This window comes from Arthrobacter sp. StoSoilB19 (assembly GCF_019977275.1).
Taxonomy (GTDB): Bacteria; Actinomycetota; Actinomycetes; order Actinomycetales; family Micrococcaceae; genus Arthrobacter.
Map to the genome: position 1 here is coordinate 2977223 of NZ_AP024650.1, position 57671 is coordinate 3034893.

The 57671-nt window shown below is 66.8% G+C and carries 47 protein-coding genes (2 of these 47 running past the window's edge); 15 read left to right on the forward strand and 32 right to left on the reverse strand.

Annotation, left to right across the window (positions count from 1 at the left end):
* From LDO86_RS13650 to LDO86_RS13680, 7 genes are all read right to left on the reverse strand, one after another.
* Positions 1-77 carry the beginning of a DUF4011 domain-containing protein gene (locus LDO86_RS13650; RefSeq protein WP_224084026.1) on the reverse strand. The gene continues 4213 nt to the left of window position 1, outside the view, so 77 of the gene's 4290 nt are visible here — the first part of the coding sequence; it begins with the start codon at positions 75-77; its stop codon lies off the left edge, out of view.
* A gap of 128 nt (positions 78-205) precedes the next feature.
* A complete protein-coding gene (gene guaA / locus LDO86_RS13655; protein ID WP_056394155.1) occupies positions 206-1795 on the reverse strand; it encodes a glutamine-hydrolyzing GMP synthase in 1590 nt (529 codons plus the stop codon).
* 127 nt (positions 1796-1922) lie between these two features.
* Positions 1923-2432, reverse strand: coding sequence for a DUF3817 domain-containing protein (locus LDO86_RS13660; protein ID WP_224084027.1), 510 nt, complete (start codon positions 2430-2432; stop codon positions 1923-1925).
* On the reverse strand, positions 2429-3319 hold the full coding sequence (locus LDO86_RS13665; RefSeq protein ID WP_018769224.1) for an SURF1 family protein: 891 nt from the start codon (positions 3317-3319) through the stop codon (positions 2429-2431). The genes LDO86_RS13660 and LDO86_RS13665 overlap by 4 nt, the downstream gene beginning before the upstream one ends.
* 98 nt (positions 3320-3417) lie before the next feature.
* Positions 3418-3906: a PTS sugar transporter subunit IIA gene (locus LDO86_RS13670; protein WP_056394163.1), complete on the reverse strand. Its 489-nt coding sequence runs from the start codon at positions 3904-3906 to the stop codon at positions 3418-3420.
* A gap of 40 nt (positions 3907-3946) precedes the next feature.
* A complete protein-coding gene (locus LDO86_RS13675; protein WP_056394166.1) occupies positions 3947-5686 on the reverse strand; it encodes a glycerol-3-phosphate dehydrogenase/oxidase in 1740 nt (579 codons plus the stop codon).
* Between the two features lie 103 nt (positions 5687-5789).
* A complete protein-coding gene (locus LDO86_RS13680) occupies positions 5790-6926 on the reverse strand; it encodes a GuaB3 family IMP dehydrogenase-related protein (RefSeq protein ID WP_018769221.1) in 1137 nt (378 codons plus the stop codon).
* A 56-nt stretch (positions 6927-6982) separates the two neighbouring features.
* Between LDO86_RS13680 and LDO86_RS13685 the strand changes: the two genes are divergently transcribed.
* Positions 6983-7588 (forward strand): hypothetical protein, encoded by a 606-nt coding sequence (locus LDO86_RS13685; protein WP_224084028.1) that lies wholly within the window; start codon positions 6983-6985, stop codon positions 7586-7588.
* Here LDO86_RS13685 and LDO86_RS13690 read toward each other — a convergent pair.
* Entirely contained in the window at positions 7585-9444 is a 1860-nt protein-coding gene (locus tag LDO86_RS13690; protein ID WP_056394172.1) for an ABC transporter ATP-binding protein, read from the reverse strand. The two genes, LDO86_RS13685 and LDO86_RS13690, sit on opposite strands and share 4 nt — an antisense overlap.
* A 502-nt stretch (positions 9445-9946) precedes the next feature.
* On the opposite strand from LDO86_RS13690, the gene LDO86_RS13695 reads away from it, so the two are divergent.
* Positions 9947-12433, forward strand: coding sequence for a GH32 C-terminal domain-containing protein (locus LDO86_RS13695; protein ID WP_263422041.1), 2487 nt, complete (start codon positions 9947-9949; stop codon positions 12431-12433).
* Between the two features lie 68 nt (positions 12434-12501).
* Here the strand turns inward: LDO86_RS13695 and LDO86_RS13700 are convergent, their stop codons facing one another.
* Positions 12502-12795, reverse strand: coding sequence for an antibiotic biosynthesis monooxygenase (locus LDO86_RS13700; protein ID WP_018769217.1), 294 nt, complete (start codon positions 12793-12795; stop codon positions 12502-12504).
* A gap of 24 nt (positions 12796-12819) precedes the next feature.
* Positions 12820-13818 carry a LacI family DNA-binding transcriptional regulator gene (locus LDO86_RS13705; RefSeq protein WP_018769216.1) on the reverse strand — a complete coding sequence of 333 codons (999 nt, stop codon included), beginning with the start codon at positions 13816-13818 and terminating at the stop codon, positions 12820-12822.
* Positions 13819-13982: 164 nt separating this feature from the next.
* On the opposite strand from LDO86_RS13705, the gene LDO86_RS13710 reads away from it, so the two are divergent.
* The 4 genes from LDO86_RS13710 to LDO86_RS13725 all read left to right on the forward strand — a co-directional run bounded on the left by LDO86_RS13710 (position 13983) and on the right by LDO86_RS13725 (position 18000).
* Positions 13983-15101 carry a substrate-binding domain-containing protein gene (locus tag LDO86_RS13710; RefSeq protein ID WP_018769215.1) on the forward strand — a complete coding sequence of 373 codons (1119 nt, stop codon included), beginning with the start codon at positions 13983-13985 and terminating at the stop codon, positions 15099-15101.
* Between the two features lie 24 nt (positions 15102-15125).
* Positions 15126-16172 carry an ABC transporter permease gene (locus tag LDO86_RS13715; RefSeq protein WP_018769214.1) on the forward strand — a complete coding sequence of 349 codons (1047 nt, stop codon included), beginning with the start codon at positions 15126-15128 and terminating at the stop codon, positions 16170-16172.
* Positions 16169-16963, forward strand: coding sequence for an ATP-binding cassette domain-containing protein (locus LDO86_RS13720; protein WP_018769213.1), 795 nt, complete (start codon positions 16169-16171; stop codon positions 16961-16963). Before LDO86_RS13715 ends, LDO86_RS13720 begins: the two co-directional genes overlap by 4 nt.
* Positions 16964-17064: 101 nt before the next feature.
* Positions 17065-18000, forward strand: a complete 936-nt coding sequence (locus tag LDO86_RS13725; RefSeq protein WP_018769212.1) for a carbohydrate kinase — start codon at positions 17065-17067, stop codon at positions 17998-18000.
* Between the two features lie 64 nt (positions 18001-18064).
* On the opposite strand, the gene guaB is transcribed toward LDO86_RS13725, so the two are convergent.
* A complete protein-coding gene (gene guaB / locus LDO86_RS13730) occupies positions 18065-19576 on the reverse strand; it encodes an IMP dehydrogenase (RefSeq protein WP_018769211.1) in 1512 nt (503 codons plus the stop codon).
* Positions 19577-19803: 227 nt separating this feature from the next.
* Positions 19804-21834, reverse strand: coding sequence for an acyltransferase family protein (locus LDO86_RS13735; protein ID WP_018769210.1), 2031 nt, complete (start codon positions 21832-21834; stop codon positions 19804-19806).
* Positions 21835-22023: 189 nt separating this feature from the next.
* Between LDO86_RS13735 and LDO86_RS13740 the strand changes: the two genes are divergently transcribed.
* The gene (locus LDO86_RS13740; protein WP_018769209.1) at positions 22024-22992 is read left to right on the forward strand and encodes a DUF389 domain-containing protein; all 969 of its coding nucleotides are present in this window, start codon (positions 22024-22026) and stop codon (positions 22990-22992) included.
* A gap of 23 nt (positions 22993-23015) precedes the next feature.
* Here the strand turns inward: LDO86_RS13740 and LDO86_RS13745 are convergent, their stop codons facing one another.
* Positions 23016-24539: an ATP-dependent DNA ligase gene (locus LDO86_RS13745; protein WP_018769208.1), complete on the reverse strand. Its 1524-nt coding sequence runs from the start codon at positions 24537-24539 to the stop codon at positions 23016-23018.
* A 56-nt stretch (positions 24540-24595) separates the two neighbouring features.
* Here LDO86_RS13745 and LDO86_RS13750 point away from each other — a divergent pair, with 56 nt between their 5' ends.
* A complete protein-coding gene (locus LDO86_RS13750) occupies positions 24596-25198 on the forward strand; it encodes a dihydrofolate reductase family protein (RefSeq protein ID WP_018769207.1) in 603 nt (200 codons plus the stop codon).
* 68 nt (positions 25199-25266) lie between these two features.
* Here the strand turns inward: LDO86_RS13750 and groL are convergent, their stop codons facing one another.
* From groL to LDO86_RS13765, 3 genes are all read right to left on the reverse strand, one after another.
* The gene (gene groL / locus LDO86_RS13755) at positions 25267-26877 is read right to left on the reverse strand and encodes a chaperonin GroEL (RefSeq protein WP_018769206.1); all 1611 of its coding nucleotides are present in this window, start codon (positions 26875-26877) and stop codon (positions 25267-25269) included.
* Between the two features lie 79 nt (positions 26878-26956).
* Positions 26957-27250 (reverse strand): co-chaperone GroES, encoded by a 294-nt coding sequence (gene groES, locus LDO86_RS13760; RefSeq protein WP_224084030.1) that lies wholly within the window; start codon positions 27248-27250, stop codon positions 26957-26959.
* 252 nt (positions 27251-27502) lie between these two features.
* Complete coding sequence (locus tag LDO86_RS13765) at positions 27503-27883, reverse strand: DLW-39 family protein (RefSeq protein ID WP_026265756.1); 381 nt, start codon at positions 27881-27883, stop codon at positions 27503-27505.
* A 52-nt stretch (positions 27884-27935) separates the two neighbouring features.
* Here LDO86_RS13765 and LDO86_RS13770 point away from each other — a divergent pair, with 52 nt between their 5' ends.
* Entirely contained in the window at positions 27936-29165 is a 1230-nt protein-coding gene (locus LDO86_RS13770; protein ID WP_018769203.1) for a class I SAM-dependent methyltransferase, read from the forward strand.
* Between the two features lie 4 nt (positions 29166-29169).
* Here the strand turns inward: LDO86_RS13770 and LDO86_RS13775 are convergent, their stop codons facing one another.
* Complete coding sequence (locus tag LDO86_RS13775; RefSeq protein WP_018769202.1) at positions 29170-29967, reverse strand: shikimate 5-dehydrogenase; 798 nt, start codon at positions 29965-29967, stop codon at positions 29170-29172.
* A gap of 90 nt (positions 29968-30057) precedes the next feature.
* Positions 30058-31506, reverse strand: a complete 1449-nt coding sequence (locus LDO86_RS13780) for a glycoside hydrolase family 3 N-terminal domain-containing protein (protein WP_018769201.1) — start codon at positions 31504-31506, stop codon at positions 30058-30060.
* Between the two features lie 386 nt (positions 31507-31892).
* Between LDO86_RS13780 and LDO86_RS13785 the strand changes: the two genes are divergently transcribed.
* Positions 31893-33044: a glutamate--cysteine ligase gene (locus LDO86_RS13785; protein WP_018769199.1), complete on the forward strand. Its 1152-nt coding sequence runs from the start codon at positions 31893-31895 to the stop codon at positions 33042-33044.
* Positions 33045-33162: 118 nt separating this feature from the next.
* Here the strand turns inward: LDO86_RS13785 and tsaD are convergent, their stop codons facing one another.
* Genes tsaD through LDO86_RS13815 form a run of 6 tightly spaced genes read right to left on the reverse strand, consistent with a single transcriptional unit; the run spans position 33163 to position 38443 of the window.
* On the reverse strand, positions 33163-34254 hold the full coding sequence (gene tsaD, locus LDO86_RS13790) for a tRNA (adenosine(37)-N6)-threonylcarbamoyltransferase complex transferase subunit TsaD (protein ID WP_018769198.1): 1092 nt from the start codon (positions 34252-34254) through the stop codon (positions 33163-33165).
* Positions 34251-34769, reverse strand: coding sequence for a ribosomal protein S18-alanine N-acetyltransferase (rimI, locus tag LDO86_RS13795; RefSeq protein ID WP_026265755.1), 519 nt, complete (start codon positions 34767-34769; stop codon positions 34251-34253). The genes tsaD and rimI overlap by 4 nt, the downstream gene beginning before the upstream one ends.
* On the reverse strand, positions 34766-35437 hold the full coding sequence (tsaB, locus tag LDO86_RS13800) for a tRNA (adenosine(37)-N6)-threonylcarbamoyltransferase complex dimerization subunit type 1 TsaB (protein WP_018769196.1): 672 nt from the start codon (positions 35435-35437) through the stop codon (positions 34766-34768). Before tsaB ends, rimI begins: the two co-directional genes overlap by 4 nt.
* Positions 35431-36045, reverse strand: a complete 615-nt coding sequence (tsaE, locus tag LDO86_RS13805; RefSeq protein ID WP_018769195.1) for a tRNA (adenosine(37)-N6)-threonylcarbamoyltransferase complex ATPase subunit type 1 TsaE — start codon at positions 36043-36045, stop codon at positions 35431-35433. The genes tsaB and tsaE overlap by 7 nt, the downstream gene beginning before the upstream one ends.
* Positions 36042-37295 (reverse strand): alanine racemase, encoded by a 1254-nt coding sequence (alr, locus tag LDO86_RS13810; protein WP_018769194.1) that lies wholly within the window; start codon positions 37293-37295, stop codon positions 36042-36044. Before alr ends, tsaE begins: the two co-directional genes overlap by 4 nt.
* A 56-nt stretch (positions 37296-37351) precedes the next feature.
* Complete coding sequence (locus LDO86_RS13815; protein ID WP_026265754.1) at positions 37352-38443, reverse strand: PfkB family carbohydrate kinase; 1092 nt, start codon at positions 38441-38443, stop codon at positions 37352-37354.
* Positions 38444-38534: 91 nt separating this feature from the next.
* On the opposite strand from LDO86_RS13815, the gene LDO86_RS13820 reads away from it, so the two are divergent.
* From LDO86_RS13820 to LDO86_RS13835, 4 genes are all read left to right on the forward strand, one after another.
* The gene (locus LDO86_RS13820; RefSeq protein ID WP_018769192.1) at positions 38535-39962 is read left to right on the forward strand and encodes a glycoside hydrolase; all 1428 of its coding nucleotides are present in this window, start codon (positions 38535-38537) and stop codon (positions 39960-39962) included.
* A 76-nt stretch (positions 39963-40038) separates the two neighbouring features.
* Complete coding sequence (gene mshA, locus LDO86_RS13825) at positions 40039-41304, forward strand: D-inositol-3-phosphate glycosyltransferase (RefSeq protein ID WP_018769191.1); 1266 nt, start codon at positions 40039-40041, stop codon at positions 41302-41304.
* A 156-nt stretch (positions 41305-41460) separates the two neighbouring features.
* Entirely contained in the window at positions 41461-43137 is a 1677-nt protein-coding gene (locus LDO86_RS13830) for a formate--tetrahydrofolate ligase (protein WP_018769190.1), read from the forward strand.
* A gap of 590 nt (positions 43138-43727) precedes the next feature.
* Positions 43728-44330, forward strand: coding sequence for an endonuclease domain-containing protein (locus LDO86_RS13835; RefSeq protein ID WP_223992229.1), 603 nt, complete (start codon positions 43728-43730; stop codon positions 44328-44330).
* A 223-nt stretch (positions 44331-44553) separates the two neighbouring features.
* Here LDO86_RS13835 and LDO86_RS13840 read toward each other — a convergent pair whose 3' ends face one another.
* From LDO86_RS13840 to glmS, 8 genes are all read right to left on the reverse strand, one after another.
* Entirely contained in the window at positions 44554-45639 is a 1086-nt protein-coding gene (locus LDO86_RS13840; RefSeq protein WP_018769188.1) for an inositol-3-phosphate synthase, read from the reverse strand.
* 159 nt (positions 45640-45798) lie between these two features.
* Positions 45799-46839, reverse strand: a complete 1041-nt coding sequence (mgrA, locus tag LDO86_RS13845; protein WP_018769187.1) for an L-glyceraldehyde 3-phosphate reductase — start codon at positions 46837-46839, stop codon at positions 45799-45801.
* 21 nt (positions 46840-46860) lie between these two features.
* On the reverse strand, positions 46861-48630 hold the full coding sequence (treZ, locus tag LDO86_RS13850; RefSeq protein WP_018769186.1) for a malto-oligosyltrehalose trehalohydrolase: 1770 nt from the start codon (positions 48628-48630) through the stop codon (positions 46861-46863).
* The gene (gene treY / locus LDO86_RS13855; protein WP_018769185.1) at positions 48627-50954 is read right to left on the reverse strand and encodes a malto-oligosyltrehalose synthase; all 2328 of its coding nucleotides are present in this window, start codon (positions 50952-50954) and stop codon (positions 48627-48629) included. The genes treZ and treY overlap by 4 nt, the downstream gene beginning before the upstream one ends.
* Positions 50951-53263 carry a glycogen debranching protein GlgX gene (gene glgX / locus LDO86_RS13860; protein ID WP_018769184.1) on the reverse strand — a complete coding sequence of 771 codons (2313 nt, stop codon included), beginning with the start codon at positions 53261-53263 and terminating at the stop codon, positions 50951-50953. Before glgX ends, treY begins: the two co-directional genes overlap by 4 nt.
* Before the next feature lie 68 nt (positions 53264-53331).
* The gene (locus tag LDO86_RS13865; protein WP_018769183.1) at positions 53332-54915 is read right to left on the reverse strand and encodes an NAD(P)H-hydrate epimerase; all 1584 of its coding nucleotides are present in this window, start codon (positions 54913-54915) and stop codon (positions 53332-53334) included.
* A 15-nt stretch (positions 54916-54930) separates the two neighbouring features.
* A complete protein-coding gene (locus tag LDO86_RS13870) occupies positions 54931-55278 on the reverse strand; it encodes a holo-ACP synthase (RefSeq protein ID WP_013601780.1) in 348 nt (115 codons plus the stop codon).
* A 187-nt stretch (positions 55279-55465) separates the two neighbouring features.
* Positions 55466-57358 (reverse strand): glutamine--fructose-6-phosphate transaminase (isomerizing), encoded by a 1893-nt coding sequence (gene glmS, locus LDO86_RS13875; RefSeq protein WP_026265752.1) that lies wholly within the window; start codon positions 57356-57358, stop codon positions 55466-55468.
* 117 nt (positions 57359-57475) lie between these two features.
* On the opposite strand from glmS, the gene coaA reads away from it, so the two are divergent.
* Positions 57476-57671, forward strand: partial view of a type I pantothenate kinase gene (gene coaA, locus LDO86_RS13880; protein WP_186447803.1) — the beginning only. Its footprint extends 800 nt past the window's final position; only the first 196 of its 996 coding nucleotides appear in the window; the start codon lies at positions 57476-57478; its stop codon lies off the right edge, out of view.

Below are 57671 nucleotides of genomic sequence, written 5' to 3' on the forward strand. Positions count from 1 at the left end.
TCCGGGTGGCCTTGACCAACTGACACTTCTGCCTTCTTTTCTGCGCTTGCACGTGACGTCCTGGACCATACCGGCATAGATTCGAGAGTAGCCGCTTCGGCGCCGGACTTGAGCGACCGCAACACTGGAGCACGGGAAATTGCCGGGATTCATCCGGGAAAAGCAGCGGCCGGCCCCCGCTGGCGGAGGCCGGCCACTTAGGATGCTATTCCCATTCGATGGTTCCCGGCGGCTTGCTGGTGACGTCCAGGACCACCCGGTTGACGCCGTCCACCTCGTTGGTGATCCGGCCGGAGATCCGGGCCAGGAGATCGTAGGGCAGCCGCGACCAGTCGGCTGTCATGGCGTCCTCGGAGGAGACGGGGCGAAGCACGATGGGGTGGCCGTAGGTACGGCCGTCGCCCATGACGCCCACGCTGCGGACGTCCGCCAGCAGGACGACGGGCATCTGCCAGACCTCGTTGTCCAGGCCTGCTGCCGTGAGTTCGGCGCGTGCAATGGCGTCTGCCTTGCGCAGCAGGTCCAGCCGCTCCTTGGTCACTTCGCCGACAATCCGGATGCCCAGGCCGGGGCCGGGGAACGGTTGGCGGCCAACGATTTCCTGCGGCAGCCCCAGCTGGGCACCCACTGCGCGGACCTCGTCCTTGAACAGGGCGCGCAGCGGCTCAACGAGCTCGAACTGCAGGTCCTCGGGGAGGCCGCCCACGTTGTGGTGGCTCTTGATGTTCGCGGCACCTTCGCCGCCGCCGGATTCGACGACGTCCGGGTATAGGGTGCCCTGGACCAGGAACTTGATCTTCTCGCCGTGGGCAGCGGCCTCGGCGATGATGGCCAGTTCGGCTTCCTCAAAGGCGCGGATGAACTCGCGGCCGATGATCTTGCGCTTGGTTTCCGGATCGCTGACGCCTGCCAGGGCCGAGAGGAAGCGTTCCTGTTCGTTGGCGACGTACAGCTTCACGCCGGTGGCGGCCACGAAGTCGCGCTCCACCTGCTCCGCTTCGCCTTCACGCAGGAGTCCGTGGTCCACGAACACGCAGGTGAGCTGGTCGCCTACGGCACGCTGGACCAGGGCTGCCGCCACTGCGGAGTCCACGCCGCCGGAGAGGCCGCAGATGACCCGTGCATCCCCCACCTGCTGGCGGATGCGTTCCACCTGCTCTTCCAGGATGTTGCCGGTGGTCCAGTTGGGCTCGAGCTTGGCGCAGTTGAACAGGAAGTTCTCCAGCACCTGCTGGCCGTAGGCGGAGTGCTTGACCTCCGGGTGCCACTGCACGCCGAAGAGACCCTTTTCCTCGTTGGCGAAGGCAGCTACCTCCGCGCCCGCCGTCGTCGCCAGGACTTCGAAGCCTTCCGGCGCCTGGTGGACGGAGTCGCCGTGGCTCATCCAGGTCTTCTGGTGCTGGGGCATGCCCTCAAGCACCGAGCGGCTGTCACCGAGGATGGTGGTTTCGGTGGATCCGTACTCCCGCAGGCCGGTCTTGTCCACCTTGCCGCCCAGGGCGTTGGCCATGGCCTGGAAGCCGTAGCAGATGCCAAAGACGGGGACGCCGGCTTCGAAGAGGTCGGCACCCACGCTCGGGGCGCCGTCGGCATAGACGCTGGAAGGTCCGCCGGACAGGATGATGGCGGCGGGATTCTTGGCCAGGAGCTGCTCGGTGGTGTAGGTATGCGGAACCACTTCCGAATACACATTCGCTTCCCGGACGCGGCGGGCAATCAGCTGCGCGTACTGGGCACCGTAATCAACAACCAGCACCGGCTTCTGGGAAGTTTGGGATGCAGTGGGAGTAGTCACCGTAATAGCCTACTTGGCGCCGTTGCACCGGCGCACCTTGAGACGCCGTGCTGTGACGGAGCAGACGTACGACGGCGGGCGGCCGCCGCGAGGGGCCAGGCACCTCAGCGGCCGGCAGCCCGGAGGGCTAGTACCGCTGCGGGGCCTGCGGGTTGGCAGCGAGTTCGGCCTCCGCCTCGGCGTGGAACGTCTTCTCGACGATGAAGGACAGGAACGGCACCACGCCGCCAAGGGCCAGCAGGACCAGCTTCAGGAAGGGCCAGCGCATCAGGGACCACAAGCGGAAGTTGGAGATCAGGTAGACGACGTACATCCAGCCGTGCACGATCAGGACCGTAACGGAGACGTTCACGCCGTTCAGTACTCCCGGCGGCTCGGCGTCCGCGAACCCGAAACCGAACGGCTGGCCGGTCACGGCGTTGGTGCCGCCGGCGAACAGGTACTGCCCGAAGCCGTACCGGGCCACGAGTTCAGCGCACAGCAGGAGCAGCATGGTGCCGGTGAGGTAGGCCATGACCTTATAGAACTTCAGGGCCGACCGGATCTGGGCCTCGGTGCCGCCGAAGCGGCGCTTCCTGCCGGACGTCTTGCCGCCGGGAGCCTGCGGGGACGGGGTGGCCGGTTTCGGATCAATCATGGCTGTACCTTCTGCTGGGACTGGTCAGGCTGCTGGTGCTGGTCAGGCTGGTGCGGGGGAAGCTGGTGCGGTTCGTGCGGTTCGTCCTGCTCGGAACCTTCGGCGTCATCGAGGGCCTCCTCGAGGTCCCGGTGGTAGTCGTCCTTGACCAGCCGCCACCAGATGAAGAGGGCAAAGCCGGCGAAGACGACCCACTCGATGGAGTAGAAGAGGTTGAGCCAGTTGATGTGCTGTGCCGGCGGCTGGGGGCCGATGTCCAGCGGCAAGAGGTTGCCGGGTACGGCCGCGGCACTCACGTCCTGGCCGCCCACCACCTCTGCGGTGGCCGAGACGAAGCCCGGGTAGCTGCTCACGTCCCAGTAGTTGATGAGCTCGGCCACGGAAACCGCCGACGCCTCCCCCGGCTTTGGCGCCTTTCCGGCCACCGGCGCCTCGGACGGCAGCAGCCGTCCGGTCAGTTCAACCGGGCCCGACGGCGGTGCTGCCGCGTCCCGCGGGTCAGCCACCCACCCGCGGGCCACCGGGATCCAGGTCTGCGGTGTTGCGGCGGCTCCCGTCAGTGTGGGCGCGCCGTTGACGGCGAAGGCCGACACCACCCAGTAGCCGCTTTTGCCGTCGTGAAGCCGGCCCGGAACCAGGACCTGCTTGTCAGCGCTGTACGTTCCCTGTGCGGTGACCATCTGGTCCGCGACGCTGCCGTGGAAGAACTCGCCAGGCTGGAGCGTGCTTGTCAGCGGCTGGACCTGTTCGGTGGCCGGATTGACCGGCACTTCGGGTTGGGTGGAGCGGCCGAACTGCCATTGGCTCAACAGCACGAAGACCCCGGAGAGCGCGATCGCGAAGATAAAGCCTGCGATCCATCGGGGTTTAAGGGCTGTTTTCCACACGTCTTAACCGTACTTCGTACTTCTGTAGAACAACTAAACGCCGGCGCCGGCCGCCCCAGGGAGGAGCCGGCCCTGGCCGGATGCTGGTCCGGGCGTTCCTAGTGGTCGAAGAACACCAGGCTGGAGTTGATGAGTTCGGCGATCACTTCGGCGTCGTAGGCGCGCCGCAGCGATTCGCGGAAGGATTCCTTGGAAAGCGACCGTGCCAGGGTGGCCAGCACTTCCAGGTGGTCGGAAAAGGAACTGGCGGGGGTGGCAATCAGCAGGATCACCGTGGCCGGACCGTCGGCGGCGCCGAAGTCCAGGGCATGGCCGTACTTGGCGATCCCCACCGCGATCGAGGTCTGGGAGACGAACTCGCTGCGCGCATGCGGCAGCCCGATGCCGCCCGGGAGCCCCGTGGCAAGCTGGTGCTCGCGGGCATTGACGTTCTTCAGGAACCCGTCAAGATCCGAGATCCGCCCGGCTGCGTGCAGCCGTTCCGCCAACTGGGTGGTGGCGTCGGTCTTGTCCTTCGCTTCCATTTCCAGGATCACCATGTCGGCAGTGGTGAGGTGGGCGTCATACGGGTCCAGTGGTTCCGCCAAGGCGTATCCCTTCTGTCAGCAGTGCAGGGCGAACGGCCCCTCAGCGCAAGGGCACGATGTTTTCCGCGCCCAGGCGGGCGGCGTCTGCGGATTCGTCGTCCGGCTGTTGCTGGCTGAGGCGTTCGGCTTCCACGCGGGCAATGTAGTGGCGGACCTCGTTTTCACGCTGCGCGTCACTCCAGCCAAGGACGTCACCCATCAGTTTAGCGACAACAGGGGCAGCGGACACGCCGCGGTCCCAGGCCTCGATGGAAATGCGCGTCCGCCGGGTCAGGACGTCCTGCACGTGGCGGGCCCCTTCATGGGTTGCGGCATAGACCGCCTCCGCCTGCAGGTAGTCATCCGCTCCCGGGATGGGCTCGGCAAGTTCCTTGTTCTGCTCGATGATGGCCAGCACCTCGGGCGTCATGGAGCCGTACCGGTTGAGCAGGTGCTCGATCCGTGCCACATGGACCCCGGATTCCTCCGCGGTGCGGTTCCGGCGGTTCCAGGCCGCACGGAAGCCGCTGGCGCCCAGCAGCGGGATGGTTTCCGTGCAGCTCGGCGGGACCCGTTCGTCCATGGTGCGGGTGGCCTCGTCCACCGCATCCTTGGCCATGACCCGGTAGGTGGTCCACTTGCCGCCGGCCACCACCACCAGGCCGGGGACAGGGTGTGCCACAACGTGCTCGCGGGACAGCTTGGCGGTTGAATCGTTTTCACCGGCAAGCAGCGGCCGGAGTCCGGCATAGACCCCTTCAACGTCCTCCCTGGTCAGCGGGCGCTTGAGCACCTGGTTGACGTGCTCCAGGACGTAGTCGATGTCCTTGCTTGAGGCCGCGGGGTGGGCCTTGTCCAGGTGCCAGTCGGTGTCCGTGGTGCCGATGATCCAGTGCCGTCCCCACGGGATGACAAAGAGCACCGACTTTTCCGTGCGCAGGATCAGGCCCACGGTGGATTGGAAGCGGTCGCGGGGAACCACCAGGTGGATGCCCTTGGAGGCACGGACCTTCAACTGGCCCCGGTCGGTAACCATGGCCTGGGTTTCGTCCGTCCAGACTCCGGTGGCGTTGATGACCTGCTTGGCCCGGATGCTGAATTGCGTCCCGTCCTCATGGTTCTCCACCTTGGCTCCGACCACCCGCTCGCCCTCGCGCAGGAAGTCCACCACCGCCATCTGGTTCACGGCGTGGGCGCCGTAGTACGCAGCGGTACGCACCAGGTTTGCCACGTATTTGGCGTCGTCCACCTGTCCGTCGTAGTACCGGATGGATCCCACGAAGGCATCATTCTTCAGGCTGGGGGCGGCGCGCAGGGTGCCGCGCTTGCTCAGGTGCTTGTGGAACGGCACGCCGCGGCTGTGTCCGCTGGAGATAGACATGAGGTCATAGAGCGCGATGCCGGCGCCCACGTACGGCCGCTCGACAAAGGGCTTGGTGAGCGGATACAGGAAGGGCACCGGGCGGGCAAGGTGCGGGGCGATTTCGGAGAGCAGCAGCCCGCGTTCCTGCAGGGCCTCCTTGACCAGGGCGAAGTCGAGCATCTCCAGGTACCGCAGGCCGCCGTGGATGAGTTTCGAAGACCGTGACGACGTGCCGGCAGCCCAGTCGCTTGCCTCGACGATGCCAACGCTCAGCCCCCGGGTCACGGCGTCCAAAGCGGCTCCCGCTCCGACGATGCCGCCGCCGACGATCAGGATGTCCAGTTCCCGGCCGGGTTCGGACGTGGCGCGCAACCGCTGGATGGATGCTTCCCTGGCTTCGGGGCCAAGGGCTCCGCCGTTTGCAGGAACACTCTTCATTGAACGCCTCCAGTGCCTCTAGTGCCGGTTGTAAACCCACACTACTTGCTGGCGGCGTGCTTTGGGCAGGGTGGGCGGCGCCCACCCTGCCCCGTCCAACGCGTCAGTTCCCTGCGTAGGGCGATACGACGACGTCGACCCGCTGGAATTCCTTGAGGTCCGAATAACCGGTGGTCGCCATGGAGCGGCGCAGCGCACCAATGAGGTTGGACGTGCCGTTGGTGTGGTGGCCGGGCCCGAACAGGACTTCCTCCAGCGGACCCACGGTGCCGACGTTGGCGCGGTCACCGCGCGGCAGTTCCAGGTGGTGCGCCTCCTGGCCCCAGTGCCAGCCCTTGCCGGGTGCCTCTTCGGCGCGCGCCAGCGCGCTGCCCAGCATGACGGCGTCGGCGCCCATGGCGATGGCCTTGACGATGTCACCCGAGGTGCCCATGCCGCCGTCGGCAATGACGTGCACGTAGCGGCCGCCGGACTCGTCCATGTAGTCCCGGCGGGCGGCCGCGACGTCGGAAATGGCTGACGCCATGGGCGAGTGGATGCCCAGGGCGCGCCGCGTGGTGGTGGTTGCGCCGCCCCCGAAGCCCACCAGCACACCAGCCGCGCCGGTCCGCATGAGGTGCAGCGCCGGGGTGTAGCCGGCCGCCCCGCCCACGATGACGGGGACGTCGAGTTCGTAGATGAACTGCTTCAGGTTCAGCGGTTCGTGGTTCTTGGAGACATGCTCGGCGGAGACGGTAGTGCCCCGGATGACGAAGATGTCGACGCCTGCGGCCACGACCGTCTTGTAGTGCTCCTGGGTGCGCTGCGGGGTGAGCGATCCGGCCACGGTGACGCCGGCCTCGCGGATCTCGGCCAGGCGGGACGTGATGAGTTCCGGCTGGATAGGCGCCCGGTACAGCTCCTGCATCCTGCCAGTGACGGCTGGGCTGTTGGTTTCGTCCTGGAGCGCAGCGATTTCATCCAGAACAGACTGCGGATCCTCGTACCGGGTCCAGAGTCCCTCAAGGTCAAGGACGCCCAGTCCGCCCAGCTTGCCCAGTGCGATGGCCGTTGCCGGTGACATGGCGGAGTCCATCGGGGCCGCGATCACCGGCATGTCGAACTGGTAGGCGTCGATCTGCCAGGAGACGGAAACGTCCTTGGGGTCGCGGGTGCGACGGTTGGGGACGATTGCAATGTCATCCAGGGAGTAGGCACGACGCCCACGCTTGCCACGGCCGATCTCGATCTCATAAGTCACTGCTCTAGGTTATCCCAGCAGCCCCGTTGGTCCCGGCCGGTGGCTACAGTGGCTTGATGGGCAGACGCTGGATCTTCGACGGGCACATCGCCGGCATTGGCACCACATCCGGACTGCGCGCGGTGGTTGGCATGTGGCAGGAGTCCCCTTTCGGGACCTTCTCGGACGTCATGGTGCAGGAGCCCTCAGGTCACCGCCTGCTGCTTGCGCCGTCCGCCGACATTGCCGGCTTCATAGCGTCGACCTACAGCTTTGATGAGGTGCGCATGGTGGACGTTGCTGCCGGACTGTCCGTCGGCGGGTTGGCGGTCGACGCCGGGCCGCTGGCAATCCAGGCAGTCACCGGGGCGAGGACCTACCTCGGTTCCGCGCTGAAGGCAGTTCCCAGGCGACTTGCAGTCCATCCACGCTGGCTCTCCGCAGTCAGTCCGCTGGCCGCCCTGGCAGCCCGCGGTGCCCGCACCTACGGCACGGCGGGCAGCGGCAGGGCAGAGTTTTACGGGGTGACGGACCTGCACCACGTGACCTCCGCCGTCGTTTCATGGGAAGGCGCCGACGCCGGAGCGCTGGCCCCCATCCGGCCCGCCGTGACCTTCGGTTTCAGCAGCGTCCCGCCCAGGCCCAGTGTCGCGAGGGTGCGCACCACCATAGTGGAGGCCTAGTTTGCTGTAGGTTCCTCTACCGTCAGCTGGGATTCGAACATCCTGAAGTACCTGCCGCGCAGGGCCACCAGTTCCTTGTGCGTGCCCTGCTCCACGATTTCGCCGTCCTCCAGCATGTACACGATGTCGGCTTTCTCGATGGTGGCAAGCCGGTGGCTGATGGCGATGATGGTGCTGCTGCGGTCCGCGAAGAGCCGGGTGAAGATGCGGTGTTCGGCCAGGGCATCAATGGCGGAGGTGGGCTCGTCCATCACCATGAAGGACGCGTCCCGGTAGAAGTTCCTGGCCATGGCGAGGCGCTGCCACTGGCCGCCGGAAAGGCCGCTGCCCTTCCGGCCGCGCGGGTCCTCCATCCAGTTGCTGACGTGGTTGTCCAGGCCGTTGGGCAGCTTATTGATGAAGTCGAGCGCCTCGGCATCCGCGGCCGCCTTGCGGATGCGGTCATCGTCCCGCGGCGAGTCAACGTCGCCGAAGTAGATGTTCTCCGCCGCGGTGGCAAACTCGTATTTCAGGAACTCCTGGCTCAGCACCGCCAGGTGGCGGTGCCAGGACGTGACGTCGACGGCGGCGAGGTCCACGCCGTCGAGCAGCACCTGGCCGGAGTCCGGACGGTAAAGGCCGGCCAGGATGCGGATCAGCGTGGACTTGCCGGCACCGTTCTCCCCCACGATGGCAATGTGCTGGCCTTGGCGGATGGTCAGGCTGATGCCCCTGATCACTTCGATGTCACTGCCGGTGTACGTGAAGCGGATGTCCTTCAGCTCGACTTCCTTCGGCGCTGCCAGCAACGGCGGCGCGTGCTCCGAGTGAACCGGCATTGCCATGAACAACTCGTAGTCCTTCAGGTTGGCGAGGTCTTCATCAATGGAGCTCAAGGAGGACACCAGGTTGTTTGCGGTGGACAGGGCGCGGCTGACGATCTGCTGCACATAGAGGAACTGGCCCACGGGCTGGGCACGGGCAATGATCTGACCCACCACCCAGATCAGCGACACCACCTCCGCACCGTACTGGAGTGCATCGGCGGCCAGCTGCTTGGGGATGTAGCGCCGCTGGTAGTCAAGGCGCCGCCGCTCGTCTGCGTCCCGAAGCCGGGAGCGTAGGTCCATGAGGAAACCGACAATGCCATACAGCCGCATCTCGGCAATGTGCTGCGGCCGGAGGAGGTTGGTTTCAATCATCCGGCGTTGGCGGCGTGAGTCCACCTGCGTGTTCCAGTGCGCAATCTGTTCCCTGGACAGCTTGAACTGCAGGTACACGCTGGGCACGATCGCCACCAGGACGATCACGGCGATCCACCAGCTGACCAACAGCAGGGCGCCGATGGCCAGGATGACCGAGATGAGCTGCGTAAAGATAGCGGCAATGCGGTCCAGGACCCTTGCATAGGAGTCGGAGAACCGTTTGGCGCGGTCGTAGAGGTCCACGGTTTCTTTGTCGTCATAGCGCCAGAATTCGAGGGCGAGGAAGCGCTGGTACATCTGGTCGCCCACAATGGCGCCCACCTTGAAGCTCATCAACTGCTGGATGTACCGGTCAACGCTGTTGAAGGCGCCCCAGAAGAGTCCCAGCGCCGCGGTGACAATGACGTAGACGATCGCAACGCGTCCGGCTCCGGCGTCGCCCGCGTAGGCTGCGGCCAGCGCGGTGGTGGTGAGGGACGCAAAGTAGGTGGTGACCAGGGGAAGAACGGCCGAGATCAGCGAGCCGAGCACCTTCATGATCACCGCGCCCGGGGATGCACGGAAACTGACCCGCAAGACCTGGGCCACGGCGCGGGCGTAAGGCCGTATGGCAAGCCGCCGGTGGGGTTCGCTCTTCGGGCTCAGTTCCGCCGGATGGCGTGATGGGGGCATACCTCAAGCCTAGGGCGCGCACCGAAAGTTTGCGGTAGCCCGGAAGGGCGTTCGGCGCAGCCAACAACCGTTGCCGCAGGCCGGCTGGGGCTGGTTCTGCAGGTCCGTTCCCACCTCTTGCCCGCTGTCATGACAACGGTGTCTAGCGCCGTGCCGGTCAGACGGGCTCGAAAGCAGCCAGGTCCTTGCCGATGCCCGGCCGCCGGAGTTCGTTGACTTGTCTCGTGGACTTAACCTACGCTCCGTCACGTATTGACATCGTTGTCTAACTGAACGCGCGATGAAGGGCGACCTCAAAATGCACAGAAAACAAAAGGGAAGCACGCGGCTCCTTTCGGCCCTGACGCTGACGGGTTTGATATTGACCGGAGCGTTGGCCGGCGCTGGACCTGCGATTGCAGGGAAGTCGGACGGGAATCCTCCCCCCGGGCCCACCACGGGCAGCACTTTGGGCCAGGAAACCTACAGGCCGGCGTACCATTTCTCGCCGGCCAAGAACTGGATGAACGATCCCAACGGAATGGTCTACCACAAGGGGATCTACCATCTTTTCTTCCAGCACAACCCGTCCGGAAACACCTGGGGCAACATGTCCTGGGGACATGCCACCTCCACTGACCTCGTTCATTGGCAGGAGCAGCCGCTCGCCATTTCCACGGATACCCAGGAGGACGTGTTCTCGGGCAGCGTTGTGGTGGACAAGAACAATACATCCGGTCTGGGGACTACGGAGAACCCGCCGCTGATTGCGATTTACACCAGTGCCTACAAAGATGCCTCGCCGCACCGCGGGCTCCAGGCCCAGTCGCTGGCCTACAGCCTTGATGACGGACAAACCTGGACCAAATACAGTGCGGACCCGGTCCTGAACCGGAACTCCGCCAACTTCCGGGACCCAAAGGTGTTTTGGTACAGCACTGCCGAAGGCGGCTACTGGGTGATGGCGGCCGTTGAGGCCCTGGACCACAAAGTACTGCTTTACAAGTCAACCAACCTCAAGGACTGGACGGCCCTGAGCGAATTCGGGCCCGCCAATGCCACGGGCGGACTGTGGGAATGCCCCGACCTCTTCCCGCTGGCCGTTGACGGAGACCCGAACAACGTCAAATGGGTCATGGTGGTCAATATCAATCCCGGCGGGGTGGCTGGCGGCTCGGCGGGTCAGTACTTCGTGGGCAGCTTCGATGGCGTCACGTTTACCTCGGAGACCACGAAACCCAGCGATGCGCTACCCTCCGGAACCCCCGTGGCGGGATTCAACGATGGCACATACAACGGGTGGGCCGTGAGCAATGAACCCGGCAACTGGAAGAACGGACCCTTCACTGACGCTCCGGCAGCCGGAACCCTGCCGGGCCAAAACCTCGTTGGCGGGTTCGTAGGCGCGGGCTTGATAAATTCCTTCAACGACGGCGACTGGCCCCTGGGGTCCATGTCCTCGCCTGGCTTTACCGTAGACAGCGACTACATCAACTTCCTGGTGGGTGGAGGCCAGCATCCGCGGGCCTCCGACAAGCTGGACAATACGCCGCCGCCGGGAGACCTGCTGTTCAATGGCTTCGAGGTCCCGGACGGCACTACCCTCGCCGAAGCCGGCTGGACCGGCACGGGCGACCTCGCGCCGTCGTATCAGCCCGCCATGACGGGAGGCGACTACTACATCGGCGCTAAACGCATCAACACCTTCGAAACAGGCGCGGCCCCGGGTGACGACCGGCAAGGCAGCCTGACCTCCCCCGAGTTCACGCTCTCCCGGAACTTTGTGAGCATGCTGGTGGGCGGCGGGCACCGTTCCCCGGACTCCGGGCAAGTACTGGAGGCCCAGTTGCTGGTGGACGGGAACGTGGTGCGCACCCTGGCCGGGGACGACGCCGGCGCGCTCAACTGGAAGGGCTGGGATGTCTCCGAATTCGCGGGCAAGCAGGCCCGGCTTCGAATCGTTGACCAGGCGACCGGCGGCTGGGGGCACCTCACCGCTGACCATGTCATGCTGACCGACCAGGCTGCGGTGCCGCGCTCGGACGAAACCACCGTGAACCTGGTGGTGGATGGCAAAGTGGTGCGCACAGCTACCGGTGCGAACAGTGAGGTGCTGGACTGGGCGTCCTGGAACGTGGCGGAATTCCGCGGCCGCCAAGCGCAGATCAGGGTCGTGGACAACAACCGGTTCGGCTGGGGACACATCCTGGCCGACGAGTTCACCGCTTCCCCGCAGCCGGCCCGGCCGCGCCTCAACAGTTATGACTGGCTGGACTATGGCCGCGACTACTATGCCTCGGTTTCCTTCGGCAACATGCCCGAAGATAAGCGGGTCATGCTCGGCTGGATGAACAACTGGGACTACGCCAACAGCATTCCCACTTTCCCATGGCGCAGCGCGATGTCGCTGCCCCGCGAGATCGGCCTGACGCAAACGCCGGACGGCCCGCGGCTGACGCAGCAGGCAGTGAAGCAGGTGGACGGGCTGGCCTCTGCGCCCAGTTACCGGAATACCGCAGGCGGGACCATCACTCCCGGAACGCATGCCCTGCCTTCCGCGGCGTCGGGGGATGTGCAGCGGATCGATGTGACCTTCGCTCCCGGCACTGCGGCCAAGTCCGGGATCACCGTATTCGGAAACGGATCATCGTCCACAGCCGTCGGTTACGACGCCGCCACAAAAGAGGTCTATGTCGATCGCGCGAATTCGGGCAATGTCGGCTTCCATCCGCTGTTTGCCTCGGTCGATTCGGCACCGGTCAGCGTGGATGCCCAGGGAAATGTGACCCTCCGGATCTACGTGGACAGGTCCTCGGTGGAAGTCTTCGCCCAAGGCGGACTGCGGACAATCACCGATCAGGTCTTCCCTGCGGACGGAGCCAAGGAGGTAGCGCTGTTCGCCGAGGGCGGCGTTGCGCAGTTGAAGTCGCTCACCGTCACACCGATGAAACAGGCCATGTTCCTGGCGTCCCTCAAGGCGGTCAACGCCGGAGGGAAGGCCCGGGGCTGAGAAAGCAGGCTTCAGCATGCCCAGCCGGCGGCATCCGGTGGCTGGGCATGCTGAAGCCCCCGGCGAAACTATTCCACCGGCTGCAGCCAGGTCAGGACCGACCCGTCCTCTTCGATGTGCCGCGCCAGCTCGGCATTGAATGTGGCTCCGTATTCGGCGGTGATGTGCTCCTGGAAAGCGTCGTCGTCCCGGTACACCTCGAATACGAAGTACTCACGCGGGTTGGACTCCCGGGTATACGGAAGGAAATGTTCGTTGCCCGGCTCGCGGCGCACGCGCTCCGTCAGTTCCCGCATCATCTCCGCGACGCGTCCTTCGCTTCCGGGCTTGACGGTGAATTCTGCATACAGTGTTTTGGTCATGGATTTCCTTCTTTCTGTGGTGGGTCAGTTCGACGGCGGCAGCTCGCCCGAGCCGCGCACGATCAGTTCCGAGGGGACAACATAAGCCTGGGGAGCGCTGTCGTCGCCGTCCATGCGGGCGAGCAACCGCTCAGCGGCGAGCTTCCCGATCCGGTCAGGATGCTGTGCGATGACGGTGATGCCCGGGTCCATCATGTCGGCGAGTGTGAAGTCGTCGAAGCCCACCAACGCCACCCGGTGGCTGGCTCCCCGTTCACGCAGTGCCCTCATGACGCCGAACGTCACGAGGTTCTGGCTGGAGAAGATGGCAGTAGGCGGGTTGTCGGACGCAAGGAGTTCGTGGGCAGCGAGCCGCGCTGATTCTTCGTCGTGCAGGCCATCGCGAACCGGAACAGAACCGGTGGCAACGCCCGCCCGGCCGAGTTCCTCCATGAAGCCCCTGCGGCGATCGCGGGCAGTCTGGATATCAGGGCGGTCACCCAGGTAGGCAAGTTTGGTATGGCCGTGCTTGAGGAGATGGGCTGCAGCCCGCGCAGAGCCGGCAGCGTTGTCGGTTACCACAGCGTCGGCCTCGATCCCCACCGGCTCGCGGTCGATGAAGACGAGGGGCAGGTCCCGGGAGTGCTCGGGGATGACGTAGGCCTGGCTCCTGGCAATGGGTGTCAGGACCATGCCATCCACCCTGCGCCCGAGGAACGCTCCCACCAGGGCCTTCTCCCGCTCGGGGTCGTCGTCGAGGCTTGCAGCGAACACGGCGATTCCGCGCTCGGCGAGGGCGTCTTCCAGTGCGCGGTGGATTTCGCTGCTGAAAGGGTTGGCAACGCTGGGCAGCAGCAACCCGATGGACAAGGTCTTTCGGCCGGCGCGACGCAGGCTCCCCGCCGCCATGTCCAATTGGTAGTGCAACTGCTGGGAAGCTCCCAGGACACGCTGGCGCGTGGCCTCCGAAACGCCGGGCTCGTCATTCATCACCCGGGAAACAGTCTTGATCCCAACGCCGGCCAAGGCGGCCACATGGCGCATGGTGGGTCGGTTCGTGCTGACCTCGGACTGGTAACGATTAGACATCGTTGTCAATACCTCGCTCTTCATCATTGATTCACACTTGACTCTACCCTGTGACATTGATTACATGAGCGATGACATCGTTGTCAGGCACGCTAGGTGCCCTGAGACCAGGAGATTCAATGTTGAGTTCCAAAACCCCGCGGCACACTGTTACTCGTTCCCTCGCCATCGGCGCAGTCCTGACCCTGGGCGCCCTCAGCCTCTCGGCCTGCGGGGGCAACTCTTCCGCAACAGGCTCCACCGACGGTACTTCCTCGGAGAAAATCGGTGTCTCACTGATCGTGAAGACCACGTCGAACCCGTTCTTCGTCTCCATGCAGGAGGGTGCGAAGAAGGCGGCTGCTACAGACGGCGTCGACCTCAAGCTCGCGGCAGGAAAGGCCGACGGCGACGAAGACACCCAGATCCAGGCAATCGAAAACGCCATCTCCAAGGGCGACAAAGGCATCCTCATCACGCCCAACGGCCCGTCCGTCGTCGACGCCCTGAAGAAGGCGAAGGACGCCGGGCTGTTCGTCATCGCACTGGACACCCCGCCGGACCCGGCCGATGCCGCCGACATCACCTTCGCAACCGACAACTTCGCCGCCGGCGAGCTGATCGGCAAGTGGACCGCAGCGCAGCTGGGCGGCAAGAAGGCCACCATCGCGCTGATCGACCTCTTCGACGACAAGGTTGTCTCGGTTGACTACAACCGCGACCAGGGCTTCCTGACCGGCCTGGGCGTTGACACCGCCGACAAGAAGAAGAACGGCGACGAAGCCAAGACCGGAAAGTACACCGGCGGCAAGGGCGGCGAGTACGAGATCGTGGGCAACCAGGCTTCGCAGGGCGCCGAGGACGGTGGCCGAACCGCCATGGAAACGCTGCTCTCCAAGAATCCGAACATCAACGTCGTCTACACCATCAACGAACCGGCCGCCGCGGGCGCGTTTGAAGCCCTGAAGTCTGCAGGTAAGGAAAAGGACGTGCTGGTGGTCTCCGTTGATGGCGGTTGCGCGGGCGTGAACAACGTCAAGTCCGGCATCATCGGTGCCACCGCGCAGCAGTACCCGGTCAAGATGGCCGAACTGGGCGTCAAGGCAATCGTCGACCTCGCCAAGACCGGCAAGAAGCCCGAAAACTCTGCCGGCCTGGACTTCTTCAACACCGGCGTCGAACTGGTCACCGACAAGGCGGCTGACGGCGTCAAGAGCATCACGACCACGGACGCCACCCAGATCTGCTGGGGCAAGTAAGCCGGAACTGTGACAGGAGCAACGATGACCCAGCAACAAACCGCAGGCCCGCCGGTTACCGGGCCCACCGACCTGGCCGAGGAATTCCTCGACCGCCAAACTCCCCTTAGCCGCATCCGCAATGTGCTGCACCGCTACCCGGCACTGAGCCCGGCCATCGTCCTGATTGTGGCGGTGGTGGTGTTCGGCCTGCTCAATGACCGCTTCCTGCGGTTCGAGAACCTGTCCCTGATCACCCAGCAGGTGTCCGTCGTCGGAACCCTGGCCATCGCCCAGACCCTCATCATCCTCACCGCCGGAATCGACCTTTCCGTGGGCGCCGTGATGATCCTGGCCTCCATGGTGGTGGCGCAGTTGGCTGTGAACAACGGCATGCCGGGACCCATCGCACTGGTGGCGGGGCTCGTCGTCGGACTTGCCGCCGGGGCTGTCAACGGCTTCCTGGTGACCAGGTTCCGGCTCCCTCCGTTCATCGTGACGCTGGGAACCCTGAACATCTTCATCGCCCTGACCCTGCTCTACTCGGGCGGCTCCACGGTCCGTGGCTCGAGCATGCCGGGGCTCCTGACCTGGATGGGCAGCACGTTCCCCGTTGGGCCCGTTCGCATCTCCACCGGCGTGGTCATGATGCTCCTGCTCTATGTGGCGGTCGCCTTCATCCTGGGCAAGACGGCGTGGGGGCGGCACGTGTACGCAGTCGGCGATGACAAGGAAGCCGCCCGCCTGGCCGGTATCCCCGTCAACCGCGTCCTGATGAGCGTCTACCTCGCGGCCGGCGCGGTGCTGGCGATCGGAGCGTGGATCCAGATCGGGCGTACCAACGCAGCAAGCCCCAACGCCGGGGTGGACCTGAACCTGGACTCCATTACCGCCGTCGTGATTGGCGGGACCAGCCTCTTCGGCGGCCGCGGCTCCGTCTGGGGATCCCTCCTCGGTGCGCTGATCGTGGGCGTTTTCCGCAACGGGCTTTCCCTGGCCGGGCTGGACGTGCTGTTCCAAACCCTCGCCGTCGGCGTCCTCATCATCATCGCTGTGTCGATCGACCAGTGGATCCGAAAGGTGAAGTCATGACCTCCACCGGGATTGAATCCCCCAAGACCGAAACCCGGCAGCCGATCCTCCAGGCGCGGAACCTCGTCAAGACCTTCGGCAAGGTGGTTGGCCTTGACGGTGTCAGCCTTGAGCTGTATCCGGGCGAAGTGCTGGCCATCATCGGCGACAACGGCGCCGGCAAGTCCACCCTCATCAAGTGCCTCACCGGGGCCGAGGTTCCGGACTCGGGCGAGCTCCTGGTTTCCGGCCAGCCGGTGCACTTCAAGCGTCCGCAGGATGCCCGCGCGCATGGAATCGAAACGGTCTACCAGAACCTGGCGGTCTCGCCGGCCCTGGACGTGGCGTCGAACCTGTTCCTGGGCCGGGAGGAACGGGTGGCCGGACCGCTCGGGTCCATCTTCAGGGTCCTGGACACCAAGGGGATGCGCCGTAAGGCGAAGGAGGAGCTCACCCGCCTCGGAATTTCAACCCTTCAGGATGTCACCGTCCCAGTGGAGAACCTCTCCGGCGGACAGCGCCAGGCCGTGGCTGTGGCAAGGGCAGCAGCGTTCGGTTCCAAGGTGGTGGTGCTCGACGAGCCCACCGCGGCACTGGGCGTGCGGGAGTCGAACCAGGTCCTACAGCTGGTCCGGGATCTGCGGGACCGCGGCCTTCCAGTCATCCTGATCAGCCACAACATGCCGCACGTGTTTGACGTTGCCGACAGGATCCACATCCAGCGTCTCGGCAAATGCGCCGCCACGATCACCCCGAAGTCGCACAGCATGACCGACGCGGTGGCCATCATGACCGGCGCCGCCACGGCCTGATCCGCGTACGACCGCTTTCCTTCACCCCCCTTCCTGTTCGCGGACCTGCTCGCCTGCCCCGGGCGGCAGATCCGCGCCCGTCTTCACGAAAGTTTGCTCCCATGCCCTACACCAGTGGCTCCGGCACCAGCGCCTCCACTCCCGATGTCATCGTGGTTGGCGAAGCACTCGTCGACGTCGTCCGCACCTCCGAAGGCACGGCGGAGCACCCCGGCGGTTCCCCGGCCAACGTCGCCTACGGGCTGGCAAGGTTGGGCGTGCGAACCAGCCTCCTGACCTCAATAGGCGACGACGAACGCGGCGCCCTGATCGAGCGCCACCTGGGCAGCGCCGGAGTTGCGCTGCTGCCAGGGTCGAAATCACCGGGCCGCACGGCTTCCGCCACCGCCACGCTAAGCGCTGACGGGTCCGCCAGCTACGAATTCGACGTTTCCTGGGAGCTGCCGCCGGTGCACCCCGCCACCTTTCCCAAGGTGCTCCACACCGGCTCGATCGCCAGCTTCCTGGCGCCCGGAGCCGGTTCCGTCAAGAGCCTCCTGGAACGGGCGCACCGTGAATGCCTGGTTTCCTACGATCCCAATATCCGCCCCGCACTCTTGGGCAGCCACGCGGAAGCCCTCGCTGTTTTCGAAGACCTGGCCCCCTTAGCGGACGTGCTGAAGCTTAGCGACGAGGATGCCCGGTGGCTCTACCCGGGGGTGACGTTCGAGGACGCCGCGGCGCGGATCCTGGAACTTGGTGCGGGCCTGGCTGTGGTCACCATGGGTTCAGCCGGCTCGCTGCTGGCAACACCCGCCACACGGGTGCACATTCCGTCCGTCCAAACGGTAGTGGCAGACACCATCGGAGCCGGTGATTCCTATATGGCGGCCCTGATCTACGGCCTGCTCTGCCGGAGCACCGATGGCTTGGCGCCGTCCGTCCTGGAAACCCTGGGCAGGATGGCATCCAAGGCTGCCGCGATTACGGTCAGCCGCCCGGGCGCCAATCCGCCCACCCTTGAGGAGCTGACGTCGGAACTGCAGCCGGCGGTATAGGGGCTTAAATGCGGAAGGAGGCGGGGAATTCCCCACCTCCTTCTGCAGCATTAAGCCACCGGGATCAGCGCGAACCGTAGTTCGGCGCCTCCACGGTCATCTGGATGTCATGCGGGTGCGATTCCTTGAGTCCGGCAGACGTGATGCGGACAAACTTGCCGCGGGCCTTCAGCTCCGGGATGGTCGGTGCCCCGGTGTAGAACATGGTCTGGCGCAGGCCCCCCACCAACTGGTACGCCACCGAGGACAGCGGCCCGCGGTAGGCAACGCGGCCTTCGATGCCTTCGGGGATCAGCTTGTCGTCGCCGGACACGTCCGCCTGGAAGTAGCGGTCCTTGGAGTAGGACGTGTTCTTGCCGCGGGACTGCATGGCGCCCAGGGAGCCCATACCGCGGTAGGACTTGAACTGCTTGCCGTTGACGAAGATCAGCTCGCCCGGGGACTCGTCACAGCCCGCCAGCAGCGATCCCAGCATGACGGTGTCGGCTCCGGCCACCAATGCCTTGCCGATGTCGCCCGAGTACTGCAGGCCGCCGTCGGCGATCAGCGGCACGCCGGCCGGCATGGCAGCCTTGGCGGATTCGTAGATGGCGGTAATCTGCGGGACGCCCACGCCGGCCACCACGCGGGTGGTGCAGATGGAGCCCGGACCAACACCCACCTTGATGCCGTCCGCGCCGGCGTCGATCAGTGCCTGGGCGCCTTCGCGGGTGGCAGCCTGGCCGCCGATGATGTCCACGTGGGCGGCCACGGGGTCGGACTTGAGCCGGCGGATCATGTCCAGCACACCCTGGGAGTGGCCGTTGGCGGTGTCCACGAACAGGGCATCGACGCCTGCGTCCACCAGGGCCATGGCCCGCTCCCAGCCGTCACCGAAGAAGCCGATGGCAGCACCCACGCGGAGCCGGCCCTCGTCGTCCTTGGTGGCCAGCGGGTACTGCTCGGCTTTGGTGAAGTCCTTGGTGGTGATGAGGCCCTTGAGCCGGCCCTGCTCGTCCACCAGCGGGAGCTTTTCGATCTTGTTGGTTGCGAGCTTGTGCGAGGCTTCCTCGCGGCTGATTCCCACGTGTCCGGTGACCAGGGGCATCTTGGTCATGACGTCGCTGACCAGCCGCAGCGGGAAATCGGACTCGGGGACAAAGCGGGTGTCGCGGTTGGTGACGATGCCCAGCAGGCGGTTGTCCTCGTCCACCACGGGCAGGCCGGAGACGCGGTAGTGGGCGCAAAGGTCATCAAGTTCCCGCAGCGTGGCCTCGGGACGGATGGTGAGCGGGTTGGTGATCATCCCTGACTCGCTCCGCTTGACCCGGTCCACCTGGTCAGCCTGGTCGGCGATGGACAGGTTGCGGTGCACCACGCCCAGGCCACCCTGGCGGGCCATCGCGATGGCCATGCGGGATTCCGTCACGGTGTCCATTGCGGCGGAGAGCAGAGGGGTCTGCACCGTGATCCGCTTGGAGATCCGCGAGGAGGTGTCTGCTTCGGACGGGATCACGTCGGTGTGGCCCGGCAGGAGCAGGACGTCATCGTAGGTCAGGCCGATGAAGCCAAAGGGGTTGTGTTCGGGCTCGGTCATGAGTGCGCCTCTTACCTTGGTTGCTGGGTCACGGGTAGGGGTTGCAGCCGATGACCAGCCCGTTATTACGGAACTGGCCTGTGCAGACGATCCTGCGGGACCACCGTGCAGGACGGCGTTCCGGGGGCAGAAAGTGTTGAGTAAATATTAGAACCTCGGCGCCGATCCCCCTATTCCACGCCGGTAATGTGAGCAACCGCACGCCCCCACCCACCCTTAGGGCCGGCTCAGCTCCAGCCGGTTGCAGCCAGCAGCCGCTGCTCGAACATGGGGATCATGGTCTCCACATAGGTTCTGGTCAGGTGGTTGTCGTCCTTGTAGACGTACACGTTCCCCACCACCGCAGGGCAAACGCCCCGGGCACAGATGAAGTCACTCATGTCCATCAGGTGCAGCCCGGGCAGCTTGCCGCGGTAGTTCTCCAGTGGCGATGGCTCCACCAGGGACTCGGCGAGCGATGGATTGCAGGCAGCCGCGCCGGCGCCGTTCCGTTGGGCGCACTGGGGCATGTTGAAGGTGAATCTCGGGTTGTCGCGGATTCCCACGATCTCGATCCCCGCGTCGGCGAACGGCTTGACGCCGTCAAGGTACCCCGGCACCTCCGTTTCGAACGGGGCATCCTCATGGGTCAGCGTTGCCACGGTGAACACCGCATCCGGGCGGTGTTCCAGGACGTAGGCGGAGCTGGCCTTGTTGTAGGCGTTGCATTCGGCATTCCTGGTCTCCGATTCGGCGCCGAACCGGCATGCGGGCATCAGGAGGGTGACCAATTCCCACCCACGCGCGGCCGCCACGGGAGCCAGCGCTGCCAGGTACTGCTGGGCATGGGAGTCGCCCAGCACCACGATGCGCCGGGTGGACGGTTCCTCCGGAAGCTCCTGCCGGCACCCCTCCAGGATGGGATCGCCCGTGGCGTTGGCACCTGTGCAGGGCGAGTCGATCCCGGCCCAGTCGTTGTCCAGGGCGGTGGGTCCGGGGATGGTCCTGGCCCTGGGCGCGGGCGTGCTTTCGTTCTCCGGCGTGAGCGACAAGGCCCCCGGCGTCAGCTCACGGGGCTGTGCCGCCGTCGCGCTTTCCTCTGCGGTGAGCGATGTCTGCCAAACCGCCACGGGACCAGCCAGCAAGGCACCGCAGGCAACAATGACGACGGCGGTCCGCCAGGCGCGAAGCTTGGGCCAATGCCAGTCGCGCAGCGGCTTTTCAACAAAGCGGGTGGTCAGGACAGCGAGCACGATGGAGGCAGCGACGATGCCCAGTCCCTGCTTGAGGTTGGGTGCCTCCACGCCGGTGGCCGCGAGCGCCAGCACCAGGACCGGCCAGTGCCAGAGGTAGAGGGCGTAGGAGTTGTCACCCAGGGCGACGGCGGGGCGGCTGCTGAGGAGCCGGTCCACGCCGAACCGGCTGCCGGTTTGCCCTGCGATGATGATGGCCGCCGCGGCCAGTGTGGGCCAGAGTGCCACGTACCCGGGAAAGGACCGGTCGACGGTCAGGACCAGCCCGCAGGACACCATGGCTGCCAGTCCGGCCCAGCCCAGGGCCACCCGCACCACGCGGCCGGGCTTGACGTAGGGCAGCGCCAGTGCCAGCAACGATCCCAGCGCAAACTCCCAAAGCCGGGCGCGCGTATCGAAGTAGGCGTAGGCCTGGTTGCCGGCGGTCTGGTCAATGGAGTAGGCAAGCGACACCGCCAAAACCGTTCCAAAGACTGCGCCGAGCAACCCTCGGTAGGTCAGCCCCTGCAGGCGGGGAACCCGGCGCAGCCGGTTCAGCAACGCAGCGGTCGCGGCAAAGATCAGTGGCCACAGAATGAAGACCTGTCCCTGGATGGACAGGGACCAGAAGTGCTGCAGCGGACTGGCTCCGGCGTGGTCCTGCGCGTAGTAGTCCACTGCATTGTCTGCCAGGAGCCAGTTCTGCCGGTAAAGGAGGGACGCCCAGGCCTGGTCCAGCACCTGTGGCCAGCGGCCCTGCGGCAGGATCAGCCAGGTGCCTGCCAGCACTCCAAGGATCACCACGACGGCGGCCGGCAGCAGTCGCTTGAAAAGGTGCAGCCAGTGCGCCATCAGCTTGAAAGGGTGGCCGGATTCGGCTTTGCGGACGAAGGAAAGCGTGAGCAGGAACGCCGAGATCAGCAGGAAGATGTCCACGCCGCCGGACACGCGGCCCAACCACACGTGGTACGCCACCACCATCAGGACAGCCAGGGCCCGGAGCCCCTGGACCTCGGGGCGGAAAGTGGGCTTCCGTTTCCTGTTCACGGAACTGGACTGTTTCCTGTTCGCGGCACTGGACGGGGGTTCAGGTGCCTTCGACGTTTCCGTTATCGACACTAGAACCTCTCAGGACGCCCGCCAGCCAAAGCATCAAGCCTAGCCAAGCCGGTCAGCAACGGCCAATCAACGCACCTGTTCGGACTATGCTGGGCCCAATCATCGAAGGGAGACGGCGTGGTTGTCCAACTGCGGATTTGCGTGCCCGGCGAGCTCTCCGCCGTGACGCTGAAGACGTGCCGGGACCAGCGGGGCGCGGCAGAGGTTGCGCTGGTTGCGGGTGCGTCGGTGGTCCCGGAAGGCGACGTTATCGAGGTCCTGATCGCCCGGGAGTCAGTGGAGGAACTCCTCGAGAAGCTGGAGATCCTGAAGGTCCAGGACGTTGGATCCATTGCCATGTCCACGCCGGAATTAGTCCTGTCAAAGAAAGCCGACCGGGCGGAGCGGGCCGCCCCCGGGGACGGTGCGGACGCAGTGATCTGGGACGACGTGACGCGGCAAACCGGAGAGGACTCCCGCCTGACATGGAACTTCCTCGCCTTCCTGGTGCTCGCAACCCAGCTTGCCGGGATCGGCATCGTGACGGACTCCCCCATCGCGATTGTGGGAGCCATGGCGGTAGGTCCCGAGTTCGGACCGCTGGCCGCCCTCGCCGTCTCGCTTGCCACCCGGCAGTGGAAGCTTGGCCGCCGTGCTGCCATTGCCCTGGGTGTCGGGTTCCCCGTGGCCATGCTGCTGGCGGCACTGACGGCGTGGCTGTCGGTGCCCCTCGGTCTCTTCCCGCGGGATGCCCTGGACAAGGGTTCCGCGGTGGAATTCATCTACCATCCGGGTCCGTATTCGCTGATTGTTGCCGTCCTGGCCGGCATCGCGGGAATGCTCTCCATCATCGGCCGGCGCTCCGCGGCCCTGATCGGGGTCTTCATCTCGGTGACCACCGTTCCGGCGGCAGGGTACGTTGCGGTGGCCCTGGTCCTGGGGGAATACCAGAAGGCTGCGGGCTCGGCGCTCCAGTTGCTGCTCAACCTCGTGGGCATCGTGGTGGCCGCCCTCGCGGTACTGCTTTTCTACCGCATGGTTTCCAGGCGCGTGCCGCACGGGGTGGCACGGAACCTGAGGCGCCAGCGGAGCGGGGCCCGCAACTAAGGAGCCTCCGCATTCACGGTGCGCTACGGCCGCAGCAGGGCGCGCAGGGTCTGGATCGTGTCTGCTTCGGCCGCAGCCTTGTCATCCCGGTAGCGCTTGACCCGGGCAAACCTCAGGGCGATGCCGCCGGGATAGCGCGGTGACTGCTGCACGCCGTCGATGGCGATTTCCACCACCGTGACCGGCTCAACCCACACCGTGCCGGCCGTGCGCCGCACCTCAAGCTCCTGGAACCTCTCCGTCTGCCATCGCAGCAGTTCGTCGGTGAGGCCCTTGAAGGTCTTGCCCACCATGACGTAGCCGCCGGGTTCTCCGAACTCCCCAGCTGGGTCAAGGGCGCCCAGGTGCAGGTTGGACAGCATCCCGGTGCGGCGCCCGGACCCCCATTCGCAGGCGAGCACCACCAGGTCGTACGTCAGCACCGGCTTGACCTTCACCCAGTTGGCTCCGCGCCGGCCGGCCGCGTAGGTGGAACCGATGGCCTTCACCACAACGCCTTCATGGCCTGCGGCAAGCGCCTCCTGCGACACCCGTTCCGCAACGGCGGGATCGGCCGTGATCTCCCCCGGTATCCGGTGCTCCGGCGCGATCCGCTCGAGCTCACTGATCCGGGCGGACAGCGGCTCATCAAGCAGGTCCCGCCCATCGATATGCAGCACGTCGAAGAACCAGGGATGCAGCACCGTCTCACGCGCGGCATCCGCACCGAAGCGCGCCATGGTTTCCTGGAACGGCCGCGGGCCGCCTTCCTCGTCCAGGGCCAGGGTTTCACCGTCAAGGATCACGTCCCGCAGCGGCAGCCCGCGAACCAGGTCCACCACCTCGGGGAGCCGGTGGGTGACGTCGGCGAGGTTGCGCGTGTAGATGCTGACGTCGTCGCCGGACCGGTGCACCTGGATGCGGGCGCCGTCGAGCTTGTATTCCACCGAGGCCTCCCCGGTCGCCTCCAGGGCTGCGCTGGGACTGGCCGCGGTGGCCGCCAGCATGGGCTGCACGGGGCGGCCAACCACCAGGCCGACGGCGTCCAGCTCGGCTTCGGTGCCCGTGATGGCCAGCAGGGCTGTTCCGCCCAGGTCGCCCGAAAGCATCGCAGCGCGCCGTACGACGGCAACGGGCTTCCCGGCAGCGCGGGCAACGGCATCCGTCAGCACTCCCTCCAGGGCTCCTATACGCAGCTCGCCAAGCAGGACACCTGCAATGAAGGCCTGCTCAGAAGCAGTGGCTGCCGCCATCAGCGTCCGGAGGGTGGCCGCGCGCCCCGCGCCCGATCCGGTACCCGCCGTGGCAAGCAGCCGGTCCAGGGCAGCGTCGAGGTCGGCCAGGGTGAGGGTTGGTTCGACGGCGGGTTCCTCCTTGGCCGCCGCCACGGCACTCCATCCGACGCCCACGCGTCCCTGGCGGGGCTTGGCAACCAGCCAGCCCACCGCCGTCGGGATTTCCGCCGGCTCAAGCCGGCCCAGCAGCTGGGCCAGCGCATCCACCTTGGCCAGCCGGGAGCGGGTGGAGGTGACGGCCTCCGCGGTGTTGACGAGCTCAAGGAGCAGCATGGCACCATCCTGCCACGGCACTGGACAGGGCCGGAGCCCCGTTCCAGACTTGGTGGATGGGCAACATCGTCGCGAACCTGTTCATCACCCTGGACGGCGTCTACCAGGCGCCCGGCGGCCGCGAGGAAGACAGCGAGGGCGGGTTCAACCTTGGCGGCTGGCAGGCACCGGTCTCCGACGACGAATCCGGCGCCGCCATTGCGGCTGGAATAGCGCGGATGGATGCCCTGCTCCTTGGCAGGAAGACCTACGACATCTTTGCCGCCTACTGGCCCCAGCAGTCCGGGGACATCGCGGACACGCTCAACCGGATACCCAAGTTTGTGGTGTCAAGCTCCTTGTCCGATCCGGCATGGGCCGGCACCACCGTGCTGCCGGATGCCGCGGCGGCGGGCGGGCTCCGGGACGAGTACCAGCAGGTGCACATGTTCGGCAGTGGCGTCCTCATCCGGTCCCTGCTGGAGGCGCAAGTGCTGGACCGCCTTCATCTCTGGCTGTATCCGGTCACCCTGGGGCAGGGCAAGCGGCTCTTCGACGCCGGGACGGTCCCCTCAACATTCCGGCTCGCCGAGCCGGTACGCAGCTACCCCAAGGGAGCCGTGTCGTTGGTCTACGAGCCTGCGGGCGGAGTCGAAACCGCCGAGATGGCGGCTACGTAGCACCCGGAACACAGAAAACCGGCCCAGCTGGTGCTGGACCGGTTTTCTGTATGTGAAGACGGGCAGGATCAGTGGCTGTGGCCTGCGTGCTCGTCCTCTTCGGCCGGCTTCTCCACGACAAGGGTCTCGGTGGTGAGAACCAGCGCGGCGATGGAGGCCGCGTTGCGGAGGGCTGCACGGGTGACCTTGACGGGGTCGATGACGCCCGCAGCGATCAGGTCCTCGTACTCGCCGGACTTGGCGTTGAACCCGTTGTTGATTTCCAGGTCGGCAACCTTGGAGGTGACCACGTAACCGTCGAAGCCGGCGTTCTGGGCGATCCAGCGCAGGGGCTGGACCAGTGCGCGGCGGACAATGCCGACGGCCGCGGCAGCGTCGCCTTCGAGGGCGTTGACGGCGGCATCCTCATCCAGTGCCTTGAGGGCGTGGATCAGGGCCGAGCCACCGCCGGCCACGATGCCTTCTTCGAGGGCAGCGCGGGTGGAGGACACTGCGTCCTCGATGCGGTGCTTCTTTTCCTTCAACTCAACCTCGGTTGCGGCACCCACCTTGATGACGCCGATGCCGCCGGCCAGCTTGGCCAGCCGCTCCTGGAGCTTTTCGCGGTCCCAGTCGGAATCGGTGCGGGTAACCTCGGCGCGCAGCTGGGCAACGCGTGCGGCCACGTCCTCGGCCGAGCCTGCGCCGTCGACGATGGTGGTGTTGTCCTTGGTGACGGTGATGCGGCGGGCCGTACCCAGCACCTCCAGGCCAACGGTGTCCAGGCTCAGGCCCAGCTCCGGGGAGACAACCTGCGCACCGGTGAGGGTGGCGATGTCCTGCAGCATGGCCTTGCGGCGGTCGCCGAAGCCGGGAGCCTTGACGGCAACAACGTTCAGGGTGCCGCGGATGCGGTTGACGATGAGCGTGGACAGGGCCTCGCCCTCGACGTCCTCGGCGATGATGAACAGCGGCTTGGAAGCCTGCAGTGCCTTTTCCAGCAGCGGCAGGAATTCCTGGATCGAGGAGATCTTGCCCTGGTTGATCAGGATAAGCGCGTCCTCGAGGACTGCTTCCTGGCGTTCCGCGTCGGTGACGAAGTACGGGGACAGGTAGCCCTTGTCGAACTGCATGCCCTCGGTGAGGACCAGTTCGGTCTGGGTGGTGGAGGACTCTTCGATGGTGATGACGCCATCCTTGCCCACCTTCCCAAAGGCCTCGGCGAGCAGTTCGCCGATTTCGTCGCTCTGGGCCGAGATGGCGGCAACGTTAGCCACCTGGGTGCCTTCGACCGGGCGGGCGTTTTCGAGCAGGCGGGCAGCCACGGCTTCAACCGCAACTTCGATGCCGCGCTTGATCTGGCCGGGAGCGGCGCCGGCAGCAACGTTGCGCAGGCCTTCCTTGACCAGGGCCTGGGCCAGGACCGTGGCGGTGGTGGTGCCGTCGCCGGCAACGTCGTTGGTCTTGGTGGCTACTTCCTTGGCCAGCTGCGCGCCAAGGTTCTCGTAGGGATCGTCAAGTTCCACTTCACGGGCGATGGTGACGCCGTCATTCGTGATGGTGGGGGCGCCCCACTTCTTGTCCAGGACGACGTTGCGGCCGCGGGGGCCGAGCGTCACCTTGACGGTGTTCGCGAGCTTATCGATGCCGGCCTCAAGGGACCGGCGGGCAGCGTCGTTAAACGCAAGCTGCTTTGCCATGGTTTTGTCCTTTCAAAGACAGAAACCCCGCACTGCCGGCCAGCATGAGCATGGCCGGCGGCACGGGGATCCGGAAGAGTTACTTGACGACGACAGCCAGGACGTCGCGGGCGGACAGCACCAGGTACTCGGTGCCGCCGGCCTTGACTTCGGTTCCGCCGTACTTGGAGTAGATGACGACGTCGCCAACGGCAACGTCAACCGGAACCCGCTGGCCGTCTTCGAAGCGGCCGGGGCCTACTGCAACAACTTCGCCTTCCTGCGGCTTCTCCTGGGCGGAGTCCGGGATGACCAGGCCTGAAGCCGTGGTCTGCTCGGCTTCGAGCGGGCGGACAACAATACGATCCTCAAGAGGCTTAATAGAGACCGACACTCGGACCTCTCCTTTTCGTCAGCAAAATTCGTGGACTGGAAAGCTTTCCGCCGTGGCTGGCAAACCGTCGTCGCGGTGCCGGCAGCAGCCTGGCTGGCAGCTCTTCATGTGTTAGCACCCTCCTAGGGAGAGTGCTAATGAAGACTCTATGTAAGGGTTAGCACTCGGTCAAGGTGAGTGCCAACGTTTCGTCATCGGCGTAAGCCTTTCGGGCTCCGGCCGACGGCGGTCCAGGGCGGCAAACATGCTTCCCTAACGGCCCAGGTCGTCGAAGTCCACGTCCTCGCCACCGTCGGCCTCGCCGCCTCCCTGCTGACGTTTCCGGTAAAGCACCCAACCGGCCCCGGCTGCGGTGAGTACGGCAACAACGAGGAAGAAAATGCTCCCGGCCCGTGCGCCGTCGTACAACCCGCGGATGTCCCGCGCCTCCTGCGTGTTGTCGTGGATGTCGTTGCCGCCCACCGAATAAACGGTGGCGTTGAACGTGTCCAGCAGGAAAATGATCACGAGCAGGGCGATGCACACCACGGCCACCACGGCCGCGGCGATCAGGGCTGGACGGGCAAACCTAGCCACACCGCGGTCCCTGGGTCGATGTTCGCCGGTCTCCCCTGGGGCTGCGCTGTCATCCATGGTTTCAACAGTATCCGCATCCCGGCAGCCGTCCTCCACTAGGCTGGAAACCATGCCCCACGCTCCCCAGGACCAGATCGCACCCCTGTTGACCCCCGAAGGCTGGGAGTTGCTGGCATCGCTGGGCCCCTACCGCGAAGAGGACGCGTTTGAGCTCAATTCGGCGCTCCGGAAAGCCGGCCACCCGGGCGAACTTGTATCCGCCGTCCTGACGCAGTCCAGGCTGCGGACCAGGGCCGAGGCGAAGTTTGGTGAGTTCGCCCGCCAGATGCTTTTCACCCAGGCAGGCCTTGAGCAGGCCACCCGGCTGAACGTCGCCGCACACCACGCGCAGCGGTTCGCCGCAGCCGGGATCCGGCACGTGGCGGACCTGGGCTGCGGTCTTGGTGCCGACGCCATGGCCCTGGCTTCCCTGGACATCACCGTCACCGCCGTGGAGATGGATGAAACCACCGCCGCCTGCGCCACCATGAACCTCATCCCCTTCCCCAATGCCACGGTGGTCCACGCGGACGCGGCATCGGTCCCGCTGGAGGGGATCGACGGCGTCTGGCTGGATCCGGCACGCCGCGTCACTTCCACGTCGGGGACCAAGCGGATCTGGGACCCGGAGGCTTTCTCACCGCCGTTGTCCTTCGTGGAGTCGCTGGCCGCCGGGGGGAAGGCGGTGGGCGTGAAGATGGGCCCGGGCATGCCCCACGAGTCCGTGCCCACGGGATGCGAAGCCCAGTGGGTGTCGGTGGCCGGGGACGTGACCGAGGTGACCCTCTGGTTCAACGCCGTGCGCAGGCCCGGGGTCCGCCGGGCGGCCCTGGTCCTGGGGTCCCAGGGGCCCGCCGAGCTGACCAGCGCAGAGGACTTCGGCGCCGGCCCGGCCGCTCCGGTGGGACCCGTGGAGGGTTACCTGTACGAACCCGACGGCGCCGTGATCCGTGCCGGGCTGGTTGCCGACGTGGCGCTGCAGCTCGGCGGGCACCTGGTGGATGAACACATTGCCTATATCTGTGCCGCGGAACTTCTGGACACCCCGTTCGCCAAGGCTTACAGGGTCCTGGAAGTCATGCCCTACAACGTCAAGGCACTCAAGGCCTGGGTGAAGGAGGAGGGGATCACCGTGCTGGACATCAAGAAGCGCGGCACAGCGGTGACCCCGGAAGAGCTGCGGAAGCAGCTCCTCCCACAGGGCAAGGGCGCCGCCAAAAAGGGTTCCGCCAGGACGGCCACGCTGGTCCTGACTCGCATCGGCGAGGACCGCGTGGCCATCGTGGTGGAACCGGTGTAAACGCCTACTGGGCGCGCATGAACTCCTCGGCTGCCCGGACCTGTTCCGCGGTGGGGCGCACTCCCGTGTACAGCACAAACTGTTCCAGGGCCTGGATGGTGGCAACCTCCGCACCGGTGATGACGTGCTTGCCTGCCGCGCGGGCGGCCCGGATCAGCGGCGTCTCGGCGGGCAGTGCCACCACGTCGAAGACCACGCGTGCGGCCTCGATGGCCTCCGCGGGGAAGGACAGGCTGTCAGCTTCGGCGCCGCCCGCCATGCCGATGGGGGTGACGTTGATGATCATGTCCGCCGTCCCGCCGTCGAGCGCTGCACGCCACTGGAAACCGTACTGGCCTGCGAGCGCACGCCCGGCGGCCTCGTTCCGGGCGATGACGGTGACGTCCTTGAAACCGGCGTCCCGGAGCGCGGCGACGGTGGCTTTGGCCATCCCGCCCGCCCCCTGGACCAGCACGGGATAGTCGGTGGGGACCCCGTTGGATGCCAGCAGCTGCTCAATGGCCGTGTAGTCGGTGTTGTACGCCTTGAGGTGGCCGTCGGTGTTCACGATGGTGTTCACGGAGTCGATGGCCTTGGCGGACGGGTCCATCTCGTCCACCAGCGCGATGACGTCTTCCTTGTACGGCATGGAGATGGCACAGCCGCGGATGCCCAGGCCCCGCACTCCGGCGATGGCCTGTTCCAGGTTGGTGGGCGCGAACGCCTTGTAGATCCAGTTCAGGCCCAGCTGCCCGTACAGATGGTTGTGGAAGCGGGTCCCGTTGTTGCTGGGGCGGGCCGACAGCGAGATGCAGAGGGTCATGTCTTTATTCAGAATGGGCACCAGACCATTAAACGCGTTCCAGCCATCGTGCGGGGTCCCCGGTCCGGGGTCCGGGTCAGGAGTCAGAGGTCAGGGGCAGCCGGTTCCCGCGGGGAAAGGCCCGACGGCGGCGGGCAGCTTCCCGGGAGCAGGCGCCTTTCCTGCCAGCACGGCCACCAGCGCATCAAAGGCAGCGTCGGTGCGGCCGTACAGCGCCAGCTTCACCGGAGCCGTGGAGTTTTGGAGCGGCCAGGGGGCATCCAGGGCCACGGCAATGTCCCCGGCCGCTGGATTCCCGCCGAAGCCGATGAGGTTCACCAGCGGTCCTGATCCAACCGCGAGGCCGGCACGTGCGGCCGCGGCTTCGAAGCGCTCCCGGTCCCCCGGTCCCCCGCCGGCAACGCGCACCGCACCGGGCACCAGGGGTCCGCTGCAGGGACCGGAGACAACCGTCACGGCCGACGCCGAAACCCACGCCGACAACGCCGCACCGCTTCCGGCCGGGGCACCTGTGCCGGCTGTTCCGGCAGGCGGCGTGGTCCGGGCATGCCAGATCATCATGGTGGCCACCCGCTGCGCGGCCTCATCCAGCCGGGAGGCGGGAAGCGTGCCGGCGGCCAGGGCCTGGAGGATGGCGGCGTGCGCCTGTTCCACGTCCGCGGGCATCAGCAACAGGTCGGCGCCGGCTCCCAAAGCTTTTACGGCTGCTGCGCCGGCGGGGTACTGCTTGTCCACGGCTCCCATGTTGAGGGCGTCCGTCACGGCTACACCTTTGAATCCGAGCTCCCTCATCGCGGCGTAGCTCGGTGCGGAGAGCGACGCCGGCACACCGGGCTCCAGCGCAGGCACAGCGATGTGGCCCGTCATGACGACCGGCAGGCCCGCGGCCACCGCCGCCTGGAAGGGTTTCCAGTCCCGGGCCCGGAGCTGGTCGATGCCGGCCGGCTGGACCGGGAGGCTGAGGTGGGAGTCCGCGGTCACCGAGCCGTGGCCGGGAAAGTGCTTGACGGTGGGAAGCACGCCGGCGTCCAGCATGCCCTGGGCGAAGGCGACCCCGTGGGCTGCGGCGGCGGCAGGATCCGCGGACATGGAGCGCGCGCCGATGGTGGGGTCGCTGGGCCCGATGGTCACGTCGGTATCCGGCGCGAAGTCGAGGTCGAATCCCAGCGGCACCAGCTCGCCGGCCAGGCCCTTTCCTGCTTCCCGGGTCAGGGCCGGGTTGCCGGCCGCTCCGTAGCTCATGGGCGTGGGCCATTCAGTCAGGGGCTGCCCCAGGCGTGCCACGGCGCCCCCTTCCTGGTCCACGCCGATGATCCCGGGCCACCGCCGGCCGCCGGCGGCGACAGCCTGCTGCAGCCGCTGGTTCACCGCGCCCATGGCGGCAACATCCACGTTCCCCTGCGCATCGCGTGGCACGTTGTCGCCCATGATGATGGATCCGGCCAGGTGCAGCCGCTGGATGAGCGCGGCGTGCGCCTCCACCTGGTTGCCCTTGAAGAACGGGAGCAGAACCTGCCCCGCCTTCTCCTCCGGAGTCATGGCTGCCACGGCCGCGACGGCGGCGTCCTGGTCGCGCTGCTCCGGGCCCCACCCCAGGGGGCGGGAGCCTGCGTCAGGTGAGGCAGAAGCGGTGGGAGGCGCCGTCGTCGTACTTGCCGATGCCGAAGGGGCCCCGGTGGGCCCGGAGGACGACGACGGCGGGGCTGCTGTTGGGGAGGCTGTGCAGGAGGCCAGCGCCAGGGCCGACAGGGCCAGGAGGAGCGGGAAGGATTTGGCGGGAGTGGTTTTGGCAGGTCTGTGACGCGTGGGGAACGGGGCCATCAATACGATGCTACCCCTGCACTAGACTTGAACCACCCGTTCGCCTGCCGGCAGCAGCCTGTGAGCGGCATCAGCCAGCGGCAAACCGGACAGTGAGGAAACGTGTGAAGATCGACTTCGCCCCATCGAGGCAGTCAACCCTCGGTGTTGAGTGGGAGCTTGCCCTGGTGGACGGAAAGACGGGCGAGCTCGCATCCGTGGCCAACCAGGTGCTCCGCGGAGTTGCTTCCCGCCACCCGGAACTCAACGAAGACGACGAACATCCGCACATCAAGCAGGAACTGCTGCTGAACACTGTGGAACTGGTCACCGGCATCTGCGAAACAGCTGCCGAGGCCAAGGAAGACCTCAGCCGGTCCGTTGCCGCCGTCCGCGAAATCACCGATCCCATGGGCGTGGAACTCTTCTGCGCCGGCAGCCACCCGTTCAGCCCGCCGCAGCTGCAGCCCGTGACGGACAAGGCCCGCTACGCCAAACTCATCGACCGCACCCAGTGGTGGGGCAGGCAGATGGTCATTTACGGCGTTCACGTGCACGTAGGACTTGACCGCCGCGACAAGGCACTCCCCGTCCTGGATGGCCTGGTCAACTACTTCCCGCACTTCCAGGCGCTCTCAGCATCCAGCCCCTTCTGGGGCGGCGAGGATACCGGTTACGCCTCCCAGCGGGCCCTGATGTTCCAGCAGCTTCCCACCGCCGGCCTGCCCTTCCAGTTCAAATCCTGGGAGGAATACGAGTCCTACGTGCAGGACATGTTCACCACCGGCGTGATCGACACCATCTCTGAGATCCGCTGGGACATCCGGCCGGTGCCCGCGCTAGGCACCATCGAGATGCGCATCTGCGACGGCCTGGCCACGTTGGAGGAAGTGGGTGCCATTGCGGCCCTCACCCAATGCCTGGTGGACGAGTTCTCCACCACCCTGGACAACGGCGGCACCATTCCCACCATGCCGCCCTGGCACGTGCAGGAGAACAAGTGGCGCGCCGCCCGGTACGGCCTGGACGCCATCATCATCCTGGACGCCGCAGGGCGGGAACAGCTGGTCACCGAGCACCTGCTGGAGACGCTGAACCGGCTGGAGCCGGTGGCGGCCAAGCTGCGCTGCGCCGACGAGCTTGCCGACGTCGAGAAGATCATCCGCCGCGGCGCCGGGTACCAGCGCCAGCGCCGCGTGGCCGCAGAGAACGGCGGGAACCTCCAGGCCGTGGTCCTGGACTTGGTCAAGCAGATGCGGAACGGCCCCACCGCGTAACGTGCTCCTGCCGAAGTGGGGCACTTCGGCACGGACACGCCGGCCGCCATCGTGACGTACGACGGCGGAGCCCGCCAAAGTGCCCCGCGACGGTTCGCTTTCGCCCGGCGCTCTGCCGTCAGGCCGGCAGCGACACCGATGTAACCGGCATTGACGAGTCCGGGGCGAAGGCGATTCCACTGGGTTCGACGCCGGCCATCACCAGCTGTGCGCCGAGGGCGGCCACCATGGCGCCGTTGTCCGTGCAGAGGTCCAGGGGCGGCACGTGCAGCCGGATGCCGGCGGACGCGCACCGCTGCCCGGTCAGTTCCCGCAGCCGCGAGTTGGCCGCCACTCCCCCACCCAGCAGGACATCCTTGATGCCGTACTCGCGGCAGGCCAGCACCGCCTTGGACGAAATCACGTCCACCACGGCTTCCTGGAAGGCGGCCGCGATGTCAGCCACGGGGATCTCTTCGCCGCGGGCCTCGAACTGCTCCACGCACCGGGCCACTGCCGTCTTGAGGCCGCTGAAGGACCAGTCATACCGGTGCGGCCCCGGCTCATCCGCCGTGCCCATGTACTTGGGCTGGGTGAGGCCGCGGGGGAAGCGGATGGCCTTGGGATTGCCGCCGCGGGCCACCTTGTCGATCGCAGGGCCGCCCGGGTAGCCAAGACCCAGGATGCGTGCCACTTTGTCGTAGGCCTCGCCGGCGGCGTCGTCGATGGTGGAGCCCAGGAGCTCCACGTCGCTGGTGATGGTCCTGATCCGCAGGATTTCGGTGTGGCCGCCGGACACCAGCAGGGCGCCCAGGTTCTCCGGCAGCTCCTGCTTCCGGCCGTTGGCGCGGTCATCCAGCAGCCCCACGCCCACGTGCGCCACCAGGTGGTTGATCGCGTACAGCGGCTTCCCGGTGGCGACGGCCAGCGCCTTGGCAGCGCAGACACCCACCATGAGTGCGCCGGCCAGCCCGGGCCCGGATGTGACGGCGATGGCGTCCACCTCGTCAAGGCTCACGCCTGCGTCTGCCAGCGCCTGATCGAGCGTGGGGACGAACGCGTCCAAGTGGGCGCGCGAGGCGATCTCGGGGATGACGCCGCCAAAGCGGACGTGCTCGTCCATGGAGGAGGAGACGGTGTTGGTCAGGAGGGTGGTGCCGCGGACGATGCCCACGCCGGTTTCGTCGCAGGATGATTCGATCCCCAGCACCAGGGGCTGTGAGCGGTTCATTGCCGGCCTGCTTCCGTTGCTTGGTGGCCATCAGTTTCCGGTGCGGCCAGCTGGAGCCGCATGATGAGCGCATCCACGCCGTCGCGGTAGTAGCGGGGGCGGATGTGGATCTGTTCGAAGCCGAACCGGACGTACAGCTGCTGCGCCCGCGGGTTGTCGGCGCGGACCTCAAGCAGGACATCGGCGGCACCGCGGTGCCTGGCCTCGGCGATGAGTTGGGTGAGCAGCCTGCTGCCGATTCCCCGCCCCTCGTATTCAGGAACGACGGCGATGGTCTGGATGTCGGCGATGGGCTCGATGCACATCAGCCCGGCGTAGCCCACGATGCCGTCGGTGGTCTCCGCCACAAGGTAGCGGCGGGTTTCCGGCTGGGAGAGTTCATCCAGGAACATCTGCACGGGCCAGGCGTCGATGGGGAAGAGCTTGTGTTCCAGGGCGCCGACGGCGGGTACATCGCCCAGGGTCATGTCGCGGACGGTGACGCCTGCCATGTGGGGTTCCGGGGTGGTACTCACAGTGCACGCTTCCGTGGTCCGGGTACCTGGGCATCTGATTCGCGCAGGTACAGGGGTGTGGTGTCCAGCAGGGCCTCCCCGGCAGCCAGACGCGCCAGGGCAAACTGGCCAAGATACAGGGCGTCGGGCTGCTCCCCCGCGAACTCGGGATCGGCTTGGAGGACGTCGGCGTAGAGACCTGCGCCCGCGCCGAAGGCGGGCAGGTCCGGCAGGTCGGCGGCGAAACCAACATGGGGGCCGTCCTCCAGCAGCGGCAGCTGCCCGTCACCCAGGCTGTAGCGCGCCCAGTAGACCTCTTTCCGGCGGGCGTCGGTGGCCACCAGGAACTCCGGGACGGCGGCGGTGGATTCGGCTACCTCCAGGGCCACCGCGTCCAGGCTCATCAGGCCGTGCAGCGGCTTGCCCCAGACGAACGCCAGCGTCCGGGCGGTGGCAATGCCCGAGCGCAGCCCGGTGAAGGGGCCGGGGCCTACGCCCACCACCAGCGCATCGATGTCCTGCCCGGTGACGCCGGCTTCGGACAGCAGGGTGTGGATGCCGGGAGCGAGCACCTCGGCGTGGCTGCGGGTGTCCTCCGTGGAGAAGCTGGCCACCACGCCTTCGGGGGCTGCATCGGACACCAGCGCGGCGCTGGCCACCGCGGAAGTGTCAATCGCAAGGATCAGCATGGGGCGCTTCCTTCCGGTCCACCCAGCTCCGGCCCGCCCAGCTCGGGGGCACCCAGTTCCGGGGCAGTTGCCCAGCGCGGCCCGTAGCCGCGCATCACGATGGTGCGGGGCTCGTCGGTGTCTTCGCCGTCGAAGTCCAGGCTTCCACCTCCACTGCCGGCGGCATCCAGCCCGATGGCACGGAGGAGGTCGATCTCCAGCCGGCTCTCGCTGAGGTGCTCCACCCGGTCCTGTCCCCACTCCACCACGGTCACGGACGAGTCCATGGTGTTTTCGAGGTCGATGTCGTCGATCTCCGCTGCGGAACCCAGCCGGTAGGCGTCCACGTGCACAAGGTCGGGGCCGCCGGGACGCGGACCATCCGGCAGGTTCGGGTGGATCCGGACCAGCACAAAGGTGGGTGAGATGATGCCTGCGCGGACACCCAGCCCCTCGCCCAGTCCCTGGGTGAAGGTGGTTTTCCCGGCACCCAGCTCACCGGAAAGCACCAGCAGGTCCCCGGCCCGCAGCACCTCCGCCAAACGTGCGCCGAACGCGTGCGTCTGTTCCGCCGTCGTCGCCGTGAACGTCTTTTCCCAGTTGGCAGCCAACTGTCCGGCCGCGCTCATGCGGCCCCCGCCGAGCCGGGCGCGCCCACCAGGCCGTGGCCGTTACCCGCGTGGCCGGTGCCCGCCGGCTGGTCCTCGTTGATGAAGCGGCGCGGAACACGGGGGCTGACGCGGGTCACGATTTCATAGTTGATGGTCCCCGCGGCGCGTGCCCAGTCCTCCGCGGTGGGCCCGCCGTCGGCGCCGTCCCCGAACAGTTCCGCTTCCGCACCCTGCAGGTCAGTTCCGGATGCCTCCGGCCCAAGGTCGATCACCATCTGGTCCATCGCGATCCGGCCCACCACGGGATAGGTCTTCCCTGCGACGCGGACGGGTCCACCGGTGGCGACCCGGGGGACGCCGTCGGCATAGCCCACCGGAATCAGGGCAAGCGTGCTCGCCGTCCTGGTGCGGTAACGCAGCCCGTAGGAGACGCCCTGCCCCTCGGGCACGTCCTTGCACTGCGACACGAGGGTGCGCAGCGTCATGGCGGGCCGGAGTCCCAGTTCTGCTGAAGTCTGCCCGTCAAACGGCGACAGCCCATAGATGCCCAGGCCAACCCTGACCAGGTCGAAGTGGGTGTCCGGGCGGGACAGGGTGGCGGGTGTGTTGGCAAGGTGCCGGACCTCGGGATCCACGCCCGCGTCCTCGGCAATGGCCAGCGCCTCCCGGAACGCGGCCACCTGCTGGTCCGTTTCGGGCCGCTCCGGTTCGTCGGCCACGGCCAGGTGGGAGAAGATGCCAACTACGCGCAACAGGCCCTGGTCCTGGTATTCCACGGCCTCCCCCACCAGGCGGTCCCAGGACTCGGGGGTGGCTCCGTTCCGTCCCAGCCCGGTGTCCACCTTGAGATGCACCCGTGCCGGCCGCTCCTGCTCACGGGCCGCGGCCACGATGCGTTCCAGCTCCCACCCTGAGCAGCCAATATCGACGCCGGCGGCCACCGCGGCACCGAAGTTGCTGTCCGTGGTGTGCAGCCAGGCGAGAAGCGGCGCGTCGATGCCGGCGGCGCGCAGCGCCAAGGCCTCGGAAATGTGGGCCACGCCGAGCCAGGCCGCGCCGGCCTGCAGGGCTGCGCGGGCAACGGGGACGGCGCCGTGCCCGTATGCATCCGCCTTGACGACGGCCATGACTTTCGCGGGGGAGGCAGCGGCGGCAAGCCGGCGGACGTTGTGCCGGATGGCGTCCAGGTCGATCACGGCCGACCGCTCGTGGCGGGGGTCCGGCCCGGAGGCAGCGCTGAATTCACCGGTTGTTGCGGGATAGGTCACCTAAGTGATTCTAGTGCGGGCACTTCGCGCCGAATAATCAGGGCCTCCAACGCCGCCTAAGCATCCGACAAGTGCGCGATGGTGGCGGCCGCCCTGCGCTGGGCTGACAGCGGCACGTCGTCGATGATGTCAGCGAGGAACCCGAAGCGCCGCAGCCACTGGCTCGTCTGCCGTTCGGGGCGGGCGTTGGCGCGTCTCCACCAGTCGGCAATGTCGCCCCAACCCGGCGCCGCCAGCGAGCCGCCCACCTCCTGCACCGCCATGGACGCGCACAGGTTGGCAAAGCGCAGCCGGTCCCCCAGCGGCCACCCGGCCAGGGTGCCCACGATGAAGGCTGCGTCGAAGCAGTCGCCGGCTCCGGTGGGGTCGTGCGCCTTGACCGGAAGCGACGGGACCCATTCTTCCTCGCCGGTTTCCGAGTCCACGGCCATGGCGCCCTGCGGGCCCAGGGTTACGACGGCCACCGGAACGTGGTCCGCCAGCGCGTACAAGGCGCTCCACGGATTGTCCTTGCCCGTGAACGCCATGGCCTCGCGCTGGTTGGGCAGGAAGGCGTAGAAGTACTGCAGGTTGTCGAGCCTGACGGGCGCCCATTCCCCGCTGGGGTCCCATCCAACATCGCCGAACAGCTTTACCCCGGCGGCGTGGGCTGCGTGGGCCCACGGCTCCACTTCCAGGCCCACCTCAGCGATTCCGGCGAGGGCCTTGGGCGGGTCTCCGATCAGCTCGGAATTTGTCACCGGTGCGGAGTGCCCGTGGGTCACCAGGGAGCGGTCCTGGTCCACGCAGAGGGACACGGTCACCGGGGAGTGCCAGCCCGGGACGCGTCGGGAAAGGCTGAGGTCCACGTGTTCCTGGCCGGAAAGGATCTTCCAGTTGAAGTCCCCGTACCCGTCGTCGCCGAAAGCAGCTGCCAGCCCGGTGCGCAGCCCAAGCCTGGCAGCGGCAATGGCCTGGTTGGCCACCCCGCCGGGGCAGCTGCCCATGCCGTCGCTCCAGATTTCCGTGCCGGGTTCGGGCCCGTGGGGCAGGCCGGTGAAGATGATGTCCTGGAACACGGTCCCGGCCAGCAAGAGGTCGAATCCGGGTTCGGCGGGTGAACGGACGGCAGCCAGGGGGTCGTAGGGGCGTGCTGGGATGGCGTCCATAGTGCGCAGGATACGCCGTGCCGCACCGCTGCGGTAGGGGCCTTGGTCGGGCGTGGACAGGCCGCGGGACACCCCGCCTACACTGCATGGTATGCGGCTTCTGATTGCCGGCGGCGGGGGTTTCCGGGTGCCGCTGATATACCGGGCCCTGGTGTCCGGCCGCTTTGCCGGGCTGGTCACCGAGCTGGTGCTGTACGACGTCGATCCCGCGCGCCTTGATGCCGTCACCGCCGTGCTGGAGAGCATGCCGGTGGGTGATGGTGCCCGTCTTCCGGTCCACGCCACCACCGATCCTGCCGAAGCACTGCCCGGCACCACCGTGGTGTTCGCCGCGATCCGGCCGGGCGGTACAGCGGGGCGCGTTGCGGACGAGAAGGTGGCGCAGGACCTAGGGCTGCTGGGCCAGGAGACCACGGGGGCCGGGGGAATTTCGTACGCTTTGCGGACCATTCCGCAGATGCTTGGCCTTGCCCGGCTGATGCGGGAGCACTGCCCTGACGCGTGGCTGGTCAACTTCACCAACCCTGCCGGGATGGTCACTGAGGCGCTGCTTCCCGTCCTGGGCCACCGGGTCATCGGGATCTGCGATTCTGCCGGCGGTCTGGTGCAGCGGGCGGCGGCCGCTGCCGGGGTGCAGTTGCCGGAGGGAAGGCTCGACGGCGTGGGCTACTACGGGCTGAACCACCTGGGCTGGCTGTACCGCCTGGAGTCCGGCGGCCGGGACGTGCTGCGTGGCCTTTTGGCGGATGCCGGCGCACTGCAGTCGTTCGAGGAAGGCCGCCTTTTCCCGCAGCCGTTCCTGGCCCAACTGGGCATGCTTCCCAACGAGTACCTGTATTACTACTACCAGCGCGACGCAGCCCGGCAGGCGATGCAGGCCATGGCGCAGACCCGGGGCGAGACCATCCACAGCCAGCAGCGGGAGCTCTACCCGCGGCTGGCTGCTGCCGGGCCGGACGCCTACCGGCTGTGGGAGGAGGCGCGGCGCTCCCGCGAAGAGGGCTACCTGGCCGAGGCCCGGCACGATGGCGAGCGCCGCGCCGAGGAGGACCTGGCCGGGGGCGGCTATGAGCGGGTGGCGCTGGCGGCCATGCGGGCCCTGGCCGGCCGCGGGGAGACCCAACTGGTCCTGAACACCCGGAACACGGCGGCACCCGCCGGGACACCTGAAGGCCACCCGCCCGCCTCCGCCACGGCTGCCCCGCCCGCTCCCCAGCCTGCCATTCCAGGCCTTCCCGCCGACGCCGTCGTCGAGGTTCCCTGCATGGTGACGGCCAGGGGCGCCGTGCCCCTGCCCCAGCAGGCGCCGGACGGCCCGCAGCTGCGGCTGCTCCAGCGGGTCAAAGAGGTGGAACGGCTCGTGGTCCGGGCCGCCGGCACCGGAGCCCGCGATGCGGCCCTTGAAGCCTTCGCCCGGCACCCGCTCGTGGATTCGCCGGACCTCGCCGCGAAGCTTCTGGCTGGTTATGAGCAGGCTTTCCCGGCTTTGGGGAAGATCTGGGAAGGCGGCGGGCGTTAGGGGAAGGAGTAATGTTTTATCGAATGCGCACTGAGCCGGCTCCCCTGATACCCGCCGGCGGCCGGAAGGAGGTCCCGTGGCACTGATCCGCAGGGTCGCGCTGCTCTCCCTCCACACCTCCCCCATGGAACAGCCGGGCTCCGGTGATGCCGGCGGAATGAACGTCTATATCCGCGAGCTGGCCTCCGCCCTGGCCGAGGCGGGCGTGGAAGTGGAGATCTTCACACGCGCCACCTCAGCCGACCAGCCCGCCGTCGAACATCCCGATCCCGGCGTCTGCGTGCATAATGTCCTGGCCGGGCCGCCCAAGAAGATCCCCAAAGAGGAGCTGCCGGGGTTGCTGCACGCCATGGTGGCCGAGATCGAACAGATCCGCCGCCGGCAGCCCCACGGCCGCTATGACGTCATCCATTCGCATTACTGGGTGTCCGGGATCGCCGGGCTGGAACTGTCCGAACTGTGGGGCGTGCCGCTGGTGCACACCATGCACACCATGGCCAAGGTCAAGAACCTGCTCCTTGAATCCGGCGAACAGCCGGAGCCGCGCCGGCGCGAGGTGGGCGAGCACCGCATCGTGGACGGCGCGGCACGGTTGATCGCCAACACCAGCTCCGAGGCAGCCGAGCTCGTTTCCCACTACGGCGCCACCTACGACCGCATCGACATCGCCCCGCCCGGAGTGGACCTGGCCACCTTCACGCCGGCATTCCGGGCGCGGTCCCGGGCCCGGCACGGCATCAGCCCGGACACCTTCCACCTGGTGTTCGCCGGCCGCATCCAACGGCTGAAGGGCCCGCAGGTCCTGGTCAAGGCGGCGGCACTGCTGCGCAAACGCCGGCCGGACATCGACCTGCGCGTCACCATCCTGGGCGCCCTGAGCGGCAACAAGGAATTCAACCTGCGCTGCCTGGTTGCGGAGGCAGGAATGGACGACGTCGTCACGCAGCTTCCGCCGGTTAAGGCACCTGAGCTGGCGTCCTGGTTCCGTGCGGCGGACGTGGTGGTGATGCCTTCCTTCAGCGAATCCTTCGGGCTGGTGGCACTCGAGGCCCAGGCCTGCGGTACGCCCGTCGTGGCCACCCGCGTCGGCGGGCTGTCCCGCGCCATCTTCCACGGCCGGACGGGGCTCCTGGTGGATGGCCACCATGCCGCCGACTGGGCCGATGCCCTCGAAGCCCTGTACGACGACCCCGCCACCCGGGAAGACCTGGGCCGCGCCGCCGCCATCCGCGCCCAGAACTCCGGCTGGCAGCGCACAGCCGCCATCACGCTGGAAAGCTACCATGCCGCCGTCGAGAATTTTGTGGGCCGGCGCCTGGCCCCGGTGGTTCCCGCATCCTGACGTTCCTGTCCTGGTTTCCTGCCCGGCTTTTCTGTCATGGGCTTTTCCTTTTCCTTCGCGGGCGCCCCGGGTGCTGTTAGCTTAGGGGCAGGCCTCCGGCGCCTGCCGGCGCCGGAATGGACTGGGCAGGATGAAGCTGCGCAGGAAAGGACAACGATGTCTGCTCTCCCTTCTGATCTCGAGATAGCCCGGGCTGCCCGGATCCGTCCCATTGCGGACATCGCGGCTGCCGCGGGGGTTAATCCGGAAGCCCTGGAACAGTACGGGCGGTTCAAGGCCAAGATCGATCCGGCCAAGCTCGATGCGCCGGCTCCCTACGGCAAGGTGGTGCTGGTCTCGGCCATGTCCCCCACGCCCGCCGGCGAGGGCAAATCCACCACCACCGTGGGATTGGCGGATTCCCTGGCCAGGGCCGGCCGGAAGGTGATGATCGCGATGCGGGAACCCTCGCTGGGTCCGGTCCTGGGGATGAAGGGCGGCGCCACCGGCGGCGGCTATTCGCAGGTGCTGCCCATGGATGAGATCAACCTGCACTTCACCGGCGACTTCCATGCGATCACCTCGGCCAACAACGCCCTGATGGCGCTGGTGGACAACCACATCTACCAGGGCAACGCGCTCAATATCGATCCCCGCCGCATGACGTTCAAGCGGGTGCTGGACATGAACGACCGCGCCTTGCGTGAAGTGGTCATTGGCCTGGGCGGGCCTTCGCAGGGGGTGCCGCGGCAGGACGGGTTCGACATCACCGTGGCCTCCGAGGTCATGGCCGTCTTCTGCCTGGCCAAGGATCTGGCGGACCTGCGCTCCCGGCTGGGCCGGATCACCTTCGGCTACACCTACGACCGGGTACCCGTAACGGTGGCGGACCTGGGGGTGCAGGGCGCCTTGACGCTGCTCCTGAAGGAGGCGGTCAAACCCAACCTGGTCCAGACCATCGCCGGCACCCCGGCCCTGGTCCATGGCGGCCCGTTCGCCAACATCGCGCACGGCTGTAATTCGTTGATTGCCACCCAGACCGCCCGGCGGCTGGCGGACATCGTGGTCACGGAGGCCGGTTTCGGCGCGGATTTGGGGGCCGAGAAGTTCATGGACATCAAGGCCCGGTACGGGGGCCTGGCGCCGTCGGCCGTGGTGGTGGTGGCCACGGTGCGGGCGCTGAAGATGCAGGGCGGGGTGGCCAAGGACCGGCTGGCCCAGCCGGACCTGGCTGCCCTCGAAACAGGGGTGGCTAACCTGCGCCGGCACGTGCGCAACGTGGAGAAGTTCGGGGTCACCCCTGTGGTGGCGATCAACAGGTTCTCCTCCGATTCCCAGGAGGAGCTGGACTGGCTGCTGGCCTGGTGTGCTGCCGAAGGCGTGGCGGCGGCCGTGGCGGACGTGTGGGGTCGCGGCGGCGGCGGTGACGGCGGCGACGAACTGGCAGCGTTGGTCCTCCAGGCTGCGGAGGGGCCCAACAGCTTCCGGCACCTCTACGCCCTGGGGCTGCCGGTGGAGGACAAGATCCGGACCATTGCCCAGGAGATCTACGGCGCCGACGGCGTGGATTTCTCGGTTCCGGCGTTGAAGCGGCTGGCCGATATCGAGCGGAACGGCTGGAGCGGGCTGCCGGTCTGCATGGCCAAGACACAGTACTCGTTCACGGACGATGCCTCCCGGCTCGGTGCCCCGAAGGGCTTCACCATCCATGTCCGGGACCTCCTGCCCAAGACAGGTGCGGGCTTCATCGTGGCGTTGACCGGCGCGGTGATGACCATGCCCGGCCTCCCCGCCGTCCCGGCAGCCCTGCGCATGGACGTGGACGCGGACGGCAACCCGGTAGGCCTCACCTGACACGCCCGCTCACCTTTGGCAGCACAACACCAAACCCCCGCTCACCTCTGACAACACATCCCCAAACCCCCGCTCACCTCTGACAACACATCCCAAACCCCCGCTCACCTTTGGCAGCACAACACCAAACCCCCGCTCACCCCCTTCCGCGGCGAGCGTCGGGCAAAACGGCGAACCGGCACGGCCTGTGGATAACTCAACACGGGTATCCGCCACATGCATGACAATGCAGTATGCGATCCCGCCTTCCCTTGCCTGTGCATCTGGCTGGCAGACCCTTCACGCTTGAAAGCTCAAGAAGCGCCGGACTGGACCACAACCGCCTGCGTCACAACGACGTCGAACACATCAGCCGGGGCCTCTACCGCCCTGCTGCATGGGACTTCTGCCTCGAGCATGCTGCCCGCGCATTGTCGGAGGCGACGCCCGGCGCATGGATTTCCCATGTGACAGCGGCGCGCCTCCAGAGTTCGCTCCTGCCCGCTTGGTTGTCCGACTCCAGTGAACTTCACCTAAGCAAGCCCACGCTGCTTCCGGGAGCCCGCAGGAAAGGAATTCACGGCCACCGGCTCATTGTGAAGCCTGGCGAGGTGGAGTTCGTCGAGGGGATATGGATCAGCACACGGGCACGGACATGGCTGGACATGTCACGGCTACTGCCGTTGGCAGACTTGGTGGCTATGGCGGACCAACTGGTACGGCTGCCCCGGCCTGAACTGGAGGGCAGGGAGGGCGCCTACTCAACAATTGAGGAACTACGGGACATGGTTGCCCGTCATCCAAACCTTCAAGGGGTTGTGCGTGCCCGGCAGGCACTGGACTTGGCGCGGGTTGGATCGGACTCCGCGCCCGAGACCTTCCTCCGGTTGGCCATGTTTGACGCTGGTCTCCCGGAGCCAGAGCTGCAGCTGGCACTTTATCCTGGAGACCCTCGATCGTCGTCTGCCGACCTCGGATTTCGGCAGCGAAGAATTGCTATCCAGTACGACGGCGGCCATCACCTTATGGAAGCCCAGCGACTAAGCGATCGGCGCAGGGACAAGGCCTTCGAAGCGGCCGGGTGGACTGTCATCATCGTCGACAAGGCCGATCAGAAGGACAGCTTCGCTGCCGCTATCAGAAAGATCAGGCGAGCCGTGAAGAACTCTGTGGCGGATGCGACGGTGGCGTCGGGGTTCGCAAACGGGGACTAGTTGAACGGGGCTCACTTTCAGCTGGGATCGACTGAACGTTCGCCGGTGAGATGCGAGCGGGCGTCCCCAGAATAGTCGTCAAGAGTGAGCGGGCGTCGTAGAAAAATCCGCCAAAAGTGAGCGGGCGTCGCCAGAAAAACTGCAGGAAATGATGGGGCGTCTTAAATGGCGGCGCTCCCCCACCCCGGAGGGTGAGGGAGCGCCGGCAACGAGGTGTGGAGTTCTAGCGCTCCACGTCGCCGCGGATGAAGGCTTCCACCTTTTCGCGGGCGAGGTCGTCGTTGAACTGCTCCGGCGGGGACTTCATGAAGTAGCTCGACGCGGACAGCAGCGGGCCGCCGATGCCACGGTCCAGGCCGATCTTCGCGGCGCGGATCGCGTCGATGATCACACCTGCGGAGTTCGGGGAATCCCAGACCTCCAGCTTGTACTCCAGCGACACGGGGGCGTCGCCAAAGTTGCGGCCCTCCAGGCGGACGAACGCCCACTTGCGGTCATCGAGCCACTGCACGTAGTCGGACGGACCGATGTGCACGTCCTTGGCCGCCAGCTCGGCCTCAACGTTGGAGGTCACGGCCTGGGTCTTGGAGATCTTCTTGGACTCCAGCCGGTCACGCTCCAGCATGTTCTTGAAGTCCATGTTGCCGCCAACGTTCAGCTGGTACGTCCGGTCCAGGGTCACGCCCCGGTCCTCGAACAGCTTCGCCATGACCCGGTGGGTGATGGTGGCGCCGATCTGGCTCTTGATGTCATCGCCCACGATCGGAACACCCGCGGCAGTGAACTTGTCCGCCCACTCCTTGGTCCCGGCAATGAAGACCGGCAGCGCGTTCACGAACGCCACGCCGGCGTCGATCGCGGCCTGCGCGTAGAACTCGGCCGCTTCCTGGGAGCCGACGGGCAGGTAGCAGACCATAACGTCAACGGCAGCGTCCTTGAGGGCCTGGACCACGTCCACGGGCTCTTCAGTGGATTCCTCGATGGTCTCGAGGTAGTACTTGCCCAGCCCGTCCAGGGTGTGGCCGCGCTGGACGGTGACACCGGTGGGCGGGACGTCGGCGATCTTGATGGTGTTGTTTTCGCTGGCCGTGATGGCGTCGGCAAGGTCAACGCCGACCTTCTTGCCGTCAACATCAAACGCGGCGACGAACTGAACGTCACCCACGTGGTACTGGCCGAACTCAACATGCATCAAGCCCGGAACAGTCTCTGCGGGATCGGCATCCTTGTAGTACTGGACGCCCTGCACCAGCGAGGCGGCGCAGTTGCCCACGCCAACGATTGCAACACGGATGGGATGTGAAGACACAGAACTCCTTTGGGGACAAACGTCAGCCGGCCGGGTTTGCTTCGCAGACAGTACGACGGCGGCCGGCTGGCTCGGCGCCGCGCGGCGCCTTTTCATACTACCCAACGCAGCGGGACCGGGCGCAGTGCACCCGGTCCCGCTGCGTAAAGAGAATCACCGTCAGGCGTTTTGCTTCCAGAGGTTGATGTCCGACTCAACCGCAAACTCGTCAATCGCGGTCAGCTCTTCATCCGAGAAGCCGAGGTTGTTGATGGAGGACAGTGTGTCCTCCAACTGCTGGACGCTGGAGGCGCCAACCAGTGCCGAGGTGACGGGCGAGCCCTTGGGCTGGTCGCGCAGAATCCAGGCGATGGCCATCTGGGCCAGGGTCTGCCCCCGGCCTTGGGCGATCTTCCGCAGTCCGCGGACCCGGTCCAGTTTTTCCTCGGTGATGGAGTCCTCCGAGAGGAAGCGCGCCTTGGCTGCCCGCGAGTCGTCAGGAATGCCGTGGAGGTATCGGTCGGTGAGCATGCCCTGCGCCAGCGGCGAGAAGGCGATGGATCCGGCGCCCACCTGGTCCAGGACCTCGTACAGGTTGGGTGAACCGTCCTCGGTCCAGCGGTTCAGCATGGAGTAGCTGGGCTGGTGGATCAGCAGCGGCGTGCCCAGTTCCTTGAGGATACGGGCGGCCTCGAGGGTCTGCTCCGGCGTATAGGAGGAAATGCCCGCGTACAGTGCCTTGCCGGAACGGACGGCGTAGTCCAGGGCACCCATGGTCTCCTCCATCGGTGTTTCCGGGTCGGGCCGGTGGCTGTAGAAGATGTCCACGTAGTCCAGTCCCATGCGCTGCAGCGACTGGTCCAGGCTGGAGATCAGGTACTTGCGCGAGCCCCATTCGCCGTAGGGACCGGGCCACATGTAGTAGCCGGCCTTGGTGGAGATGACCAGTTCGTCGCGGTAGGGCTTGAAGTCGTCCCGCAGGTGCCGGCCAAAGTTGGTCTCGGCGGACCCGTCCGGCGGCCCGTAGTTGTTGGCGAGGTCGAAGTGGTTGACGCCCAGGTCGAAGGCGCGGCGGAGGATGTCCCGCTGTTCCTCGAAGCGCTTGTCGTCGCCGAAGTTGTGCCACAGTCCCAGCGAGATGGCCGGGAGCTTCAGGCCGCTGCGGCCCACCCGGCGGTAGGGCATGGATTCGTAGCGGTCGCCTGCTGCAATGTAGGTCATCAGTTTCTCTCTTCCGTCGGTTCAGGCTTTGAGGATCGCAGCGCTCCAGGGCGCCAGTTCCAGGGACCCGCCGTCCAGTGTGGTTCCGTTGTCCGTGGCCAGCAGCACGCTGCCGGCGGCCTCGTCCAGCCGGACCTTCGAGTCCCCGAAGTTCACCAGGACCTCGACGGATCCGCGCCGGAACCGCAGCCAGCCCGCGTCGTCGTCGAACTTAACTTCCGTCCCGCCGAAGCCAAGCCCCGCCAGTTCCGGATGCCCGCGGCGAAGCGCCGTCAGCGCCCGGTACAGCTCCAGGAGCCGCGCGTGGTCGCCAGAGGTGGCCTCGGCCCAGTCCAGCTTGGACCGGCGGAAGGTTTCCGGGTCCTGCGGGTCAGGCACGACGGCGGGATCCCACCCCATGCGCTCGAATTCCTTGATGCGCCCTTCCGCGGTGGCCTTCCCGAGCTCCGGTTCGGGATGGGAGGTGAAGAACTGCCATGGTGTGGTGGCGCCGTATTCCTCGCCCATGAACAGCATGGGGGTGAACGGGGAGGTCAGCGTGAGGACCGCGGCCACGGCGAGCTGCCCGTAGGACAGGGACTGCGAGAGCCTGTCCCCCGTGGCACGGTTGCCGATCTGGTCGTGGTTCTGGTTGCAGACCACCAGTGCCGCGGGGTCCACCAGGGCGGCGTTGATGGGCCGGCCGTGGTGGCGTCCGCGGAAGCTGGAATAGCTGCCGTCGTGCAGGAACCCGTCCTTCAGCACCTTGGCCAGCACGGCCAGGGATTTGAAGTCGGAGTAGTAGCCGGTGGTCTCGCCGCTGACGCTGACATGCACGGCATGGTGGAAGTCGTCGCTCCACTGCCCGGCCAGTCCGTACCCGTTGACGTCACGGGGGTAGAGCAGGCGCGGATTGTTGAGGTCCGATTCTGCGATGAGCGTCTTGGGCAGCCCGGTCCCGGCTGAAATCGCGTCGCCCAAAGCCCCCAGGTCCTCCAGGATGTGCACCGCGCGCTCGTCCCGCAGCGCGTGCACGGCATCGAGGCGGAGCCCGTCCACGTGGTAGTCGCGCAGCCAGAGAGCGGCGTTGTCCAGGATGTACTCGCGGACCACGTCCGAGCCCGGCCCGTCCAGGTTCACCGAGTCGCCCCAGGTGTTGGCGTCCCCCTGCTTCAGATAGGGGCCAAACGTGGGCAGATAGTTTCCGCTGGGGCCAAGGTGGTTGTAGACCACGTCCTGGATGACGCCCAGTCCGGCGGCATGGGCGGCGTCAACGAAACGCTGGTACGCGGCCGGCCCGCCGTAGCCTTCGTGCACGGTGTACCACTGGACGCCGTCGTAGCCCCAGTTATGCGTGCCGTTGAATCCGTTGACCGGCAGCAGCTCCACGAAGTCGATGCCCAGGTCCACCAGGTAGCCCAGCTTCTCCGCGGCGGCGTCCAGGGTTCCTTCGGGGGTGAAGGTGCCCACGTGGAGTTCGTAGATGACGGAACCCTGCAGGTCCTTGCCGCGCCAGCCGGAATCCTGCCATGCATAGGCTGCGGGATCGTAGGTCCGGGATTGCTCGTGCACGCCGGCGGGAAGCCGGCGGGACCTGGGATCCGGGACGGGGGTGGTGTCCCCGTCCAGCAGGTAGCCGTAGTCCACGTCGCCGTCCGCGGGCGCGTCGGGGGCCGTCCACCACCCCTCCGATCCCGGCGCCGTGTCCTTCTTTTGCATGGGATATTGCCGGCCATCGGCCAGCAAAACCACCGATGAAACGTCCGGCGCCCACACATCGAAGCGCTCAGGTCCAACGTTGACCAGGGTCATGCCTTCTCTCCATCTTCGGGTACCAGCAGGGCCACCGGGTAGGTACCCAGCACTTCTGCCACCGAAACCGGGCCCGGCCCGTAGCTGGCTCCCGTAAGTTCGTCGCGCATGGCAGTGGAAAGGTCGACGGCGGTGTCCCGCCACCCGCCGCCGGCTTCCAGTCCGGCGGGGAGCCGGGTGGCAAGCGTGAGGGCGCCGGAGGAGGCATCGGTTCCGCGGGTGAATGCGAGCAGGTGCCCGGCAGCCGCGCCAGTGGCTGGGACTGGCGTGTAGCCCTGGAACAGCTCCGGCCGGTCCCGGCGCAGGCGGAGTGCCCGCGAGGTGACCAGGAGCTTGCTGGCCTCTGTGCCCTCGTCCGGCAAGGTGCCGGCGTCGAGCTTTGCCAACTCAGCCTGCCGGGCACCAAAGTCCACCGGCCGGCGGTTGTCCGGGTCCGTCAACGAACGTTCCCAGAACTCGCTGCCCTGGTACACGTCCGGCACGCCGGGCATGGTCAGCTGGACCAGCTTGGCGGAAACCGAGTTGGCGGCGGAGAAGGAGTCGATGCGGGCCACGAAGTCCGTCACCACGTTGGCAACCTTGGGGTCGTCGAAGACTGCGTCCACGGCGGCCTTCACCGCGGCCTCGAAGTCCCCATTGGGATTGGTCCAGGTGGTGGAGTTCCCGGCCTCCCGGGCCGCCTTCTCGGCGTATCCCTGAAGCCGTTCCCGGCTTGCCGGCCAGGCACCGATGATTGCCTGCCACAGCAGGTTTTCGTACGGGCCGTCCGGGATGGGCGCCAGGCCGCGAAGGCTCTCCAGCGTTTCCGCCCACTCCTGCGGCAGCTCGGCGATGACCGAGATCCGTGCCCGGGCATCCTCGCTGCGTTTGGTGTCGTGGGTGGACAGGGTGGTCATGGACAGCGGGAGGTCCTGCTGGCGCCGCTGCATCCGCTGGTGGAATTCCTCCGGGCCCACGGCGAACTCGGTGGGTTCAGCGCCCACCTCGGTCAGGGTTCCAAGGCGGGTGTAGCGGTAGAACGCCGTATCCTCCACGCCCTTGGCCATGACCATGCCGGAGGTTTGCTGGAACCGGATGGCGATGGCGTTGGCCGGATCCAGCAGCAGCGGAAGGAGGGTTCCCACCGCCACTTCCAGGTCCGGCCGGTGGGCTGCCGCGGATTCGCATGCTTCCTTGAGGACATCGGCGCCCACGGGCAGGTACGAACGGTACACCGGGAAGGAGGCGATAATCTCCGCGATGGCGTCGCCTGCCTGGTCCAGGGCGAGGCCGTAGGACTCCGGGACCAGCCGGGCCAGCCGCAGCACTTCCGAGCGCAGGATGCCGTCGGCGATCATGCGCTTGGTGCCGCGGATCATTGCGGCATAGTCCGCGGGCTCTGAGGAGCCCCGCAGCCTGGCGTCCAGTGCGTCCAGTGCCTGCTGCCCCGCGGGGTCCACAAAGACCCGGTCCACGTCCGCCAGCGCGTCGTATCCGGTGGTGCCTTCGCACGCGAACTCCTGCGGCAGCACCTCGCCCGGTTCCAGGATCTTCTCCACCAGGACATAGGCGCCGCCGCTGAGGTCCTTCAGCCAGCGGAGATAGCCGGTGGGATCGGCGAGGCCGTCCGGGTGGTCCACGCGGAGCCCGTCCACCAGGCCCTCGGTGAACCAGCGCCCCACCTCGGCATGCGCTTCCTGGAAGACCGAGGGTTCTTCGACGCGGATTCCGGCGAGCGTGGTGACCGCGAAGAAGCGCCGGTAGTTCAGCTCGGCGTCGGCGCGGCGCCAGTCCATCAGCTGGTAGTGCTGGCGGCTGTGCACGTCCTGCGGGGAATCACCGTCGCTGTATGTGCCTTCGGCCAGGGGGAACCGGTGATCGTAGTAGCGGAGTTCGCCGTCCTTGACCTCCAGCTTGTCCAGGTCGGCGTCGGAGCCCAGCATGGGGAGCCGGACCTTTCCGCCGCCCAGGTCCCAGTCGACGTCGAAAGCTTCCGCGTAGGGTGATTCGCGGCCCTCCTTGAGCAGGGACCACCACCACGGGTTCTGCGGAGGGGATGCCACGCCCACGTGGTTGGGCACGATGTCCACCAGGACGCCCATGCCGTGCTCGCGCGCTGCCCTGGACAGGGCCAGCAGCCCTTCAGGGCCGCCGCGGTCCGGGTCCACGGCGGAGGGGTCGGTCACGTCATAGCCGTGGTCCGAACCTTTTTCCGCAGTGAGGATGGGCGACAGGTACACCCAGTCCACGCCGAGGTCCTTCAGGTACGGGACCTGGTTGGCGGCGTCGAACAGGGTGAAGCTGCTGCGGATCTGCAAACGGTAGGTGGAGACGGGTGTCCTCATGCCTCGGTTGCCTTCGCAGCCTTGGTCTCCTCCGCCTTCGCAGCCTTGGCGTCCTCGGCTTTGGCTGCCTTGGTTTCCTCGGCCTTTGCCTCGCTCGCTTCCGCGGCCTTGGTCTGGGCCTCCACCATCTCCTCCTGGGCTTCCTCGTGCTCTACCCTGGACGCCAGTGAAGCGGCAGCGGACGTGTCCACTTCAGCTTCCGGGCCGGAGTAGGCGCGCAGCACCACCATGGACTTCGCGTCCAGGGTCAGCGTTGCCTTCGCCTTGAGCGGTTCATACGCGTCAGCCTGGGCCGCGGTGTCAATCAGGACCTCCCAGTACTGTGAGTACTCCTCGTTGGGAAGGCAGAAGTCCACGGCATCGTCGTGGGCGTTGAAGGCCATGATGAAGCTGTCGTCCGTGATGCGCCGGCCGCGTGAATCCTGTTCCTGGATGCCGTCGCCGTTGTAGAACACGCCGATGGTGCGGCCGAAGCCGCTCCCCCAGTCCTCCGGCAGCATTTCGGTGCCGTCCGTCTTGAGCCAGACGATGTCCGGCAGCTTTTCGCCTTCGCCGCGGCGCACCGGCCGGCCGTCGAAGAAGCGGCTGCGGCGGAACGTCGGGTGGTCGTGGCGGAGCTTGTTCACGAAGGCGGTGAACTCCACCAGCGGCTGGTCCATGGCTTCCCAGTGGATCCAGCTGAGCTCGGAGTCCTGGCAGTAGGTGTTGTTGTTGCCCTGCTGGGTGCGGCCCAGCTCGTCGCCGTGCAGCAGCATGGGCACACCCTGGGAGAGCAGCAGCGTGGCGATGAAGTTCCGCTGCTGGCGGGCGCGCAGGGTAAGGACCTTGTCGTCGTCGGTGTCGCCTTCAACGCCGCAGTTCCAGGAGCGGTTGTGCGATTCGCCGTCGTTGTTGCCCTCGCCGTTGGCCTCGTTGTGCTTCTCGTTGTAGGAGACCAGGTCCCGCATGGTGAAACCGTCGTGGGCGGTGACGAAGTTGATTGAGGCCACCGGACGGCGGGCGGAGCTTTCATAGAGGTCGGCGGAGCCGGTTAGCCGGGAGGCGAACTCGCCAAGCGTGGAGGGCTCGCCGCGCCAGAAGTCGCGGACGGTGTCGCGGTACTTGCCGTTCCATTCGGTCCACTGCGGCGGGAAGTTGCCCACCTGGTAGCCGCCCGGGCCCACGTCCCACGGCTCGGCGATCAGCTTCACCTGGGAAACTACCGGGTCCTGCTGGATGAGTTCGAAGAAGGTGGAGAGCTTGTCCACGTCGTAGAACTCACGGGCCAGGGTGGAGGCAAGGTCGAAGCGGAAGCCGTCCACGTGCATCTCCGTGACCCAGTAGCGCAGGGAGTCCATGAGCAGCTGCAGCGAGTGCGGGTGTCGGACGTTCAGGGAGTTGCCGGTGCCGGTGTAGTCCATGTAGTGCTTGAGGTCGTTGTCCACCAGGCGGTAGTAGGCCTGGTTGTCGATGCCCTTGAAGGACAGCGTGGGGCCCAGGTGGTTGCCTTCGGCAGTGTGGTTGTAAACGACGTCGAGGATCACTTCGATGCCGGCGCGGTGCAGGTCGCGGACCATGGCCTTGAATTCCTGGACCTGGTGCCCCACGTCGCCGGTGGCGCTGTAGGTGTTCTGCGGGGCGAAGAAGCCGATGGTGTTGTAGCCCCAGTAGTTGCTGAGCCCCTTTTCCACCAGGGTGCCGTCGTTGACGAACTGGTGGACGGGCATGAGTTCGATGGCCGTGACCCCGAGCTTCTTCATGTGCTCAATGACCGCAGGGTGGGCCACACCGGCGTAGGTGCCGCGCTGTTCGTCCGGGATTTCCGGGTGGAGCTCGGTGAGGCCCTTGACGTGGGCTTCGTAGATCACCGACTCGTGGTACGGGATCCGCAGCTGGCGGTCGCCGTCCCATTCGAAGAAGGGGTTGATGACCACGCCGTGCATGGTGTGCGGGGCGGAATCGGCGTCGTTGCGGGAGTCGGGGTCGCCGAATTCGTAGGAGAAGAGGGCCGGGTCCCAGTCGATCTGGCCCTGGATGGCCTTGGCGTAGGGATCCATCAGCAGCTTGTTCGGGTTGAAGCGGTTGCCGCTGGCGGGGTCGTAGGGACCGTGCACGCGGTAGCCGTACTTCTGGCCGGGCTGGATGTGCGGCAGGTAGCAGTGCCACACATAGCCGTCCACCTCGGTCAGTTCGATGCGCGTTTCGGTCAGGTCATCAGCCAGGAGGCAGAGTTCGACCCGCTCGGCCCGTTCGCTGAACAGGGCGAAATTGGTGCCGGTGCCATCAAAGGTCGCTCCCAGCGGATAGGCAGTTCCAGGCCAGACTTCCATCGTGCTCCTCATTTTGTGGTCAGCAGCAGAGGGCATCGGAACGCCCCGCTGCTGGTGCGAACTAATGCCTACCGTAGTGGTTGGCTGTGACTATTACGTTTCCAGGCTCCATATTTACTAAGCATGCTGACTTTACCCCAAATTTCGGGTATGGCATTCGCGACGCCGCCTGCCGTGATCGGACCACCTGTCACCGCCTCCGACGCCGCCAGCCCTGCCCGCCCGTGCAGCGCGGCGCCCAGTGCGGCAATGGCGGCCCACCGCCCCTCCGCCGCTATGCCCACCTCACTGAAGCGGCCGACGTCGGGCCCCGCCTGGGCGAGCAGCGCACCAATGACCCCGGCCAGGACGTCCCCACTGCCTGCAGTGGCGAGCCAGGGCGTACCGTCCGCCTGGCTGAAGGTCTCTCCCCAGGGTGCCGCCACGAGTGTGGTGGCGCCTTTGAGCAGGACGGTGGCTCCCGTACGGTTGGCGGCCTGGCGTACGGCGGCGAGGGTTCCGGCTTCCACGGCTTCCCGGTCCTCCCCACCGCCCAGGCGTTGGAACAGCGACGCCAGCTCGCCGGCGTGCGGGGTCAGCACCATGTGCGGGGCGAGCATGGCCGGCAACGCGGGCAGCGCGCCGGCGTCGGCAACGACGGGAAGTCCGGACGCGATGGCATCGCGGGCACGCGTCAACTGGTCATGGTCCTGCGGGCCCATGCCCGAGCCCACCAGCCATGCCTGCACCCGGTTGTCGGCCACGCTCCCGGTGCTGCACACCACCTCAGGGCAGGACTGCCGGACGAGGTCGGCCACGGCCGGCGGACCGAGGTACCGCACCATGCCGACTCCTGCGGCCAGGGCGCCCCGGCACGCCAGGACTGCGGCGCCGGGATAGTCTTCGGATCCGGCCACCACTCCCAGCACTCCGCGGGAGTACTTTTGGGCCCGCCGTGCAGGACGGGGCAGGAGGTGGGCCAGTTCGGCATCCTCCAGCCGGCGAAGGGACGGCTGCGGCAGGTGCTCCTCGATCCCGATCGGCACCACCAGGACGCGTCCAGCATGGTCCGCGCCCGGGTCCGCCAGCAGGCCGGCCTTCGCTCCCCCGAACGTCACGGTCAGGTCAGCGGAAAGGACCGGCCCGGCTGCCTCGCCGGTATCGGCGTCCACGCCGCTCGGGAGGTCGCAGGCCACCACCAAACCGCTCCTGATGCCGTCACTGACAGCCTGGACCAGGTCTGCAGCGCTGCCCCGCAGCCCGCCTTTCGCTCCGGTCCCCAGCACGGCGTCAATGACGACGTCGGCCGCGGCAGCTTCCGCCGCCAGTCCCGGGATTGCAGATTCAGTGAGCCGGTGCACCCGGCCGCCGGCGCGCTCGAATGCCGCAAGGCCAGCCGGATGGGCGGAATCGCCGGTGAGTACCGCCGTCGTGCGCATTCCGCGGGCGGCAAGGAAGGCGGCTGCGAACAGGCCATCGCCACCGTTGTTGCCCTTGCCGGCCAGCACCACCACGCGGGCACCGCTCAGGCGGCGGCCCCGGGACTTGAGTTCCTGGACGACGGCGCCGGCCAGGCCGTGTGCGGCGCGCTGCATGAGCACGTCCCCCAGGCCGGTGGCCAGGAGGGGTTGCTCGGCGGCCCGGACCTGCGTTCCGGTGTAGGCGTTGATCATGCGGCGGCTGCCTGGTCAGCCTTCGGCCAGGACCGTTGCGGTGGCGATGCCGCCGTCGTGGCTGATGGACAGGTGCCAGCGCTTGACGCCTTTGGCCTCGGCAACCGCAAGGACGGTCCCCTTGACCTGGACGGTGGGTCCGTTGTGGTCAAGGCCGATCCAGCAGTCCTGCCAGTTCATGCCGGCGGGCGCACCGAGGACCTTGGCCACGGCTTCCTTCGCGGCGAACCTGGCTGCCAGGGAGCGGGTGTTCAGTTCCCGTTCCGCCGGCACGAACAGCCGGTCCCTCAGGCCCGGCGTCCGTTCCAGCTGGCGGCCGAACCGCTCGATGTCTACTACGTCTACCCCGATGCCAACGATCATGGGCTTCATTCTACGGGGGCGCGCCTGGCCGGAAGCGGGTGCAGGGTGCGGTTTGACCCCGGAAATTGCGGTTGTCCGCCATCAGCGCAAACACCTGGTTTTGGCACGGCAGGGTTAAGGGTGAAAGCCCCGGGCCCACTGACTGGTTCAGTGGGCCCGGGGCTTTCAGCTGTTCATTGGCTGGCTGTTACTCGACGGTGACGCTCTTGGCGAGGTTGCGGGGCTGGTCCACGTCGTAGCCCTTGGCTGCCGCGAGTTCCGCGGCGAAGATCTGCAGCGGGACGGTGGTCAGCAGGGGCATGAGCAGGGTGGGGGTTTCGGGGACGTAGAAGACGTACTCGGCGTAGGCCTTGACGGCTTCGTCGCCTTCCTCGGCGATGACCAGGGTGCGGGCGCCGCGGGCGCGGACTTCCTGGATGTTGGAGACCACCTTGGCGTGCAGCGAGTCGCGGCCACGCGGGGACGGGACCACCACGAACACCGGCTGGCCTTCATCGATCAGGGCGATGGGGCCGTGCTTGAGCTCCCCGGCCGCGAAGCCCTCCGCGTGGATGTACGCGATTTCCTTGAGCTTCAGCGCGCCCTCAAGGGCCACCGGGTAGCCCACGTGGCGGCCCAGGAACAGCACGGACTTCTCCTGCGCCATGCTGCGGGCCAGTTCGCGCAGCGGCCCGGCGTTGTCCAGGATGGTCTGGATCTTCGCGGGGATCTTGTTCAGGTCCGCGAGGACGTCCTTGATCTGGCCGGAGAAGATGTTGCCGCGCAGCTGGGCGAGGTACAAGCCCAGCAGGTAGGCGGCGGTGATCTGCGCCAGGAACGCCTTGGTGGACGCCACCGCGATTTCCGGGCCGGCGTGCGTGTACAGCACGGCGTCGGATTCACGCGGGATGGTGGAGCCGTTGGTGTTGCAGATGGAGATGGTCTTGGCGCCCTGTTCGCGGGCGTACCGGACGGCCATCAGCGTGTCCATGGTCTCGCCGGACTGGCTGATGGAGACCACCAGGGTGTTCTGGTCCAGGATCGGGTCCCGGTAGCGGAACTCGTGTGCCAGCTCCACTTCCGTGGGGATCCGGCACCAGTTCTCGATGGCGTACTTGGCCACCATGCCCGCGTAAGCGGCGGTGCCACAGGCCAGCACGATGATCTTGTTGACCTGCTTCAGCAGTTCCGGATCAATCCGCAGCTCGTCCAGGGTCAGCTTGCCCTTGATGTCCGAACGACCCAGCAGGGTCTGCGCCACGGCGTCGGGCTGGTCATGGATTTCCTTCTCCATGAAGGAGGAGAAGCCGCCCTTTTCCGCGGAGGCCGGGTCCCAGTCCACGTGGTATTCCTTGCCCTGGGCCGGGTTGCCGTAGAAATCGGTGATCTCCACCGTGTCCGCAGTGATGGTCACGATCTGGTCCTGGCCCAGCTCCACCGCGCGGCGGGTGTAGTCGATGAACCCGGACACGTCCGAGCCCAGGAAGTTCTCCCCCTCGCCCAGGCCCACCACCAGCGGTGAGTTGCGGCGGGCGGCCACGACGACGTCGGGCTGGTCCGCGTGCACGGCCAGCAGGGTGAAGGCGCCCTCCAGGCGCTGGCAGGCCAGCTCCATGGCGCGGGTCAGGCCACCGTTCGCGGTGTCCCCGCCCAGCTTGTTCCTCAGGATGTCGGCCAGCAGCGCGGCAGCTACCTCGGTGTCCGTCTCGGACAGGAACGTGACGCCCTTTTCCAGCAGCTCGAGCTTGAGCTCGGCGAAGTTTTCGATGATGCCGTTGTGGATCACGGCCAGCTTGCCGCCGTCCGCCAGGTGCGGGTGCGCGTTGCGGTCCGTGGGGCCGCCGTGCGTGGCCCAGCGGGTGTGTCCGATCCCGGTCACCGTCTCAGGCAACGGGCGGGCCTCCAGCTCAGCAATCAGGTTGCTCAGCTTCCCGGACTTCTTACGCGACTCAATGGCGCCCTCGGACACCACTGCCACTCCGGCAGAGTCATAACCGCGGTACTCCAGGCGGCGCAGTCCCTCAAGGACCACATCCAGGGCACTGTGACCGTTAATTGCACCGTCAACCGGACGGCCTACGTATCCCACGATTCCACACATAGGCACAAGACTATCGGCAGCGTGCCTGTTGCTCTAAACCGGCGGCCCACCCGGCGGGGCGTTTACGGGGGCCTGCGTGACGGGCTCCGCCGCGCTGAGCAGGGCGCTCATTTCGTGATGGGCCGGGCGCGGGGCAGAATCTTTAGCGTGACTTCGCAACGCAATGAAGCGAACGGGGAGGGTGCCTCGCCGTTCGTGGAGCTGGACCGGCAAACCTGGTCCCGGCTCGCAGCCCAGATGGAACAGCCCCTTAATGAAGAGGATGTGCTGCGCCTTCGCGGGCTCGGTGACCCCCTGGACATCAATGAAGTCA

Coding starts and splice junctions, on each gene's coding strand:
- LDO86_RS13660 (WP_224084027.1), bottom strand. CDS start 2,432: ATGATTGATCCGAAACCGGCCACCCCGTCCCCGCAGGCTCCCGGCGGC.
- LDO86_RS13675 (WP_056394166.1), bottom strand. CDS start 5,686: ATGAAGAGTGTTCCTGCAAACGGCGGAGCCCTTGGCCCCGAAGCCAGG.
- LDO86_RS13685 (WP_224084028.1), top strand. CDS start 6,983: ATGGGCAGACGCTGGATCTTCGACGGGCACATCGCCGGCATTGGCACC.
- LDO86_RS13690 (WP_056394172.1), bottom strand. CDS start 9,444: ATGCCCCCATCACGCCATCCGGCGGAACTGAGCCCGAAGAGCGAACCC.
- LDO86_RS13695 (WP_263422041.1), top strand. CDS start 9,947: ATGAACGATCCCAACGGAATGGTCTACCACAAGGGGATCTACCATCTT.
- LDO86_RS13700 (WP_018769217.1), bottom strand. CDS start 12,795: ATGACCAAAACACTGTATGCAGAATTCACCGTCAAGCCCGGAAGCGAA.
- LDO86_RS13705 (WP_018769216.1), bottom strand. CDS start 13,818: ATGCGCCATGTGGCCGCCTTGGCCGGCGTTGGGATCAAGACTGTTTCC.
- LDO86_RS13710 (WP_018769215.1), top strand. CDS start 13,983: ATGTTGAGTTCCAAAACCCCGCGGCACACTGTTACTCGTTCCCTCGCC.
- LDO86_RS13715 (WP_018769214.1), top strand. CDS start 15,126: ATGACCCAGCAACAAACCGCAGGCCCGCCGGTTACCGGGCCCACCGAC.
- LDO86_RS13720 (WP_018769213.1), top strand. CDS start 16,169: ATGACCTCCACCGGGATTGAATCCCCCAAGACCGAAACCCGGCAGCCG.
- LDO86_RS13725 (WP_018769212.1), top strand. CDS start 17,065: ATGCCCTACACCAGTGGCTCCGGCACCAGCGCCTCCACTCCCGATGTC.
- guaB (WP_018769211.1), bottom strand. CDS start 19,576: ATGACCGAGCCCGAACACAACCCCTTTGGCTTCATCGGCCTGACCTAC.
- LDO86_RS13745 (WP_018769208.1), bottom strand. CDS start 24,539: ATGCTGCTCCTTGAGCTCGTCAACACCGCGGAGGCCGTCACCTCCACC.
- LDO86_RS13750 (WP_018769207.1), top strand. CDS start 24,596: ATGGGCAACATCGTCGCGAACCTGTTCATCACCCTGGACGGCGTCTAC.
- groL (WP_018769206.1), bottom strand. CDS start 26,877: ATGGCAAAGCAGCTTGCGTTTAACGACGCTGCCCGCCGGTCCCTTGAG.
- LDO86_RS13765 (WP_026265756.1), bottom strand. CDS start 27,883: ATGGATGACAGCGCAGCCCCAGGGGAGACCGGCGAACATCGACCCAGG.
- LDO86_RS13770 (WP_018769203.1), top strand. CDS start 27,936: ATGCCCCACGCTCCCCAGGACCAGATCGCACCCCTGTTGACCCCCGAA.
- LDO86_RS13775 (WP_018769202.1), bottom strand. CDS start 29,967: ATGACCCTCTGCATCTCGCTGTCGGCCCGCCCCAGCAACAACGGGACC.
- LDO86_RS13780 (WP_018769201.1), bottom strand. CDS start 31,506: ATGACTCCGGAGGAGAAGGCGGGGCAGGTTCTGCTCCCGTTCTTCAAG.
- tsaD (WP_018769198.1), bottom strand. CDS start 34,254: ATGAACCGCTCACAGCCCCTGGTGCTGGGGATCGAATCATCCTGCGAC.
- tsaB (WP_018769196.1), bottom strand. CDS start 35,437: ATGCTGATCCTTGCGATTGACACTTCCGCGGTGGCCAGCGCCGCGCTG.
- tsaE (WP_018769195.1), bottom strand. CDS start 36,045: ATGAGCGCGGCCGGACAGTTGGCTGCCAACTGGGAAAAGACGTTCACG.
- LDO86_RS13815 (WP_026265754.1), bottom strand. CDS start 38,443: ATGGACGCCATCCCAGCACGCCCCTACGACCCCCTGGCTGCCGTCCGT.
- LDO86_RS13820 (WP_018769192.1), top strand. CDS start 38,535: ATGCGGCTTCTGATTGCCGGCGGCGGGGGTTTCCGGGTGCCGCTGATA.
- LDO86_RS13830 (WP_018769190.1), top strand. CDS start 41,461: ATGTCTGCTCTCCCTTCTGATCTCGAGATAGCCCGGGCTGCCCGGATC.
- mgrA (WP_018769187.1), bottom strand. CDS start 46,839: ATGACCTACATTGCAGCAGGCGACCGCTACGAATCCATGCCCTACCGC.
- treZ (WP_018769186.1), bottom strand. CDS start 48,630: ATGACCCTGGTCAACGTTGGACCTGAGCGCTTCGATGTGTGGGCGCCG.
- treY (WP_018769185.1), bottom strand. CDS start 50,954: ATGAGGACACCCGTCTCCACCTACCGTTTGCAGATCCGCAGCAGCTTC.
- glgX (WP_018769184.1), bottom strand. CDS start 53,263: ATGGAAGTCTGGCCTGGAACTGCCTATCCGCTGGGAGCGACCTTTGAT.
- LDO86_RS13865 (WP_018769183.1), bottom strand. CDS start 54,915: ATGATCAACGCCTACACCGGAACGCAGGTCCGGGCCGCCGAGCAACCC.
- LDO86_RS13870 (WP_013601780.1), bottom strand. CDS start 55,278: ATGATCGTTGGCATCGGGGTAGACGTAGTAGACATCGAGCGGTTCGGC.
- glmS (WP_026265752.1), bottom strand. CDS start 57,358: ATGTGTGGAATCGTGGGATACGTAGGCCGTCCGGTTGACGGTGCAATT.